This is a genomic window from Streptomyces sp. NPDC002306 (genome assembly GCF_053593435.1).
This window is the reverse complement of record NZ_JBSFCK010000037.1, coordinates 1-50,424: the sequence shown is the minus strand read 5'-3', so window position 1 is coordinate 50,424 and position 50,424 is coordinate 1. Positions and strand designations below refer to the sequence as shown.

Genomic DNA, 50,424 nt, shown 5'->3' with positions numbered 1-50,424 from the left:
GGCAAGATGCTCGACGAGCGCCTCGGCAAGATCACCTTCTGGACGCTGTTCATCGGCTTCCACGGCACCTTCCTGGTCCAGCACTGGCTGGGCGCGAACGGGATGCAGCGGCGGATCCCCGACTATCTGGCGGTGGAGGGCCTGACGGTCCTCAACACCGTGTCGACCGTCTTCTCGTTCGTCCTCGGACTGTCCCTGCTGCCGTTCTTCTACAACGTCTGGAAGACGGCCAGGTACGGCGAGCCGGTCACCGCCGACGACCCGTGGGGCTACGGCCGTTCGCTGGAGTGGGCGACGTCCTGCCCGCCGCCGCGGCACAACTTCGCCGCCCTGCCGCGGATCCGCAGCGAATCCCCGGCCTTCGACCTGCACCACCCGGAAGTTCTCGTCAGGGAACGGGAGTTGACGGCCCGATGACCGCCATGGACGACCGCCCCCTGGACACCCGGGCCCTGCTGAACGAGATCGAGGGCCATCTGCTCGTCGCCGCCGCGCACGAGGAGGCGCGCACGGCCGCCGCCCGCTTCACCGCCCGGCTCGACTGGCTGACGACCGGGCAGCGGGAGGACGCCGAGCGGCACTTCGAGGCGGAGTATCTCGCGCTGGCCCGCGGCTCGTGGCAGCGTACGGCCGAGCGCGCCGCGCAACTGCGGGGCGAGTACGAGCAGGCGTACCGCGGTCTGCGCCGCCGGCTGCTCACCTGCTGCCTGCTGGGCGGCACACCGGCCCTGGCGGCCCTAGCCTGGGCCGGGCCCTGGTGGGGCCGCTAGCGGGACGGGACCTCGCCGAGCCGGGTCAGTTCTTGTTCAGGGTGCGGGAGATGCCCGCCAGGACCGCCGTCGTCAGGATCCACCCCGCCGCGATCAGCGCGTACGCCAGCCACGCGGCCGCCCCTCCCGGCCAGTACCACGCGGTGCGCTGACCGAGGCCGCCGATGGGGATCAGGAGGTCGAGGGTGTAGACGAAGGCGTTGAACGGCGGGACCTGGCCGGGCTCGGTGGGTCTCGGAGTGTGGGTGAGGAAGACCGCGGTGCCGATCAGCGCGAGCGCCGCGAGCCACACGCCCGCGAGCCAGGGGCGGTATCCGTAGCCGACGGTGGCGTCGAGCAGGAGTCCCCACCCCCGGGCGGGCCTGCCCAGGTGCTGCCTGCGGTGGCGCTGTCGGGCCAGCAGGACCCGGCGGGCCTCGTCGTCGTGGCCGATCTGCCGGTACCAGGCGGCGAGTTGCTCGTAGGGCTGCGAGGCGTAGCCCGGGTTCCGCCTGATCCACGTCACCCGGTGCGCCGCGGAGTTCGCCGGGGAGCCGTCCTCGTCGTCCAGGGAGCCGTAGGTGAAACCCCGCAACCGCACGACGTCCGGCCAGACCCCGTCCCGGTCGCGCAGCGCCGCGGTCTGGGCGCCTCGCAGGTCGACCGGGCCGGACGGTGGCCCGGCGGGGGTGAAGACGAGCAGGCCCGTGCGCATCCGGGTGCAGTCCAGCGTGGTGCCCGGGGCGTCGAGGAGGGCGCCGTCGAAGGTCAGCCGGTCCGGGATCTCGGCTCCGCGCAGACTGATCGTCCCCTGGGCGGTGAACCCGCCGGTCAGCACCAGGTTCCGCACCGTCGCGCTGTCGGCCAGCAGCGCCTCGCCGCCGGGGTGGTGGATCCGCGCCCCCTCCAGGTGGAGTCCGCCGGCCAACTGCGCCCCGGGGAGGCGGATGCCGCCGCGCACGACGGTCCCACGGCAGAAGACCCCGCCCTCCGCGACGAGTCCGCCCGCGAACAGGGCCCAGTCACCGGGGTGCGAGAGGACCGCCCCGGTGAGGATGAGCTCGCCCGCGATCCGGGCGTTGCTCAGGGCCAGCCTGCCGTCCACGACGGTGCCCCGCAGCAGGACTCGGCCCTCCACCCGGGCCATCCTCAGGTCGGCTCCGGGGATCCGGCTGTCCACGATCTCGACCGTCCGGGTCGCGGCTCCGCCGAGGTTCAGGCTCCGCTCGAACCAGCACCGCTCGAACCACAGCCCGTGCCCGATCTCCGCGCCGCCGAGGTCGACGGTCCCGCTGACGCGCGCGCCCCGCAGCCGCAGCGCCGGCGCGGCCCCCGGCGGGCCCGGGTGCGCGCCGAGCAGCAGCGCGGTCAGCACCGTGCCACGGATCGTCCGCTCCGGTCCCCAGCCGTCCCCGTGCCCGGGGTCGTCCAGCGCTTCGCCGGTACCGAGGTCCACGGGGCGGCCGGTGGGATACGCGTCCCACAACTCACGTTCCGGCGGCGTCAGTTCCTCGTAGACATGCACGCGCGAAGGCTAACCTGCCGCCGGGCCACGCCCGACCGGCCCCAGGATGTTCACCAGGTGCCGGACCAGTTCGTCGACCACCTCGTCCAGGGTGGCCGTCACCCATCCCGCGTTCCAGTCGTGCAGCAGCCCGTTGACGCTGCCGATGAAGGCCGTCGCGGCGAGCCGGTAGTCGCGCGGGGCCGCCTCTCCGCGTGCCGCGGCGGCCGTCGCCTCGGCGCACAGGAGGTCGACCCAGCGGGTCCGGCGGGACAGGCGCTGCTCCTCCAGGCGGGCGCTGACGCCGATGACCTCGACGAAGGTGATGCGGATGCGGCGCGGGTCGCCGGTCACGTTCGCGGCGTAGGCGCGGAAGATCGCGGTGGCCCGTTCGGCGAGCGGGCGGCCCTGGGCCGCGGCGACGGCGGTCCGGACGGCGTCCTCCGCCCAGTCGTTCACCTGGAGGTGCAGCGCGGCCAGAACGTCCTCGAGGGTGCGGAACTCCTCGTAGAACTGGCGGGTGGACAGCCCGGCGGCCTCGCAGAGCGCCGAGACGGTCGTGGCGCGGTAGCCGGGGGTGCCGCCGAACAGTCCGAGTGCGGCGTCCAGGAACCTGTCCCGGCGCTCGGCCTGCCGTTCCTCGGCGGACCGTCCGCCGTACCGGCCGGTCGGCGCCTTCGACCTGCCCGCCACCGCGCCTCCTTCACCCGACCCGACGTTCACCCGACCCGACGTTCGCTCGATTGTGTCGTGCACACGATCATGCCGCACCCACCGGTCGCGGCGACCCGATGTCACGGCGACCCGATGTCACGCCGGGCCGCCGCGTGGCGGTGCGACGCCCCGGAGCGCTGTCCGGCGGGTACGGGTGCTAGCCGACCGTACGTGCCGCCCAGGCCGCGAGTTCGGTGCGGGCCGCGGTGAGCAGGGCCGTGGACGGGGCGTCCGCTCCGTTGGTCACGAGCGCGTAGTGCGGGACGTCCGTGTCCGACGCGGTGAGCAGGAGCCGGCGGCTCCCGGTGCCGCCCGGTTCGGCGGCCACGGCGACCGGCGTGGCCGGCGTGTACGCGGGCGGCGCGGACACGGCGCCGAGGTCGGAGACCACGGTCGTGGCCGCGGTCGGGAACGACGCCGGAAGGTGCAGTTCGGTCGGCGCGGTACCACCCCGGGAGCGCCACACCAGCAGCGCGTACTGCCCGGATCCCACCAACCGCGCCACGTTCGGCAGGGAGCCCGGCACCGGGTTCCAGGTCAGCGTGGTCGAGCCGTCGCGGGAGCGGTCCTCGTAGGTGAAGGCGACCGTCGCGCCCGAGGTGGCGCTCGGGTAGACACGGTCGAGGAGCCGGGCGTCCTGACGCAGGGTCACGGTGCCCGTGTCATCGAGGCGTACGGCGGACAGGTCCTCGTCGTTCCAGGCGTCGCCGCCGGTGAGCACCTTGCCGGGGTTGCCGTTCATCAGTTCGTGGTGGCGGCCGTTGTAGAGGTCCCACTCCCACTGGGAACCGGAGAGCACCGGACCGGAGATGGCCGGGCTCGACCACCAACCCGATCCCTTCACCCGGGAGTCGAGGGCCTGGTACATCGCCTTCAGGACGGTCGGCGCCTTGTCCGACACCGTCCCCGACAGCGGATGGCCGAACTCGCTGACCATGGCGGTGGTCCCGGCCGCCGCGGCCCGGTCGCGGACCGTGGCGAAGTCGGTCGCGTACTGACCGTCGGCCGCCTTGCCCCACATCAGGATCCCGGAGATGGCCTTCTGGTCGTAGAAGTGGGTGTTGAAGACGTAGCGCGAGCCGAGTGTGCCGGCGTCCAGCAGGCCGCCCACCTGCTTCTGGGAGTCGATGTTGGCGTTCCAGAACAGGTTCGGCTCGACGAAGGCGGGCTTGTCCTGCCAGCCGGCCGCGTCCATCCGGGCACGGAACTTCACGTAGAACGGCCAGAGCACGTCCTTCTCCCAGGTGCGGCTGGTCTGGCCCGAGTCGTAGGTGCCCGCGTACGGCTCGTTGACGGGGTCGAAACCGACGACACCCGTGAACTCCTCGGCGGACAGGTGCTGGGCGACGTACGCCATGGTCTGCTGGGCGGTGGCGAGGAAGGCGTCCTGGAGGCCGTGGGCGTTGTGCCAGAAGTCGTACGAGGCCGCCTTCACCGCTCCGTTCTGGGTGATGTTCTGGCCCCAGAAGAAGCAGATCCCGCAGGACTCGTCGGGGTAGGTGCCCGCGTTCACGGCCCACTCGGGAGCGCCGTCGCCGGTGTACCAGCTGTCGTCGTCGAAGAGGTAGCGGGAGTAGAGGTCCTGGTGGAAGTCGGGGTAGACCCGGATGCCGAGGTCGAGGAAGGCGCGCATCTGGTCGGTGACGGCGGCCAGATAGGCGGTGTCCACCTGGCCGCGGGCCGGTTCGGCGTGGGCCCAGGAGAGCAGGAAGCGGACCGAGTTGCCCCCGCCGAGGGCACGCAGCGCGGTCGCCGACTTCCGCGCGTCGGCGACCGAGGCGAAGGGCAGGCCGCCGTTCTCCGCCAGCTTGGTCTCGCCGGAGACGTTGTAGCCGCGCAGCACGACCTCACGGCCGAGGCTGTCGGTGAACCGTCCGTTCGACACGGTGAGCGACGCGCCGTCGAACCAGAGGGAGTCGGGGACGGTGGCGGCGGTGGCGGACGGAGAGCCCGCCACCGTCAGGAATCCGCAGAGGACGACCAGGACCACGAGCAGACGCGCCCGGAGATTCGGCATGTTCACTACAATCTGGCGATGCCGGAACACAGTCAACACCCCTGACTCCGCGGTAAGTCCACTCCCCGTCGCCACCCGGGCCTCAACCACCCACTCTGCGCGTCACGTTCAACAGATACTCCTTGCGGTTCAGCGGGTTGTGGTCGGTGCGCGCCCGCTCCGGGACCGTGTCGCGCGCGACCGGCGCGTAGTGGTCGAAGACGCTCTCCCACTCGCCCTCTCCCCTGGTCAGCCCGGGCAGTCGCTGCTCCAGACCGTGCACCTGCGCGGCCGGCACCGCACCCTCCAGGACGCACACCGCGCCCCGGGTGTCGGTCGTGCGCGGTACGGCCCGCAGCGCGGCCAGCACCGGCAGCAGGGCGCCCAGGGTGTCCACCGGGACGTCGAGGCGGAACCGGTGCATCGGCTCGTGTACCTGGGTGCCCGCCCGCCGCAGCGCCTCGGTCAGGACCAGCGGGGTCAGGCCGCGGAAGTCCGCGCCGGTGCTCGACATGCTCTTGTCGAAGCCCTGGTGGGCGTGGCTCTGCCGGGGCGAGTAGCCGCTGTGGGTCATGGTGACCGCGCAGTCGGCGACCCGCCAGCCGTGCAGCCCCTGGGCCAGGGTCTCGCGCACGGTGTCCTCGACCGCCTTGAAGAAGGCGTACGGCATCGAGCCGAGCTCCACCTCCAGCCGGAAGGCGACACCCGCGCCGACCGGGGCCGGTTCGACCCGCAGGCCGACGGTCGCGAGGAACGGGTTGCCGTCCCTCTTGTTGAACTCCACGGCCTCGCCCGTCCCGGCCGGCCGCTCGACGCACAGCGGGGTCGTGCCGCGGAACGCGACGTCGAGTCCGTACGCGTCGGCGAGGGTCGCCTGGAGGACCTCCTTCTGCACCTCTCCGTACAGCGACACGGACGTCTCCCGGCGGACCTCGTCGTGCCGCAGGTCGATCAGCGGGTCCTGTTCGGCCAGCTGGGTGAGCGCCAGGTGCAGGGCCCGGGTGTCCGTGCCCTCCCCCGGCACGACGACGGTCTCCAGGGTCGGCGGGGCGAAGACGTGCCCGTACGCCTTGCGGGGTACGCCGATCGGGTCGCCGATCCTGATGTCGGCCAGGCCCCACAGCCGGGCGATCCGGCCCGCGGGGACGGCGTCGGCAGGGCTGTCCGTGCCACGGTCGAAGACACCGATGCCGGTGATCCGGCCCTCCACGCCGTCCTCGCCGAAGGGGATCCGGTCGCGGACGCGCAGCGTGCCCGCGAACAGGCGGGCGTAGGCGATCTTCTCCCCCGCCGGACCCCGCTCGACCTTGAAGACGGTGCCGGAGACCGGCCCGTCGGGGTCGCCGCCGGCGGCCGGCAGCAGTTCCCTGATGCCGGCGATCAGTTCGGCGACGCCCGCTCCCGTCATGGCCGAGCCGAAGTACACCGGGTGCACCTCGGCCCGCCGGGTCTGGGCGACGAGGGCCGCGCGCAGCCGGTCGCGCCCGACGGTGTCCTCGACGTACGCGGCGAGCAGGGCGTCGTCGTGGTCGGCGAGGACGTCGAGGGCGGCCGGATCGAGTCCGGGCGTGAAGCCGGCCGCGCGGGTGCCGAGTCCGGTGGGGCGTCCCATCGGCACCACCGCCACCGAGAGCCGTTCGGACAGGGCCCGCAGGACGTCCGTGTCGCGGGCCCCCCGGCGGTCGATCTTGTTGACGAAGACCAGGGTGGGGATGCGCAGCCGTCGCAGGGTCCGCATCAGCACCCGCGTCTGGGCCTGGACGCCCTCGACGGCCGAGACGACCAGGACGGCGCCGTCCAGGACCCCGAGGACGCGCTCCACCTCGGCGATGAAGTCGGGGTGGCCCGGGGTGTCGATCAGGTTGACCGTCACGTCGTCCACCGGGAAGGAGACGACGGCGGACTTGATGGTGATGCCGCGCTGCCGCTCCAGCGCGAGCGTGTCGGTGCGCGTACTGCCCGCGTCGACGCTGCCGATCTCGTCGATGACTCCGACCGTGTGCAGCAGCCGTTCGGTCAGACTGGTCTTGCCCGCGTCCACGTGCGCGAGGATTCCGAGGTTGAGCAGATGCACGAAGCGTCATGTCCTTCGAAGAGTGGGGTCTTTCCTTCCGGGGTGGACATGAACGGTGTGCGCATCTGCTGCTCCTGGATCTTCCGGCGACCGGGTCCTTCGCAGTGCAGCAGACCGGCGGGCGGCACGGCAACGGATTAACGTCCGGACGGAACGACGTAGTCACGGAGACGACGGAACGGCGCCCCGCGACGGCCCGCCCCGCGACGGGAGCGTGGCGTTGCGGAGCCCCTCCCCGGCCGGATGCGACGCTTGCCGCGGTGGTGAGAGGAGCCGACGATGCGTGACATTCTCCCGGTGCTGAACGACTGGTACGGGGCCGGTGTCCCGTTCGGTCTCGCCACCGTGGTCGAGGTCGGCCGCAGCGCGCCGCGCGATCCGGGGGCCGCCATGGCCGTGGGACCGGACGGCCAGGTCGTGGGCAGTGTGTCGGGCGGCTGCGTGGAGGGCGCGGTGTTCGAACTCGCCCGGGAGGTCGTGGCGAGCGGAGAGCCGCGGCTGGAGACATTCGGCTACAGCGACGCGGACGCCTTCGCGGTCGGGCTGACCTGCGGCGGTGAACTCACCGTGCTGCTGCGGCCCGTCTCCCCCGCGCTGGACCCGGCCTTCGGCGCGGTCGCCGAGTCGGTCGCCGCGGGCCGCCCGGTGACGGTGGCGACGGTGGTGGACGGGCCCGCGCCGCGCGGAGCCTGCCTCGCCGTCTGGCCGGACGGCGTCCGCGGCACGCTCGGCGCGCCGGGCCTGGACGCGGCCGTCACCGCCGACGCCCGCGGCGAGCTCGCTCTGGGCGCGACCGGTGTACGGCGCTACGGGCCGGGCGGGCAGCGGCGCGAGGACGCCGTCCGGGTGTTCCTGCACTCCTTCGCGCCGCCGCCGCGCATGCTGGTCTTCGGCGCGATCGACTACGCGGCCGCCGTCGCCCGCATCGGCGACTTCCTCGGCTACCGGGTCACGGTGTGCGACGCCCGGCCGGCCTTCGCCACGCCCCAGCGCTTCCCGGCGGGTGTCGAGGTGGTCGTGGACTGGCCGCACCGCTATCTGCGGGGCACCGACACCGACGACCGCACGGTGATCTGCGTCCTGACCCACGACCCGAAGTTCGACGTACCGCTCCTGGAGGAGGCACTGCGCCGCCCGGCCGCGTACGTGGGCGCGATGGGCAGCCGCCGTACGCACGACGACCGGATGCGGCGGCTGGTCGAGGCCGGGCTCACGGAGCGCGAACGGTCCCGGCTGCGCTCGCCGGTCGGCCTCGACCTCGGGGCCCGTACGCCGGAGGAGGTGGCGGTGTCCGTCGCCGCCGAGATCGTCGCGGTGCGCTGGGGCGGCAGCGGCCTTCCGCTGACCGCGACGGCGGGCGACGTCCACCCACGGGTGTCACTGTGAGGGGGCGGGGTCGCCGGGTCAGCGCGGCGGCAGCCGGTGCAGGACCACGTCCGTGAGCCGGCCGTCGGCCACGTCGGCGGTCAGGTAGGTGCAGTGGGGCATGCGTCGGCGGTCGGTGGGGGAACCGGGGTTGAGCAGACGCAGTCCGGTGGGGGCGGTGGAGTCCCAGGGAATGTGGCTGTGCCCGAAGACCAGGACGTCGAGGCCGGCGAACCGGGCGGCGCAGCGGGCCTCGCGGCCCTGGGCGGGGCCGGTCTCGTGGACGACCCCGAAGCGCAGACCGCCGAGCTCGGCGTACGCCACCTCGGGGAGCCGGGCGCGCAGGTCCGGGCCGTCGTTGTTGCCGTACACCGCGACGAGCTCGCGGCAGCGGCTCTCCAGCAGGTCGAGGGTGGCCGTGTCGACCCAGTCCCCGGCGTGGAACACCACGTCGGCGCGCGGGAGTTCGGCGAGGAGCGGGCCGGGCAGCTCCCGGGCGCGCCGGGGGAGATGCGTGTCGGACATCAGGAGCAGGCGCACGGGAGCAGCGTACGACGTCCGCCCCCGCGGCGATCTACAGGTGAAGCTGTCCAGTTCGAACTGGACAGTTTTGCCTGACGGTTCTACGGTGGTGGTCATGGCGCAGCAGAACCCCGACCCCGGCCTCTCCGCGTCCGCCGTCCGGGCGGCGCACGACCTGCGGGTCGTGTTCAGCCGGCTGCGGCGGCGCCTGCGGGAGGTCACCGAGGACGAGGTGCTCACTCCGTCCCAGGTGTCCGCGCTCACCCTGGTCGGCAAGCACGGCGCCGCCACGGCGAGCGCGCTGGCGTCCGCCGACGGCGTCCGTCCGCAGTCGATGGCCACCACGCTCGCCGCCCTCGACCGGCACGGTCTGATCCGGCGCGGTCCCGATCCCGAGGACGGCCGGCGCCAGCTGGTCACGCTGACCGACGCGGGCCGCGAGCGCGCCGAGGGCAACCGGCAGGTCCGGGCCGAATGGCTGGCCCGCGCGTTCGAGGAACGGTTCACGCAGGACGAGCGCCGGACGATCCTGGCGGCCCTCGCCCTCATGGAACGGCTGACCCAGTAGCGAGACCGAGGCCGAGGCGGAACATCGGAACGCCCCGGCCATCCGACCCCACCCGGCATACGGCCCACCCGACCCCCCACCCCGCGTACCGGCCCACCCGGCCATCAGGAACACCGGAAACACCCGAAAGGCCCGCACCCCCATGGCACTCACCACCTTCGACCCGCGTACCGCCCTCGTCGTGATCGACCTCCAGGCCGGCATCGCCGGCGCGCCCACCCAGCCCTACGCCGGTGCCGACGTCGTCGCCCGCAGCGTCGAGCTCGCCGACGCGTTCCGCGCCCGCGACCTGCCCGTCGTGCTGGTCCGGGTGTCCTTCGCCGCCGACGGCGCCGACGCCGTACCGGGCCGCACCGAGGCCGTGCGTCCCGGCGGCACCCGCCCGGAGGGCTGGGACGTCATCGTCCCCGAGCTGTCCGGGCACCCCGGCGACCTCACCGTCACCAAGCACAACTGGGGCGCCTTCCACGGCACCGACCTGGACGTGCAGCTGCGCCGCCGCGGGGTCACCCAGATCGTGCTGACCGGCATCGCCACCAGCATCGGCGTCGAGTCCACCGCCCGTGCCGCCTACGAGCACGGCTACCACGTCAGCCTGGTCACCGACGCGATGAGCGACCTGGACGCCGAGTCCCACCGCGGCAGCGTCGAGCGCGTCTTCCCGCGGCTCGGTGAGACGGGCACGACGGCCGAGGCCCTGGAACTCCTCGCCAAGACGCACTGCTGACGCACTGCTGACAGCGCCGAGAGGGGCGCGGGCGAAGGCGGCGCGGGCGGCGGTGCCGTCAGCGCCGCTCCCGCGTCCGCCGCACGCGCGGCTCCCACCAGGCGCGGTGCTCCCGGTACCAGGCCACCGTCTCGGCCAGACCGGTCGCGAAGTCCCGGCGCGGCCGGTAGCCGAGCTCGGTGCGCGCCTTCGTCCAGTCGAGGCTGTACCGCAGGTCGTGCCCCTTGCGGTCGGCGACGTGCTCGACCCGGTCCCAGCCGGCCCCGCAGGCCCTCAGCAGCAGACCGGTGAGCTCCGTGTTGCTCAGTTCGGTGCCGCCGCCGAGGTGGTAGACCTCGCCGGCCCGGCCGCGGGTGCGCACGAGGTCGACGCCGAGGCAGTGGTCGTCGACGTGCAGCCAGTCGCGTACATGGCGTCCGTCGCCGTAGAGCGGGACCTTCCCGCCGTCGAGCAGGCGGGTGACGAAGAGGGGGACGACCTTCTCGGGGAACTGGCGGGGGCCGTAGTTGTTCGAGCAGCGTGTGACGCGGACGTCCAGCCCGTGGGTGCGGTGCCAGGCGAGCGCGAGCAGGTCGGCGGAGGCCTTCGAGGCCGAGTAGGGGGAGCTGGGGCGCAGCGGGTGGTCCTCGGTCCAGGCACCCGACGCTACGGAGCCGTAGACCTCGTCGGTCGATATGTGCACGAACGGACCCACGCCGTGCCGCAGGGCCGCGTCCAGCAGGGTCTGGGTGCCCACCACGTTGGTGCGCACGAAATCGCCCGCGCCGGCGATCGAGCGGTCCACGTGGGACTCGGCCGCGAAGTGGACGACCTCGTCGGCGTCGGCCATCAGCTTGTCGACCAGGGCGGCGTCGCAGATGTCGCCGTGCACCAGGTCCAGGCCCGGGTGCCCCAGCGGCAGGTTGTCCGGGGAGCCCGCGTAGGTGAGCTTGTCGAGCACCGTGACGCGCGGCGCGTCCGGGGCGGCGAGCAGGGCGCGGACGTAGGCCGAGCCGATGAAGCCGGCGGCTCCGGTCACGAGGAGTTTCATGGCGGCCGAGCGTACGTCGGGGCACGCGCCGCAGATCGGGCACCCGCCGCCTCACCCCGCGCCGAGTGCCCGCCGCCGGCGCTCGCCGTCAGTCCTCGCCTGCCCGTCTCGCCATCAGTCCTCGCCCCGGACGATGTTCTCCTCCGTGCCCGGCTGCGTCTCGGTGACGGCACCCGGGTCCTCGACGGCCGGGACGCAGGTGCGCATCACGGGCTTCTCCCGCAGTCGGCGGGCCCTCGCCCAGCCCGTCTCGGACGGGCGGACGGTGGTGTTCTCGATGGGGTCCAGGGCGTGCGAGGTCACGACACTTCATCTTCCTTCTGCCTGCGGACGCGGCGCCGCCGGGGGGCGCCCGTGCTCCATCGTGGCCGAGTCCCCGGGCCCGGGTCGTCCAAACACCGGCCGGACCCGGACCCGGGCCCGCTCAGTCCTCCAGGCCGATCTCGCTCCACACCTGCTTGCCACCGCTGACGGGCACCGTCCCCCAGGCGTCCGACACGGCCTCGACGAGCAGGATGCCGCGACCGCCCGTGGCCTCCCAGCCGATGTTGGTGGGCTTCACGGGCGTCCGGGGCGAGACGTCGAAGACGGCCACGCGCAGGCGGTGGTTGACCAGGGTGAGGTCGAGCCGGACCCGGCCGTCGGTGTGCACCAGGGCGTTGGTGACGAGTTCGGAGACCACCAGCAGGACGGTGTCGAGGTTGCCCGCCGGTACCCCCCAGGCCCGCAGGGTGCGCCGGGTGAAGCGGCGGGCGTGGCGGGCCGCCTCGGGGACCCGCCACACCGTCCAGCCCTCGCGCCGCGGACGTACGGCCATGCCGTCGTAGCGCACCAGCAGCAGGGCGATGTCGTCCTCGCGGCGGGCGTCGCCGAGCAGGGCGTCGGCCACGAGTCCGAGGTGGGCGGGGTCGGCGACGTACAGCCCGCGGGCGAAGCGCTCCATGCCGGCGTCGATGTCGGAGTCCGGTGACTCGACGAGCCCGTCCGTGGTGAGCGCGATCAGCGTGCCGGGCTGGAGCCGCAGCGGGGTCATCGGGAAGTCGGCCTGGGCCACCACGCCGAGCGGCGGCCCGCCCTCGTCCTCCACGATCTCCGTCCTGCCGTCCGGATGGCGCAGGACCGGCGGCAGATGTCCGGCCCGCACGCACCAGGCGGAGCCCGCCTCCATGTCGACGTCGACGTAGCAGCAGGTGGCGAAGAGGTCCGTCTCCAGGTCCAGCAGCAGGCGGTTGGCGTGCGAGACGACCACGTCCGGGGTGTGTCCCTCGACGGCGTACGCGCGCAGGGCCGTGCGCATCTGGCCCATCAGGGTGGCGGCGCCCGCGTTGTGGCCCTGCACGTCGCCGATGACGAGGGCGACATGGTTGTCGGGCAGCGGGATCACGTCGTACCAGTCGCCGCCGAGCTCCAGTCCGGCCGTGGTGGGCAGATACCGCGCGACGGCGACCGCGCCGGGCAGCTTCGGCAGCCGGCGCGGCAGCAGCTGACGCTGGAGCATGCCGATCAGCTCGTGCTCGGCGTCGAAGGCGTGGGCGCGCACCAGGGCCTGCCCGGCCAGGCCCGCGGAGGCGGTGAGCAGGGCGCGTTCGTCGAACGCGAAGTCGTGCGGGTCCTCCCAGCCGATCAGGCAGGCGCCCGCGATCCGCCCTCCGGCGGGCAGCGGCAGCACGGCCAGGCCGCCGGGGCCGACCTCGGCGAGGGCGGGCTCCAGAGGGGCGCCGGCGGGCCAGATCTGGGCGCGTCCGTCGCGCAGGGCCGCGGCGAGGGTGGGCATGGCGCGCACGGGCGCGTCCGGCCACTCGGTACGCCACTCCTGGCGCCACAGCTCGGGCCAGACCTCCTGCTGGGGCGGGTCCAGGACGGTGACGACGAGCCGGTCGCCCTCCAGTTCGGCGAGCGCGATCCGATCGGCCCCCAGCGGCTCACGCAGCGCGGCGACCACGGCCTCGCTGACGTCCCGGACGGTGCCGGCGGTGGCCAGCGCGGCGGCCAGCCGCTGGACGCGGGCCACGTCGGTGCCGCCGGAGCGCAGCTTGGAGGCGTCCTCGACGGTGCCCACGAGCCGCATCGGCCGGCCCTCCCGGCCGGGCAGCAGCCGGCCGCGCAGCCGCAGCCACCTCGGTGGTCCGGCGGGCTGGAGGATCCGGAACTCGAGCTCGCGGTCGCCGACGGACATGTGGTCGGCCTCCACCACCGACATCAGCGACGGCAGGTCCTCCGGGACGGTGCGGCCCAGCAGGGTCTCGACCCTGCCGTCGAACTCCTCCCGGGCCATTCCGAACAGCTCCAGGATCCCGTCGCCGACCTCCACCCGTCCGGTGTCCGCCGCGAGGCCGAACGCGTTCGGCGACAGCTCCTCGCCCTCGGCGGCTCCGGGCGGGGCGGGACAGGCGATGGCCTCGGCGATCAGCAGGAGGCACGCGCGGTCCTCACCGTCGAAGCCGCCGGGGCGGTCGCTGACCGCCAGCAGGCAGCCGTCCGCGATGTCCCCGGGCATGGGCAGGACCCCCACCGAGAAGTCCGGGGGCGGCGTCCCCGGCGACTCGGGGCAGACGGCGAGCTCCTCGGGACCCAGCCACACGGGCCGCCCGGTGCGGTGGGCCTCGGCGGCCGGGGAGCGTCCGGAGAGCGGATAGCCGTCGCGCAGGCCGTACAGATTGCGCGGTACGCCGGCCGACTCCACCAGGCAGAGCAGGTCACCGCCGGCGCTACGGGCGTAGACGGCGACCAGCGCCGCTCCCGCGAAGACCAGCGCCTGTTCGAGCGCCCGGTGCACCCGGCCGGACGCGTCGGGATCGGCCGTGACCGATTTGAGGGCGACCTCGGCACGCAGCGTCCTCGATCCACGTCCCGTCACGCCCTCACTGACCACGTCCGTCATTACAGCGCGTATGAGGCTCCTGCGCAGCCCCTGTGACCATTCCGTGCAGGGCGTGACCGGCACCGTTCGCCGTGCGCGTCCCGCCGCCAAGGGGGAGATTTGAGCCCAGGGCCCCGCGCGGCCGGGCGAGGAGGTGGTCGGCGTGCGCGACTGGCAGGCGTCCGAGCAGGCGCCGGCGGCCGCCCGGACGCCGGTCGGCCGTCCGCTGCTGTCGCTCGCGCTGAGCGCCATGATGGACGGCGTCCACGCGCACTCCGGGGCGGTCTACCTGCGCGCGCCCGACGAACCGGTGCTGGAGATGACGGTGACGGCGGGCCTGCCGAGAGCGTTCGCGGCGCCCTGGGAGCGGGTGGGGCTGAGCGCGCCGATCCCGGTCGCCGAGGCGGTACGCACCCGGCGGCTGGTCTGGGTCGGCGGCGAGGAGGAGATGGCGCGCCGGTATCCGCGGATCGCCGTGGTCCTGCCGTACCCCTTCGCCCTCGCCGCCATGCCGGTGGCTACGGCGTCGACGGTGTACGGCGCGGTGTACGTGACCTGGCCCGGTTCACATCCGCCGGACCTGACCGACCGGGAGCGGGCCCATCTGACCACGGCCTGCGACCGGCTCGCGCTGCGGCTGGAACGCGCGTCCCAGGAGAGCCGGCCGCCGCGCGCGGAACCCGATCTGCCGGCCGGGCCGGGCGAATGGGGCGTGCCCGGCACGCTGGGCACGGTCGAGGCGGCGCGCATGGTGGCGCGGCTGCCGTACGGGCTGTGCTCGCTGGATCTGAACGGGCGGATCAGCTTCGCCAACGCGGCGGCGGCCGAGCTGCTCGGCGCCCCGGTCAGCGAGCTGCTCGGCACCCATCTGTGGGCGTCGGTGCCCTGGCTCAACGACCCGGTCTACGAGGACCGCTACCGGGCCGCGCTGATCAGCCAGCACATCACCTCGTTCGTGGCGCTGCGCCCGCCGGGGACCTGGCTGTCGTTCCGCCTGTATCCGAGCACGAGCGGGCTGAGTGTGCGGATCAGCAAGGCGCGGGCGGTGGCGCAGATGAACCGGGACGGGCCGCGGCCGGGAGAGGCGTCCTCACGGCTGGTCACCATCAGCCAGGTGCTGAGCCTGGCCGGCGCGCTCACCGAGGCGGCGAGCGTGCAGGACGTGGTGCAGCTGGTCGCCGACGAGATCTCCCCCGCGGTGGGCAGTCAGGCGCTGGTCCTGCTGGGCTCGCGGGCGGGCCGGCTGCACGTACTGGGGCACCGGGGCCATCCGGACCCGAGGGTCGTGGAGCGCCTCGACGGCATCCCGCTGCTCGCGCCGACGCCGGGCGCGCACGCCCTGCGCAGCGCGGTGCCCGCCTTCTTCGAGTCCCGGGAGCAGCTCGAACGCCTGTATCCGTTGCACCACACGAGCCCCGACGCGTTCGCCGCGTGGGCCTATCTGCCGTTGATCGTCTCCGGACGGCCGGTGGGCACCTGCGTGCTCGCCTACACCGTGCCGCACCCCTTCCCCGCGGACGAACGCGCGGTCCTGACGAGTCTCGGCGGGCTGATCGCGCAGGCCCTGGAGCGGGCGATGCTGTACGACGCGAAGCATCAGCTCGCGCACGGGCTCCAGGCGGCGCTGCTGCCGCACTCGCTGCCGTCGCTGCCCGGCGTCGAGGCGGCCGCGCGCTATCTCCCGGCCACCCGGGGCATGGAGATCGGCGGCGACTTCTACGACCTGGTGCCCTCACCACCGCTGGCGGCCGCGGTGATCGGCGACGTGGAGGGCCACAACGTGACCGCGGCCGCGCTGATGGGACAGATCCGTACCGCGGTGCGCGCGTACACGACGGTCGGACAGGCCCCGGAGGAGGTCATGCGCAGCACCAACCGGCTGCTGATCGACCTCGGCGCCGAGCTGTTCGCCAGCTGTCTGTACCTGCGGCTCGACCCGGGGCGCGGGCAGGCCGTGATGGCCCGCGCGGGGCATCCGCCGCCGCTGCTGCGCCGGCCGGACGGGCGGGTACGGGTGCTGGACCTGGCGGGCGGCCCGCTGCTCGGCATCGACGCGTCGGCGACGTACGCGACGACGGAGGTCGACCTCGCCCCCGGGTCCCTGCTGGTCCTCTACACCGACGGTCTGATCGAGTCGCCCGGTGTGGACATCGAGGACGCGCTGGCCGAACTGGGCGAACGCCTCGGCCCGATCGGGGACCGGCCGCTCGACGCACTGGCCGACGAGCTCGTACGGCACTGCGCGGCCGCGGAGGAGCGGATCGACGACGTGGCACTGCTGCTGCTGCGGGCGGACGGCGACGGCTGACCGAGGCACCGCCGACGTGACCGGGGTTCGCGAAACGGAACGGCACGCCGTGCGGCGGGGACGGCGCGCGGCACGACGGACGGTCCGGCCCTCCCGCCGGAGAGCCGGACCGTCCGTCCGTCGGCCGCAGCCGCCTGTGGGGGCCGATCAGTGCGTGTCGGTCAGCCCGGAGTTGTCCTCGGTGCCCGTGCCCATCTGGTCCTGGGCCGCGCCGGACTGGTCGCCCATCCCGGACTGGTCACCCGCTCCGGACTGGTCGCCCATCCCGGACTGGTCGCCCGCGCCGGCCTGGTCGCCGCCGACGGCGTCGCCACCGGCCCCCGCCTGCTCGCCGCCGGCCTGGTCACCCGCTCCCGCGCCCTCTCCGGCTCCCGCGCCCGCGCCCGCGGCGCCGAGGGTGGCGCCGGTCGCCGTCAACGCGGTCGTGACCGGCTGGAAGAAGGTCTCGCCGCCGGCGGTGCAGTCGCCGCTGCCGCCCGAGGTCAGACCGATCGCGCTGCCGTCCTGGGTGAACAGTGAGCCGCCGCTGTCTCCGGGTTCGGCGCACACGTTCGTCTGGATGAGGCCGGTGACCGTGCCCTCCGGGTAGTTCACCGTGGCGTCGAGGCCGAGGACCTGACCGTCGTTCAGGCCGGTGGTGCTGCCCATCCGGAACACCTGCGCGCCGACCGTGGCGTCCGCGGCCTGGAGGATCTGGACGGTCTGGCCGCCACCGATGTTGACGTCGCTCGGCGCCTGGGTGGCCGGGTCGTCGTACTTGACGAGGGAGAAGTCGCCTTCGCCGGGGAAGACCGCCTGGTCGACGGTGGCGATCGGCTGGCCGTCCTGGCTGTCGGACCACTGCTCGGCCGCGACACCGCAGTGGCCGGCCGTGAGGAAGGCGGGCGAGCCGTCGGACGCGGTGACGTTGAAGCCGAGGGAGCAGCGCGCCCCGCCGCCGAAGATGGCGTCACCGCCCGACACGAACGTCTTGAAGGTGCCGGCGGACTTCTTGATGGTGGCCATGCCCGAGCCGAGGCTCCGCACGGTGGACTCCAGCCGGTCCCACTTGCCGCCGGTGACCGTGCTGTCGGCGGTGACCAGGATCTTGTTGGTCCTCGGGTCGACGGCCCACGCGGTGCCCGGGATGGTGGCATCGGTCTTGAGGGTCTGCGCGGCCGTCTTCAGCTCGGCCGTGCTGTTGTCGACCTCACGGACCTTCGCACCGGCCTTCTTGGCCTGCACCACCACGTTGTTCTGGTCGCCGGAGACGTTGACGACGTTGACGACCAGCTGCCGGCTGTCGGCGTCGTAGTACGAACCGGCGAAGGCGTCGCCGAGCAGGTTCTGAAGCTGCGTGGCGAGGTCCGAGGCGTCCGCCGCCTTGAGGGTCTTCGGGGCAGCCGCGTCCGACGCGCCGTCCTGGGAGGCGTTGGCGTTCGGGAGCAGCAGGGCCGCCGCTCCCAGTGCCGCCACACTGCCCGCTGCTATCGCGGCCTTGCGCTTCGGAATTCGCTTGTGACTCAAACTTCTCGACCTCCTGCGGGACGGGGTCTGCGCTGCCGGTCGGCAGCTCGTACAGCGGCGCCTGGATGGCTGTAGGTACGCGGCGGGTGGGCGGCGCGTTCAATTCCGTTTCGCAACTTCCTTTGCGTGGACCCGAATCGGCCGGGTGACGGGCCGATCGGACGCGCGGCGGGAACAATCCCCCATATGACGATGACGACCGCCGAAGCGGACAAGATCCTTTCCGCCAACTTCGCCCCCTGGGTCCTCGACCTGGGCCTGTCCGTCGAGAGCCTGGGGAACGACCGCGCGACCCTGCGTCTGCCCTGGTCGGCGCAGCTGGCCAGGGAGGGCGGCGGGCTCTCGGGACAGGCCCTGATGGCCGCCGCCGACGCCGCCACGGTGATCGCCGTCTCGGCGGCCCGGGGTGCCTACGTACCGATGACGACCGTGCAGCAGTCCACGTCGTTCCAGCGCGCGGTGACGGATTCGGATGTCCTGATCGAGGCGGTGCTGACCAAGCTGGGCCGCCGGATGGCGTTCGCCGACATCGCGATGACCGCCGAGCGCTCGGGCGAACTGGCGGCCCGCGCCGCCACCGTGTACGCGTTGCTGGGCTGACCGGGATCCGCCACCCAACCGACACGCTCGGTGACGCGCCGCGCACGCTCCGCCCTTCGTTCGGGGCGGAATCCCGGCTTCGGCGAATCTGCACACCCCATGCCCAACCAGGTCACCGGGCGCAGGGGATCTGCACATGTGCGCGGCGGCCCCGATGCCTTTGGGGCGGGAGTGTCGGATTCGGCGCCGGGGCGGCAAGGGGCGGTGCGGGCCGATGCCGCGCGGCATGTGAAGGAGTCGGCACCAAGCCGTGCGCGGCCCTGCACCGTTGAGCGCTCAATGACCACAAGGGCGCAGGTGGGACCGGTGGTTGAGTGGAACAGCGCGGCACGGACCTGCTTTGATCCATCGCATCGCGGGGGCCGCCAAGGGCTCTCCGAAAGGGGCGTCCGGCGCCCGCGGTCGCGGCCGTCCCTGTCCCCAGAGGGGGCCGCTCTCCCCCTTGTGAATATCCATATGAAGGGAAGTTCCATCATGAACTCCACCCCCCAGGTTGAGACCGTCGAGATCTCCGACGCCGAGCTCGACAACGTCTCCGGCGGTCTGTCCCTGAACGCCGTCGGCACCGTCAGCGGCCTGGTGGACGGCGTCGCCCCGGTCTCCGGCCTGGTCAACACGGTCGTCGGCACCGTCGAGGGTGTCACCGGCCTGAACACCGCCCCGGTCACGGGCCTGGTCGCCGGTCTCTGACCGCGCCTTTTTGTTCCGTCGAGTCCCGGAGCCGTACCCCGGCTCCGGGACTCTCGGATGCCCAGAGACTCAGAGCCCCAGAGACCCAGGAGCTCTGAACCTCTGAAGCTCTGAACCTCTGCAGCTCTGAAGCTCTGAAGCTCTGAAGCTCTGAAGCTCCCCGACAGGCTCTCCGACAAGCTCTCCGACCGGTGAGGGAAGTCCCGTGCAGTTCCGCCAACAGGCCCTCGCCAGACTCCAGTCGCCGGAGGAGCTCGACCTCCCGGTGCGCTTCGCCCGCCCGCAGGGCTGGCTCGTCCTGTCGGTGACGGTGCTCGCGCTGGCGGGCGCCTCCGTGTGGGCGGTGACGGGCTCCGTGGCCTCGACGGTCGGCGCGCCCGCGATCCTCACCCACGGCGAGGGCAGTTACATCCTCCAGAGCCCCGCCGCCGGCCAGGTCACCGCGATCCTCGCCGAGGAGGGCGACCGCATGCCCGCCGACTCCCCCGTTCTGAAGGTCCGTACGAGCGACGGCGACACCGTCGTCCGCACGGTCGCCGCCGGCCGGATCACCGCGCTCGCCGCCACCATCGGCCAGATCATCCAGACCGGCGCGAACGTCGCCGCCGTGGAGAAGGTCGCCCACGCGGACGACCCGCTGTACGCGACGGTGTACGTCCCGGCCGAGAACGCCACCTCCATCCCCGCGAACGCGCCCGTCGACCTCACCGTCCAGACCGTCTCCACGCAGGAGTTCGGCGTGCTGCGCGGGCATGTGAAGTCCGTCGACCGGTCCGCGCAGTCGGCCCGGCAGATCGCCGCGTTCCTCGGCGACAGCCAGCTGGGCGAGCAGTTCACCAAGAAGGGACGGCCGGTCGCCGTCACCGTCCGCCTGGACCGGACGTCCGCGACGAAGAGCGGCCTGAAGTGGTCCTCGGCGGACGGACCGCCGTACGCCCTCACTTCCATGACCCTGGCCACGGGTTCGATCCGGCTGGCCGACCAGCGTCCCGTCGATTGGCTGCTGCCGTGACCACCGCCCAGGACACCCGGGGCAGACGCCGCGCCGCGCCGCCCGCGCGCAAGGTCCCCAAGGCGACCGCGAAGACCGTCCGCACTCCGACGGTCCTTCAGATGGAGGCCGTCGAGTGCGGTGCCGCCTCCCTCGCGATGGTCCTCGGCCACTACGGCCGGCATGTCCCGCTGGAGGAACTGCGGATCGCGTGCGGTGTCTCGCGCGACGGCTCGCGCGCCAGCAACCTGCTGAAGGCGGCCCGTGGTTACGGCCTGACCGCCAAGGGCATGCAGATGGACCTGGCCGCCCTCGCCCAGGTGAAGTCCCCGGCCATCCTCTTCTGGGAGTTCAACCACTACGTCGTCTACGACGGCATGGGCCGCCGCTTCGGCCGCCGCGGGGTGTTCGTCAACGACCCGGGAAAGGGCCGCCGTTTCGTCCCGATGGAGGACTTCGACGGCAGCTTCACCGGTGTCGTCCTGGTGCTGGAGCCCGGCGAGGACTTCGAGCGGGGCGGACGCCGGCCAGGGGTGTGGGGCGCGATGCCGGCCCGGCTGCGCGGCACGGCGGGCACGATGCCGGCGGCCGTCCTCGCGAGCCTGCTGCTGGTGGCCGTCGGCGCGGCCGTGCCCGCGCTCAGCCGCACCTACATCGACATGTTCCTGATCGGCGGCCAGACCTCGCTGCTGGGCGTGCTGTTCACGTCCATGGCGGCGTGTGTGCTGCTCACGGTCGTCCTGACCTGGTTGCAGCAGGCCAACCTGCACCACGGCCGCATCATCTCCTCGACGCTCTCCAGCGCCCGCTTCCTGCGCCATCTGCTGCGGCTGCCGGTGACCTTCTTCTCCCAGCGCAGCCCCGCCGACCTCGTCCAGCGCCTTCAGTCGAACGACGCGGTGGCCGAGACGCTGGCCCGCGACCTCGCGGCGGCGGGCGTGGACGCGGTGGTCGTGGTCCTCTACGCCGTGCTGCTCTACACCTACGACCCGCAGCTGACGTTCGTCGGGATCGGCGTGGCGCTGCTCAACCTGGTCGCGATGCGGGTGGTGATCCGGCTGCGGGCGACCCGTACGGCGAAGCTGCGCGCCGACAACGCGCGGCTCACCAACACGGCTTACTCCGGGCTCCAGTTGATCGAGACGATGAAGGCGACCGGCGGCGAGGACGGCTACTTCCGCAAGTGGGCCGGGCAGCACGCCACCACACTGGAGGAGCAGCAGCGGCTCGGCGTGCCGGGCGCGTGGCTGGGTGTGGTGGCGCCGACGCTCGCGACGCTGAACAGCGCCCTGATCCTGTGGATCGGCGGCATGCGGGCGATCGACGGCCATATCTCGGTCGGTCTGCTGGTCGCCTTCCAGGCACTGGTGGCCCGGTTCACCGCCCCGCTGACCCGGCTCAACGGAGTCGCGGGCCGCATCCAGGACTTCGCGGCCGACGTGGCCCGGCTGAAGGACGTGGAGAACTTCCAGGCGGACCCGCTGTACGGCCGCAAGGGCGGCGCCGACTCCACCCGCCGGCTGCACGGCCATGTCGAGCTGGAGAACATCTCGTTCGGCTACAGCCCGCTGGACAAGCCGCTGCTGTCCGGCTTCGACCTGACCGTGGGACCGGGCCGTCAGGTGGCGCTCGTGGGCGGTTCGGGCAGTGGCAAGTCCACGGTGTCCAGGCTGATCTCGGGCCTGTACACGCCGTGGGAGGGGGTGATCCGCATCGACGGGCAGCGGCTGGAGGACATCCCGCGCGGCGCGCTGGCCGCCTCCGTGTCCTTCGTCGACCAGGACGTGTTCCTCTTCGAGGGCACGGTCCGCGACAACGTGGCGCTGTGGGACCCGTCGGTCCCGGACGACGCCGTGGTGGAGGCGCTGCGCGACGCGGCGCTGTACGACGTCGTCACGCGTCGGCCCGGCGGCATCCACAGCCGGGTCGAGCAGGACGGCCGCAACTTCTCCGGCGGACAGCGTCAGCGTCTGGAGATCGCCCGCGCGCTGGTGCGCAGGCCGAGCATCCTCGTCCTCGACGAGGTGACGAGCGCGCTGGACGCGCAGACCGAGCAGACCGTGATGGACAACCTGCGCCGGCGCGGCTGTGCCTGCGTGGTGATCGCCCACCGGCTGAGCACCGTGCGCGACAGCGACGAGATCGTCGTACTCCAGCACGGCACGATCGTGGAGCGCGGGCGGCACGAGGAGCTGGTGGCGCGCGGTGGCGCGTACGCCGCGCTGGTCAGGGAGCGATGAGATGACGTCCGTCCAGGAAGGCGACCTCGTCCTCGGCGCGCTCGGTTCGCTGGGCACACCGGTGGACTGCGCGGGCTTCGCCCGGCTCGATCTGGAGGGTCCGCAGGTGCTGTGGCTGGTCGCGGCGGGTGCGCTGGACCTGTTCGCGGTCGACGCGGCGCAGCAGGGGCACTGGCACCACCTCGGCCGGCTGGAGGCGGGCTCGCTGCTGCTCGGCCCGGTCGCCGGACCGCAGCACACCCTGGTCGCCCGCCCGGTCAGGGACTGCGTGGTGCACCGCATCGGGCTGCGCGAGCTGTACCAGCCCGCGAACACCCAGACCTGGTCGTACGACGAGTACGGCAACCCCCAGTACGTCCCGCCGGCCGGCAGCCCGCTGGAGTACGCCCTCGCGCTGGGCGTCGGCCGCGGCCTGTCCGTCCTGTTCCAGGCGCCGATGGCGACCGAGCGGGCCGCCGAGGTGACGGACGACGACGTGTTCTGGATGCAGGTGCCGCCCGGCAGCGTCCAGTACGGCTCGTCGTACGGCGCGGAGGCGGCCGCCGACCTGCTGATGGACCCGGCGGTCTGGCAGGGCATGGTCGACCAGCAGTACCGGCTGCTGTCCACGCTGGACCGGTGGATCGAGCAGTTGGAGCGCACCCACGAGACCCGCACCGCGGCCGGGATCAAGGCCGGTGAGGCGGTCCGCGCCCAGGCCGACCGGACGCTCCTCGCGTCGATCGGCAGGCCGTCCGCGCGGCGCGCGACGGCCGCCGACGCGGACGCCACGTACGCGGCGTGCCGGCTGGTCGCCCGCGCGGCCGGGATCACCCTCGCGGCGGCCGCGCAGAGCGGCACCGGCGGCGACCGGCTCGACCCGGTCGAACAGGTCGCGCTGGCCTCACGTGTGCGCACCCGGGCGGTACGGCTGGACGGCAACTGGTGGCGCGACGACGTCGGACCGCTGGTGGGCCACCGGGCGCTGTCCGGTGCACCGGTCGCCCTGCTGTGGCGGCGCGGCGGATACGTGGCCGTGCATCCGGCGACCGGCCGGGAGACGCCCATCGAGAAGGCCAACGCGGAGGAGTTCGAGCCGCGCGCGGTGATGTTCTACCGTCCGCTGCCGGAGCGCGGGCTCGGCCCGCTGGGGCTCCTGCGGTTCAGCCTGCGCGGCACCGGCGGCGATCTCACCGGCCTGCTGCTGAGCGGCCTGGTCACGGTCGCGATCGGCGCGATGGTGCCGGTGGCCACCGGCAAGGTGCTCGGCGAGTACGTGCCGAAGGCCCAGCAGGGGCTGATCGCACAGGTCTGTCTCGCGGTGATGGTGGCGAGCGTGGTGGCGGCGGCCTTCACCCTGTTGCAGAACCTGACCATCCTGCGTCTGGAGGGCCGGATCGAGGCGACCCTGCAACCGGCCGTGTGGGACCGGCTGCTACGGCTGCCGACGAGGTTCTTCACCGAGCGCTCCACCGGTGAGCTGGCGAGCGCGGCCATGGGCATCAGCGCGATCCGCAGGCTGCTCGCCGGGGTCGGCCCCTCGGTCGCCCAGGCGGTCACCGTCGGCGCGATGAACCTGGGGCTGCTGCTGTGGTTCAGCGTCCCGATGGCGCTGGCCGCGGTCGGCATGCTGGTCGTGATCGCCGCCGTGTTCCTGGGCCTCGGGCTGTGGCAGGTGCGCTGGCAGCGACGGCTGGTGGTGCTGAGCAACAAGCTGAACAACCAGGCGTTCCAGACGCTGCGCGGTCTGCCCAAGCTGCGGGTCGCGGCGGCCGAGAACTACGCCTACGCGGCCTGGGCCTCGGAGTTCGCCCGCAGCCGTGAGCTCCAGCAGCGGCTGGGGCGGATCAAGAACCTCAACGCGGTGCTGGGCTCGGTCTATCTGCCGGTGTGCTCGCTGCTGATGTTCATGCTGCTGGCCGGTCCGGCGCGGGGATCGCTGTCGGCCGCGGAGTTCCTCACCTTCAACACGTCGGTGACCATGCTGCTCACCTCGGTCACCCAGCTGACCGGCGCGTTCGTCTCGGCGGTGGCCGCGCTGCCGCTGTTCGAGGAGATCAGGCCGGTGCTGGACGCGACGCCGGAGGTACGCACGGCCAGCACCCGGCCCGGCCCGCTGTCAGGCGCGATCGAGACCCGGCGGCTGTCCTTCCGCTATGCCGACGACGGCCCGCTGGTCCTGGACGACGTGTCGTTCGAGGTGCGGCCGGGCGAGTTCGTGGCGGTCGTCGGGCCCAGCGGCTGCGGCAAGTCGACGCTGCTGCGCCTGCTCATCGGCTTCGACCGGCCGGTCTCCGGCAGTGTCCTGTACGACGGGCAGGACCTGGCCGCCCTCGACCAGTCGGCGGTGCGCCGCCAGTGCGGTGTCGTGCTCCAGCACGCCCAGCCGTTCACCGGCTCCCTCCTGGACGTCATCTGCGGCACCGAGCCGTACACGCCGGAGGAGGCGATGGCGGCGGCCGAGATGGCGGGGCTCGCCGAGGACATCAAGCGGATGCCGATGGGCCTGCACACGATCGTCTCGGGCAGCGGCGCGGTCTCCGGCGGCCAGCGCCAGCGGCTGATGATCGCCCAGGCGCTGATCCGCCGGCCGCGCATCCTGTTCTTCGACGAGGCGACCAGCGCCCTCGACAACGAGACGCAGCGCACGGTCATCGAGAGCACCAAGGCGCTCAACGCCACCCGCGTGGTCATCGCCCATCGCCTGTCGACGGTGCTGGACGCCGACCGGGTGATCGTGATGGAGAACGGCAAGGTCGCGCAGCAGGGCCCGCCCGCCCAGCTGCTCGCGGACACGGGCGGGCGGCTGCACGAGCTGGTACGACGGCAGCTCACGTAGGGACGGGGCGGTACGGCGGCTGACGTGAGGGCGGCCGCGTTCGCGGCGCGGTCGGGTGTCCTCGTACGGGTCAGCTCTCCTCGTACGGCGGGTCAGGTGTCGAGGCCGGGAACCGGCGCGCCGGAGGGCACCCCGGCCTCGACGTATCCCTCGTAGAACTCCTTCCAGGGCGCCCCGGCCCCGGCGTGCGGCCCCTCGGGGCGCTCGCCGCGCGCCCACGCGTCGAGCGCGGCGAGGCAGACCTCCCAGCCGGCACCGTTGCGGGCGGCGGTGTCCGCCGCGCCGAGCACGTCGGTGAGCGTGAAGCGGGTGCGCCGGTCGCCGTCCCGCGCCAGGTCGAAGTGCAGTTCGTCGCCGCCCCACTCGAAGGACAGATGACGGGGCGGGTCCACGGCGAGGACGCGGCCGGTCGACTCGGGCATGTTCGGATCGCCGCTGAAGGTGATGGTGGCGCCGGGGCGCAGGTCGAACTCGGCGCGGGAGGGGAACCACCGGGCGAGTTCGTCGGCGTCGGTGACGAACCGCCAGACCCGGGCGATGGGGTGGTCGTAGGTGCGGCTGAAACGGACGGCGGGGCGGCCGTCGTCGAGGGTCAGATAGGTGCCGGTGAGGTCGGCGGACATGGCGGATCAGTCCTTCCAGTCCCGCGCGGACGGATCGCGGGAGTCATGGGGGTCGCGGGAGCCGAGAGGGTCACTGGGGTCACGGGGTTCGTCGTGGTCGTCCGGGTCGTCCGTGGTCTCGTCGAGGCGGCGGCCCAGGGTGTCCAGGCTGGTGTTCCACAGCCTGCGGTACGGGGCGAGCCAGGCGTCGAGGCCGGCGATCGGGGCCGGGTCGAGGGCGTAGACACGACGCTGGGCGTCCTGTCGTACCCGCACCAGACCCGCGTCGCGGAGCACCCTCAGGTGCTTGGACGTGCTCGGCTGGCTCAGGCCGCACGCCGCCACGATCTCGCCGACGGGCCGCGGCCGCTCCAGGAGCAGCGCGACGATGGCCCGCCGGTGCGGATCGGCGAGGGCGGTCCAGAGCGAGGAGTCGGCCATGGCGTCGAATATGCCGTATCGGTTATATGCACGTCAAGGAATGAATGATCCGCCGCGCGGTGGACGGCACACGTCAGGACCGCGGACATCAGGACTGTGGACATCAGGACCGCGGACATCACGGCCCCGCACCACGACCCCACACCACGACCCCACGACCCGCCAGCGAAACGTTGCCGTTTCGCTGGAACTGCTCTAGCCTCCATGTGTACGAAACCGTTTCGTTCATGCGTGGACGACTTTCCCTGGAGTGGTTCCCCGATGTCCCAGAAGACCGTGACCGAAGACACCCGGACGGGTGCGGTGGAGGCGACGCCCGGCGCCTCGCCGAAGCGGTGGTGGATCCTCGCGATCGTCGCCGTCGCGCAGCTGATGGTGGTGCTGGACGCGACCATCGTGAACATCGCCCTGCCGTCGGCCCAGGCCGACCTCGGCTTCTCCGACGGCAACCGGCAGTGGATCGTCACCGCGTACGCGCTCGCGTTCGCCTCCCTGCTGCTGCTCGGCGGCCGGATCGCCGACCTCTTCGGCCGCAAGCCCGCCTTCCTCGTCGGCGTGGTCGGCTTCGCCGTCGCCTCCGCGCTCGGCGGCGCCGCGACCAGCTTCGGCATGCTGGTCGTCGCACGCGCCCTCCAGGGCGTCTTCGGCGCCCTCCTGGCGCCCGCCGCGCTCTCCCTGCTCAACACCACGTTCACCGACGCCCGCGAACGGGCCCGGGCGTTCAGCGTGTACGGCGCCATCGCCGGTGCGGGCGGTGCGGTCGGCCTGCTGCTCGGCGGCATCCTCACCGACGCGTTCGACTGGCGCTGGACGCTGTACGTCAACGTGGCCATCGCGGTCCTCGCCTTCGCGGGCGGCTGGATCCTGCTGAGCAACCACCGCGACGCCACGCACTCCAAGCTCGACGTCCCCGGCACGATCCTGGTCGCGGCCGGACTCTTCTCCCTGGTCTACGGCTTCTCCAACGCCGAGACCCATGACTGGGGTTCGCCGCTGACCTGGGGCTTCCTGATCGCGGGCGGAGTGCTCCTGACGGCCTTCACCTGGTGGCAGACGCGCGCCGCGCACCCGCTGCTGCCGCTGCGCATCCTGCTCGACCGGGACCGCGCGGCCTCGTTCCTCGCGGTGCTGATCACCGGCGCGGGCATGTTCGGCGTGTTCCTCTTCCTCACCTACTACCTCCAGCTGAACCTCGGCTTCAGCCCGACGAAGACCGGTGTGGCGTTCCTGCCCATGGTCGGCGCGCTGATGGTCACGGCTCAGATCGGCACCACGGTCCTGATGCCCCGCATCGGCCCCAAGGCCGTCATCCCGCTCGGCTTCGCGATCGCCACGGCGGGCATGGCCTGGCTGTCCGGGATCGGCGTCGGTTCCCACTACACAACCGCCGTGCTGCCCCAGCTGATCGTGATCGGCGTGGGCCTCGGCCTGGTGATGCCGCCGGCGATGCAGCTGGCCACCGGCGGGGTGGCGGCCGAGGACGCCGGTGTCGCCTCCGCGACGGTCAACGCCATGCAACAGGTGGGCGGTTCGATCGGGACGGCGCTGCTGAACACGCTGGCCGCGAGTGCCGCGACCGACTACCTGGCCGGCCGGGACGCCACCAACGAGCTGGTCCGGGCGCAGGCGACGATCGAGAGCTACACCACCGCCTTCTGGTGGTCGGCGGGCCTCTTCGGGGTCGGCACGGTGATCGCCTTCCTGCTGTTCCGGCGCGGGGTGCCGCAGCAGGACGCGAATGCTCCGCAGGTCGTCCACATGTGACCGGCCGTCCGTGACCGAGGGGCCGCCGTCGTCAGGGAGACGGCGGCCCCTCCGCGGTCCGGCGAAGCCGCCACGACCCGGGTCAAGTCAAGGCATGCGACGGAAAGTTCACCGGTTCGAGTGAACAAGATCGTACGGGCGACCGGACAGGGATGACGGCCGCCCGCGCGGGGTAACTACGGAGATCCCACGTCCCCCCGCTGCGGTGGAGCACCCATGACTCCGCAAGCCCACGACCGCGATCCGCCCCCGGCGCCGAACGCCTGTGCCCGCACACGCGCGAACGGTTCGTTCACCGTGGTCGAGGTGACCGGAGAGGTGGACATCGCCACCGCGGCGCTGGTCGCCGAGCACCTGGACGCGGCGACCTCGCGCCCCGAACCGGACGTGCTGGTCGATCTGCGGCCCGCCGAGTTCCTCGACTGCTCGGCACTGCGCGTGCTGTGCCGGGCCGCGACCCGGGCCGGCGAGCGCGGCGGGAGCCTGCGGATCGTCTCCGACGACCCGCGGGTGAGCCGACTGCTGCGCGCCGCGGGGCTGTTGAGCCGCTTCCCGCCGCTCGCCCGCCTGCCCGGGGAGCCGCGGGAAGCCGAACAGAACCCCGGGGCCGAAAGGAACCGCGGCCCCAGGTGAGGGACCGCGGTTCCGGGTGAAGCCTGGTCGAAGAGCAAAACCGGGGGTCGGCGGGCGGCCCCACTCCGCCCGGCCGACCCCCGGTGCGAGATCGCACGGCAACCGCGACTGGGGCTCGCACTCCCCACCTGCGGGCCGCTCGTATCGCTCACGGGGCCGTACGATCCCGGTCCATTCAGAACTCGAACACGCTGGTCCCGTAGGAGTTCTTCACGCACTCGTTGGCGAAGGTGCGCTCATAGGAGACGCGCTTGCCCTGCCAGACGCCGTCCACCGTGACGACCACGGGGTAGTACTGCTTGGTGCACTGCACGTCGACCCTGTTCACCAGGGCGTCGAAGTCGCCTCCGGTGGCCCGTAGTTCCGCGCAGGCCAGGGCAGCCGTGGGATGAGTGCCCGACGCCGTCGGGGCGCAGGTCAGGGTGACCGCCCGCGCCGGACTCGAGACGGCGGCGCTCTCGCCGTGGCCCATGGTGAGCACCAGGGCCGACGGGGCGTAGAGCGAGGTCGGGGTGGCGTCCTGCGCGGCCACGGAGGCCCCGGTGAGGGGTCCGCAGACGGCGGCGGCGGCAAGACCGATGGTTGCTGCCAGACGCGCGGTGTTCCGCATTGTGTGCATCCTTCCGCTCGATTCGAGGAGGTGCCGGCCACGGCCCGGTGGGTGCCACGGCGGCGAGCGCGAGTCTGCCGAGTCCGCAGCCGAAACACACATCCCACCCACAGCTTTCGGTAACCTTGCGTGTTGAATCAGTGGCGTGAAGTAACGGAATTCGAGCGTGCCGACCGCGCAACCGCACGGCCCCCGCTCCGCCGAAATGGCCAGATGGCCTGATCCCATCTGCTCGTTAATCGTCCTGAAACATTCCGCTTCCGCTCTCGGCGGACTCCTTCGCAGCCCCTTGCGTTCATCTTTGAACGGAGTAATCGTCATTACATGATTACGACAGAGCAGCGGGAGAAGCTTCGCGGCTGGTTCGCCGGCCGTCTGCCCGACGACCTCTTCCAGGAGTTGACCGAGGTGACGGTCGACCGCGAGGAGATCACCGTGATCGGCCGGATCCCCGAACCGGGGCTGACCGAGGACGCCCCGCCCGCCGAGCGGGAGGCCGCCGCGCGCAGCCGGATCCAGGAGTTCCGCGAGCGCACCCGCGAGGTCCGGATGGCGGTGGCGGACGAGGCCGAGCACCGGTTCGGCCGCAAGGTCTCCTGGGGCGTGCGATGCGGGGCGGAGCGCGCCCTGTTCACGCATGTCGCCGCGCCCGTGATGACCCGGCTGCGGCAGCCCGAGCGCGCGGTTCTCGACACCCTGATCGCCGGCGGGGTCGCCCGCAGCCGCAGCGACGCCCTGGCCTGGTGCGTACGCCTGGTCGAGCGGCACACCGACGACTGGCTCGCCGAACTGCGGGACTCGCTCGAACACGTCCAGCGGATACGGGCGCAGGGACCGGACACGGAGCACGAAGAGCACCGGGAGGACCACCGCGCCGAGGAGGGGTGAGCCGGCGGCGGCCCCCGTTGTCAGACCCTGCCGCTAGGTTGCGGGCATGACTCACTTCGTGTTGGTGGCGGGCGCGTGGCTCGGGGCGTGGGCGTGGGACGAGGTGGCGGCCGAACTGCGCGCCGCCGGACACGACGTCCATCCCCTGACCCTGACGGGCCTCGCCGAGAAGCAGGGCGTCCCGGCGGGACAGCGGACCCATGTCCAGGACATCGTCGAGGAGGTGGAGCGGCTCGACCTGCGGGACGTGGTCCTGGTCGGACACAGCTACTCCGGCGTGCCCGTCGGCCAGGCGGCCGAGCGGATCGGCGACCGGCTGCGGCGGGTGGTGTTCGTCGACGCGAACGTACCGGTCGACGGGGAGTCGTTCCTGTCGGGCTGGCCGAGCGAGGGGATACGGCGCTCGATAGCCGACCACGACGGCTTCTGGCCGCCGTTGGAACCGGGCGACTACGCGGGCCAGGGCCTCACCGACGAGCAGATCGCCCGCCTGGTGGCCGACGGCACACCCCACCCCGGTGCCACGCTCACCGAACCGGCCGTCCTGACGGGCCCGTTGAGCAGGCTTCCGGCGACCTATGTGCTGTGCCTGCTCGACAGCGACGAGCCGTCACCGACGGTCGCGAAGCTGGTCGGGGACGGCCACTGGAGGCTGGTGGAACTGTCGACCGGCCACTGGCCGATGTTCTCGCGGCCGCGTGAACTCGCCCGCGTCCTGGACGAGTCGGCCGGCCACTCCTGAGTCCGCGGTCCGGACCGTGCCGCGCCTGGCCTGCGGCCGGGTCCGTACCCGCGAGTATCGTCGGCGTGCAGCGCATGCTCGACGACGAGAGGCGGACGTACGGATGGCGAAGCACTGGGCGGACTTCCAGTACGAGATCTATCTCAACGGGATGACGGGTGCGGTCCCCCGGCTGCCCACCGATCTGACCCGGCTGGAGGAGCTGACCGAGCGGCGGCTCGGCCCCGGTCCGGTCGGCTATGTGGCGGGCAGCGCGGGCGACGGCAGCACGGCCCGTGCCAACCGGGCGGCCCTGGCGCGCCGCCGGATCGTGCCGCGCGTGCTGCGGGACGTGCACGAGCGCGATCTGTCGGTGGAGGTTCTGGGCCGCCCGCTGCCCGCGCCCCTCGCCCTGGCGCCGGTCGGCGTGCTGTCGATCATGCATCCGGACGCCGAGCCCGCCGCCGCCCGGGCCGCCGCCGCACAGGGGGTGCCGTACATCCTGTCCTCGGCGTCCAGCACGCCCATGGAACAGGTCGCGGAGGCGATGGGCGACGCCGAGCGCTGGTTCCAGCTGTACTGGGCCAAGGACCGCGAGGTCACCCGGAGCTTCCTGCACCGGGCGAAGGCGGCCGGGTACACGGCGCTGTTCGTCACGCTGGACACCCCGCTGCTGGCCTGGCGGCCGCGCGACCTCGACCAGGCGTACCTGCCGTTCCTGCACGGCGTGGGCACCGCCAACTACTTCTCCGACCCGGCCTTCCTGGCGGGCCTGGCGAAGCCGGTGCACGAGGATCCGAACGCGGCGGTGATGCACTTCGTCGGCATGTTCGCGGACCCCGGCAAGACCTGGCCGGACCTGGCGTTCCTGCGCGAGAACTGGGACGGCCCGATCGTGCTGAAGGGCATCCTGCACCCGGACGACGCCCGGCTCGCCGCCGACGCCGGCATGGACGGAGTCGTGGTGTCCAACCACGGCGGCCGGCAGGTGGCCGGTTCGGTGGCCGCGGCCGACGCGCTGCCCCGGGTCGCCGAGGCGGTCGGCGACCGGCTCACGGTCCTGTTCGACAGCGGGATCCGCACCGGAGACGACATCGTCAAGGCGCTCGCGCTCGGCGCGCGGGCGGTCCTCGTCGGACGCCCCTACGCCTACGGGCTCGGTCTCGACGGCCAGTCCGGTGTCGAGCACGTGATCCGCTGTCTGCTCGCCGAACTGGACCTCACCCTCGCCCTGTCGGGACACTCGCGTCCCGCCGACGTGGGCGCCGCGGACCTCGTCGAGGACCCCGTGTGACCACGGACGGCGCCGAAGCCCGCTGAGTCCCGCCCGGCCGGTCGTGCCGTGTACCCGACCGGCCGGACAGGCCTGGCGCGCGCGGCCGATCCTTCGGCGGCGCGCCGCACCGCGGGCCGCCGGGGGATCGGCCGGATCACGGCACGTGCGGCCCGGAGACGAGGCCACCGTTCCTGTCGTAGGGCCAGGCGTTGGCGACGCAGCCGTGCAGGCCCTTGATCTGCTGCATCATCACAGGAGCCGGTCGGCCGGGGCCCGCGCAGGTCATGTGCGTGTAGCCCAGGAAGTGCCCCATCTCGTGGTTGATGATCAACGCCCGGTAGTCGTGGATCGGACCGTCGAACGTCGGTGAGCCCTCGACCCAGCGTCTGAGGTTCACCACCACCCCGCCGGGAATCTCGCAGTTGTACGCGCCCTTGGTGTCCTGGTGGATGCCCGCCCAGCACAGGGCGTCCGCCGTTCCCGGCGTCGCGATCCTCACCTTGAGGTCGTAGGACTGCCCCTCGCTCACCAGCTGGAAGGCGTGGGCCTGGTCGTGGGTCCAGCCCCGGGGAGCGGCGAGTATCCCGGCGATCTCGTCCGCCGCCTCGGCCGGCGAGACGTCGAGCCCGGTCTCGACCTCCACGACGTAGCGGAGCGGACGCGGCCCATGACCCACCTTCGCGCCGTCGGTCCGCGCGGCGACGAACGTGCCGCTGCCGGTCGAGGGGATCTCGGTCTTTGTCGGCGGAGGCGGAGTCGGAGTCGGCGTGGGCGACGGAGGCGGTGTGGGAGGCCGGGCGGGAGCGGACGTGGCGTGCGCGCTGCCCCGCGGGTGCGGCGCACCGCCCGACACCTCCTTCCGGCCGCCGCCCAGGAGGAACACCGCGGAGCCGAGCAGGCCGACGACCACCAGCGTGCCGATCAGCACGCTCCACCCCCGGCGGCGCGGGCGGCCCCGGCGGCGTGAGGACCGGCGGCGGCCCTGGCCGGAGGACCGTTGTCGACGGCCACCGCGGCGCGGGACCTCGTCGCTGTCGGCGGGCGCCGCGGATTTCCGCTCTCGTACCGATTGCATGGCAGCTCAGGCTGGCCAGGTCAGATGATGGCCCCTGGTTCGAATGATCTCGAATCGATAACGCGTGCCTGCGCTCCGGCTGGCGGCCACCCCCGCACCCCGACCCCCTGTGCGCCTCCTATGACCCTTCTGTAACAGCTCCCGAGCGGGGCCTTCGCCCGGGACGGGCGGCGAACGCGATCTGCCTACACTGTCGACGTGCCACGAGTCCTGATTGTCGAAGACGACCCAGATGTCCGTAAGGCCGTCCAGCTGGCGCTCCGACATCAGGGGCATGAGGTCCACGCCGCCGGAACGGGTGAAGAGGGACTGGACCAGCTCCGTCCCTTCCGCCCGGACGTCGTCGTGCTCGACCTCATGCTGCCCGGCATCTCCGGCCTCGACGTGTGCCGGCGGATCAGGGATCGCGAGCAGGTCCCGATCATCATGGTGACCGCCAAGGGGGACGACATCGACGTGGTCGTCGGGCTGGAGGCGGGCGCGGACGACTACGTCGTCAAGCCCGTTCAGGCCCGGGTGCTCGACGCGCGAATACGGGCCGTACTGCGCAGACAGGACGCCCCGGTCTCCGACGCGGTCCGGCCGAGGCCAGAGGTACACGGCGAGCTGGTCGTCGACCGCGCCGGGCTCCAGGTGACCCACCGTGGTGACCCCGTCGCCCTCGCCCCTTCCGAGCTGCGGCTGCTGCTGACCCTGTCGGCCTCGCCCGGCCAGGTGTTCAGCCGCCAGCAGTTGCTGGAGGCCGTCTGGGAGCACAGCTACCACGGCGACATACGACTCGTGGACGCCTGCGTGAAGCGACTGCGCGGCAAGCTCGGTGAGCTGGGCGGTGATTCCCGCTACATCCAGACCGTGCGCGGCTTCGGTTACCGCTTCGGTACGTCGTGAGCGGCCGGAGACCGCCCCGGTCCCTTCGGGGGTTCCTGGCCCGGGCCCCGCTCGCGGTGCGCGGACTGCGCTCCCGCCTGGTGGTGGCCTTCGCCCTGGTGGCCGTGGCCAGCGCGCTGAGCACCGGAGCCCTCGCCTTCCGGGAGGCCCGCACGGGGGTGTTGCAGCAGAGCCAGGACTCCGTCATCCGGCAGTTCCGGGCCGGCGTCGACGACGTGGCGGCGTACACCCCCCTGCCGCCGAGCCGGTCGCAGTTGCAGGCGGCGGTGAACCAGGTGCTCCAGGCCAACCCGTCACAGGGGTGGCGGGTCCTGGCCACGTACGGCAGCCTGCGCGCCTACGCGCCCAGTGCCGACTTCGACCGGATCAGCCCCCAGCTGCGCCGGTCCGTACAGACCCGACGCGCGGCGGTGTTCCAGCGCGTGAACGCCGACGGGCATCCCTGTCTCGTCGTCGGCATGCCGGTCACCTATCTCGACGACGAAGGGAAGGAGCCCAAGCTCTCCGGGCTGGTGATGTACCTGGTGGTGCCGCAGGACACCGAGGAGGCCTACGTCAGCGCGATGGTCAGCGCCATCGAGCACGCCACCCTCGTGGCGCTGGGCCTCGCCGTGATCCTGGCGCTGCTGGCCGCGAGCGGCGTACTGCGCCCGGTGCGGGCGTTGCGCGGGGCGACGCGCCGGATGGCCGAGGGGCACCTCGACGTCCGGCTGGCCGTCAACGGCTCCGACGAACTGGCCGACCTCTCCCGGTCCTTCAACGACACGGCGGCAGCGCTGGAGCGGTCGGTCGCGGAGCTGCGCCGTCTGGAGGCCCAGGCGCGCCGCTTCGTCGCGGACGTCTCCCATGAACTGCGCACACCGCTGGCGGCGATGTCGGCGGTCACCGACGTGCTGGACGAGAGCGCGCCGCACCTGGGCCAGGAGACCGGCGACGCGTTGCGGCTCATCAGCGAGGGGACCAGCCGGCTGAGCGGGCTGGTGGAGGACCTGATGGAGATCTCCCGCTTCGACGCGGGCGCGGTCGAACTCCACCTGGACGAGATCGACCTGGCCGAGTCCGTACGGCGCACCCTCGCCTCGCGGGGGTGGCGGGACACGGTGGAGACCCGTCTGCCCCGGCCCGGTGCGCTGCGCGCGCGGGTGGATCCGCGCCGACTCGACGTGGTGATGGCCAATCTGGTCGGCAACGCGCTGCGGCACGGGGCGCCGCCGGTACGGCTGACCATGGACGTTCGGCAGGAGGGCACGGACCAGGAGGGAACGGACGTGGCCTGGGCCGTCATCGAGGTGAGCGACAACGGTCCGGGGATCGCCGAGGACGCCATGCCGCATGTCTTCGAACGCTTCTACAAGGCGAGCACCTCACGGACCAGGAGCGAGAGCAGCGGGCTGGGCCTGGCCATCACGGCGGAGAACGTCCGCCTGCACGGAGGACGGGTCGGCGCGGCGAACCGGCCCGGCGGCGGCGCGGTGTTCACGGTCGAACTCCCGCTGCGCCGCGACTCCGTGGCCGCCGACGACACCGCGGCGGGTGCCCGGTGAAGGGCTCGCGTGCGGCGGGCCCACGCCGAGCGGGCCCACACACGACGGGCTCACGCACCACGGGCTCGCGCACGGTCGCGCTGCTGGCCGGCATCGCCGCCGCGCTCACGCTGGTGTCGTGCGGAGTACCTCCGTCCGACGTCATCGAGGCCGGCGTCCCGGCGAGCAGGCCGGCCGCCCCCGAGCCCTCGGGGGCGGCCGCCGTCCCGTTCTACTTCCTGAGCGACGGTGATCTGAGGCCGTATCCCCGCAAGATCGGCGACCCTGGCGACTTCTCGGCCGTCGTGGGTCTGCTGTTCGACGGACCGACCGGGAGCGAGACCGCGACCGCCACCACCCGGCTGCCCCGCCTGACGAGGACACCCGACGTGACGCTCGGCGGCGACAACACCTTCTCCGTCCGGCTCCTCGAAGACGTCCCTCCGCTGAGTCACCTGGCCATGATGCAGTTGGCGTGCACGGTGGCCGGTCTCCCGTACAACCCGGTGCGCTCGAAACCGGACCCGGCCGGGGACGGTGTCCTGGCAGCTCCGGCCGAACCCACGCGGCGGACCACCGTACCCACGAGCGTCCGGGTGCTCGGCGCCGGATGGGCGATGACACAGTCGAACGACTCGTGCCCGGACGCCCCCCAGCCGTAGGAGCCGCCCGCCCGGACCGTGGCCGCCGCCCGAGGGGAGCCGCACGGCTTCCCGTGCCCGGCTCCGACCGCCTCAGGGGCCGAGGGGCCGCCCGGCGTGGCACCGGGCGGCCCCTCGGCAGGATCCGGACGAGCCGTCAGGCCGCCCGCGGGCCGCTTCCCGCCGTCCGCGAGGCCGCCGTGCCGCTCGCGGGCCGCTAGGCCGTGCGTTCCGAGAGTTCGACGCGCCGCGCGGTCGGGCCGTCGCTGCCGGTGATCGCCTGCGAACCCGGGCCGGCCGAGGCCACTTCGGTCAGCCAGCGCTGGCCGACGGACCGGTCGCGGGCCTTGACGACGAGGTCGGCGCCCGGGTTCTCGCCGGCGGTGGCGAGCGCGAGGGTCTCGTCCCAGCGGGGCAGCAACTCGCCCTGCACGGTGAGGTCGTAGCGCACGTCGTCGCCCCGGGCCTCCTGCTCCTTCGCGCAGGAGCCGAGGATCACGACACCGGCGTCCGCGCGCGAGTCCAGACACAGCGCCGGGTCGGCGACACTGCGCACCAGCCCGTCGTTCTCGTACGCCCACTGCTGGGTCCAGGCGGAGGAGCACTCCGCGAGTTCGACGGCCGTCCCCGGCTGGGCCGGGCCGGCGAAGTCCAGGCACAGGTCCGCGGCGATGTTGCGCAGTCTGGTCTGCCGTTGCGCGGTGGGCAGTTGGGCGCTGCCCGGTGGCGCGGTGGAGACGGCCGGCGGCAGCGAGGCGTCGGCGCCGGGCGCCGTGACCCGGCCGTCGCTGACGCTGCTGGAGGCGGCCGGGTCGACGCCGCCGTCGTCGCCCGTCCAGAGGCCGACGACCAGCAGGCTCGTCAGCACTCCGGCCGAGGCGAGGCCGACGCCGGTGCGCAGCGCCCGGGGCGAACGTCCCTCGTCCGGCGCCGCCCGCCTGGCCGGCAGCGGGATGCGGGCCAGGATGCGCCGGCCGCCCGCGCGGCGGGAGCCGCCGCCACCGTGCCGGGCGGAGCCCCGGGGGCGGGAACCGGGCTGGGCGGAGCGTCCCGGGCGTGAGTCGACGTAGCGGCGGGCGCCCCAGCCGAGGACCGCCTCGGCGAGCAGGGTCCCCAGGCCGCCCTCGAAGTGGCCGAGTTGTTCGGCGGCGGAACGGCAGTAGCGGCACTCCGACAGATGTTTCTGGACATCCGGCAGCAGGCCGCCGCCGCGGCGCATGGGAACGTCGAGAAGCCGGTTGTAGAAACGGCATTCGTCGGTCGGGGCCAGTTCCCGGTGGGCGCGTACGCAGCCCTGGCGGAATTTCTCCTGAGCCTGCTCCAGCAGGGCCGACGCGGAGTCGAGGTCCATGCCCAGCAGCCCCGCGGGGACGAAGACGGGCTCCGCCTCGACCTCGGTGTGCCAGAGCAGGCACTGCGCGTCCGGGGGAAGGGACTGGAACGCCCGTTGGGCCAGCTCGCGGTTCTCGGCCGTCATGGACTTGGCGGTGCGCATACCGCGTCCACCGGCCGGCTTCTGCAACTCCGGCAGGACCGCGGCTACCCGGTCCGCCTCGGCCCAGTGCCGGACGGTGTCCCGCACGGTCACCAGCAGCCGCGGGCGCAGCGCGGTGGCCGGTTCGCCCAGGTTGAGCCGGTCGAAGACCTGGTGGAACGCGGCCCCGGTGACCATCGCGGCGATCTGCGCCGAAGAGGCCAGACAGATGGCCGCGTAGGCGTGCACCGGCTGCCAGTGCCGCGCGATGAGCAGCGCGGACGACTGGGCGACCTCGGCGTCCGGGCCGCCCCTCATCCGGAGGGCGAGGGTCTCGTCGGACTCTCCGGGGTCCCCGCCGGGCGGGGGAAAGGGCGGACGAGGGGGGTGGGGGGTGGGCACTGAACGGGTTCCTTCCCACGCGCGCGTGAGCACACAGAATTTCAGGTCGCCGAAAGGGCCGCGGGATTGGCACGTACCTTTCGGGGCGGGTGCGAGGGAGGCGAATTCGCCGGGCGCGTACCGGCCCCGGATCACCGAAGGGCGAATGCGGCCCGGCCATTGCCCCCCGCACGAGTGGTTCAGCTTTACACAACTCACTCGCACACAACAAGCCGCGAGAGCAACATCCGCTTCTTAGAGATTGCGTCAAATACGCAGTCCGCGCAGGGTCCTTGTACGGGCTTTCGGGATTGCCCGCGCCGCGCGTGAATCGGCCACCCGCCCCCGGAGCGGCACTCCTGCTCCGGGGGCGGGTGGCGGCGTCAGATCTGCCAGGAACGCAGCCGGTCGGCCGCGCCGTAGACGTCCGCCTTGCCGCTCATCAGGTCCCGGGCGAGATCGACGAGGGCGCCATACGGCGGGTCGATGCCGACGCCGCTGACGAACATGTACGCCACCGCCGTCGCGCAGGCGAAACGCGCGTTGGCCGTCGGCAGGGGCTTCAACAGGGCGAGGGTGTGCAGCAGTGCGGCGGCGCGCCAGGCCGGGTCGGCGTCGACCCCGAGGCGGGGCGGGTCCACACGATGCCGGGCGACGGCGGCCACCAGTGCGGAGAAGTCGTTGACGGTGGGCTGGTCGGGCAGGACTTCCTCATGGCGCTGAAGCAGCCAGGGCACATCGATATGGATGACGGGTGCCATCGCTCAGGCGGCCCGCCCCTCGCCCTTGGCGGGCGGTTCGTCGTCCGGGAAGGCGGCCGCGAATTCCTCGGCGTGGGCCGAGAAGAACCGGCGGAACGCGTCCGCCCCCTCTTGCAGCGCCCGGTGCCGGGCTATGTCGGCCGCGGCGGCCTCACGCACGAGCGCCTTCATCGACGTACCGCGCTCCTTGGCGATCTGCCGCAGATCCTCTAGCTCGCGGTCGCTGAACTCCACATTGAGAGCTGGCATGCCACTTACGGTACCGCGCGGGTACTTTCTCGTAAATATGCGCAGGTCAGTGGCGGTATCGGGTGGTACCGGCGGGGAGTTGCGGGCGGCCCCGCCCCGGTGCCGGAGCCAGTCCGGAGCGGGGCCGCCCGTGCTCATCCCTGGTCGGCCACGAAGGACGCCATCCGGGCCAGTGCCGCGTTCCAGTTGATCGCGGTCTCGTTCGTCGACCAGGACTGGATGTCGTCGATGTAGCAGAACTGGCCGACGCACCCCTGGAGTCTGCTCTGCGCGTAGGGGTCCTGGATGCCGGAGTTGGGGCCTCCGGCGAGCGTGCCGGCGGGCGGATCCGGGAGGCTCGGGTCGAGTTCACGGGCGTACCAGCGGCTGTGCTGCCGGTGGGAGCTGACCTCGCCGTAGCCGGTGACGTAGGAGATGTTCAGGGCGTTGCGGCCGAGGACGTAGTCCATGCTCTGGACGGCGCCGTCGCGGTACCGGGCGGCGCCCGTGATGTCGTACGCGGCCGAGATCACCACGGCGTTGTTCAGGACCTGATGGGTGGAGCCCCAGTCGTAGACGTTGCCCGCGGGGGCGTAGGGCATGCCGTACGCCTGGGACGTCAGGGTGGCCAGGTAGCGGTCGGCGCCCGCGACCACGGAGCGGCGCACCCGGTCACGGCCGGGGAGCCTGCTCGGCACGGCCGCGAGGTCGAGGCGGCCCGCCGCCGCCGTGCGGCCCCAGTCGAAGCCGAGGCTGCCGAAGATGTCGGCCGTGTGCACCGGGGAGTTCAGCACGTACGTCTCGAACTGCCGCTCTCCGGTGGTGAGATACAGCTCCGCGGCGGCCCAGTAGAACTCGTCGCTCGCGTCGGGGTCGGGGTAGGCACCGCCGCCGGTGCCGTCGTTCGGGTCCGCGTAGCGGTCGGGGTGGGCGAGGGCCGCCGTCCAGGCCTTGCGGGCCGCGCCGAGGGCCTTCGCGGCGAACGCCCGGTCGTAGGGGCGGTACAGACGGGCGGCCTGGGCCGCCGTCGCCGCCAGGTTCAGGGTCGCCTGGGTGGACGGCGGGTGCAGTTCACGCGGCTGCGGGTCGTCGCTCGGCAGCAACGGCAGGCCCGTCCACTGCTGGTCGTGGATCTTGTGGTGGGCCATGCCGGCCCACGGCTGCCCGTCCGGCACCTGCATGCGCAGCAGGAACTCCAGCTCCCAGCGGGCCTCGTCGAGGACGTCCGGCACATGGTTGCCGCTCTCGGGAATGGCGAGGGCGCCGTCCCCGAGCTTCGCGGGCCGGCCGGTGCGGGCGAGCAGGGAACGTTCGTAGGTGCTCAGCAGCTCCCAGGTGGCGATGCCGCCGTTGACCACGTACTTGCCGTGGTCGCCCGCGTCGTACCAGCCGCCGGTGACATCACGCGTGTAGTCGCACACTCCGGGCTGACAGGGGACGCGCGCGTCACCTTGGTTGGGGGCGGTGTCCAGATGGCCGGCCGGTCGGCCGTAGCCCGGGCGGAGTGCGTCGCTGATGGCGATGCCGCTGCGCTGGGTGTAGTAGTACTTCACCGCGTCCAGCCGCAGTCGCTCGTAGGCGGCGGTGCCGATGTCGAAGGGACGGCTGGTCTCGCCGTCGGCGACCAGCGTGAAGCCGGTGCCGGCTGTGCGGTAGGCGCCGAAGTCGATGGAGTGCGCGTTCTGCCCGGAGGAGACGTCGGTGCCGCGCGGCACGCTCCAGCCGTGGGCGACCGTGGCGCCCCGGGCGTTCCGCAGCCGCCAGGGCACTTTCACGGTGGCGTCGGTGACCAGCGTGGCGTTCTTGGGTCCGGCGGGCAGATAGGCGACCTGGTTGACGCGGACGCGCGGTCCTGTGTCGGGCTCGTACACCTCCGGCGGGACGCCGCCCAGGAGGGACACGTCGTCCAGGCAGAACCGCCAGGCGTCCGCGCCGCCGCCGACCTGGAAGGCGACCTGCGCCCGGTCGGTGTCGACGGGCGAGGTGAAGGTGTAGCTGTAGGAGTCCCCCGACGCGCTCGGCTGCGCGGTCGCTTCGTACCAGGTGTCGTAGGGCGGGTCCTGAAGTCCCACGATCGCCCGGGCGGCATGACCCTCCGGCGCGCCGGACGCGGTGAAGGAGAAGCGGTACGACTCCCCCTTCACCAGGGTGACGTCGTTCTGGCCGACGGCGGTGTCCCAGGGGTTGGCGGTGCCACCCGGCACATCCGCGCACAGCCGGCCGTCCACCAGCGCCGGCGTGACGTCGGCGGTCGTCCACCAGGGCTCGGTGGTGCTGTCGAAGGTGCCGTTCCTGAGCTGCTCGACCTCGTCGGCCCCGGCCTGCCGCACCGGCAGCACGGTGAGCGCCGCGCCCAGCAGCGCGGCCAGGGACAACAGGGCGGTTCTGCGTCGTTTCACGTCTGGGCTCCTCGGGGGGGTGCGGGCCGCGCCCCGGTGGGAGCGCTCCCAGATGCGGACGTCCGCCATGCTTGTCGCAGCCATGACACTCCGTCAACGGTCCGGACGGGAACCGGTCCCGTCGACCGCCGGACGGGACCGGATCTCGTCGGTTCGGGGCCGTGAGCGGCCTGGCCGGCAGGTCGAGTGACGTCCATGCGGACAGTGCCGTCCGGGCCGCGGGCTCGGCCACGCCTCCGACGTGCCGATCCGCACCGCTCCTCGCACCTCGCCCGGGTGACCGAGGTCCTCGGCGCCGGGCACCACCACCCCGATCGCGTCCACGATCTCCGCTGTCACGAAGGCCGGCGAACGCCCTTCGCCCGCTCAGGACTTGCGGTCCGCGGTATGTCGTACGGCGTGCGGGGCGCCGACCGTGCGCGGTACCTCGGTGGCGACCGCCCGGCCCCGCGCCGGGCCACCGCCTTCAGCTCACCTGCCTCATACGGCTTGTACGGCTGGCTCGTACGGCTCGTACGGCTCGTACGGCACCTTCCAGGTCATATGGAGCTTGCCCACGCCTGCCGTTGGGCCTGGTGCAGCTCGCAGCGCGAAGTGCGGCGGCCGGAGCCGCTTCCGGCCGCCTCGGCCGCCCGGGCCACCGAGGTGTCCGGCGGCGCGGGCGACCGGCATGGCGGAGGCGAGCTGTACCGGTCCGCGCCTGACCGTCATGACAGCTCTCCCTCATCAAAGCTCCGGAATACTCACAACTGATCGCACACAAACAGAATCTGACGATGTGCCACAGATGCCCGACAAGGTTCCGGAAGTCCTCTTCCGCGCCGGGGGTCGCGTGCGGGACGACGGCCGGGGAGCGCGTGACGAGGTGGCGGGCGGTTTCGGGTGCGGGACTACGGCCCGGCGCCCTCGCGACCGTCCCGCCGTCCGGGCGGGGTCACCGTCCGCGCGGCACCCGGACGCACTACGCTGAGGGCTCAAGTGACCCTCTTGTCACTGTGAGTGTGCGCGATGGAGTGGCGAGGATGAGCCCGGACTACCCGTTCGACGATGCCGCGACGGCGCGGGCTGTCATCGCGGACGACGGCACGCTGGCCGAATGGAACGCGGGGGCCCGACGGCTGCTGGGCTGGGAGGCGGCCGAGGTCGTCGGACGACCGGCCGCACGGCTGCTCGCCGACGGGAGCACCGTCGCGGTGCCCGCCCCGGCCGAGGGCCGCCGGCACGGCACCCTCGCCCTGCGCCACCGCGACGGCAGTACGGTCTCCGTCTGGCTGCTCGCCCACCACCGGCGACGACGCGACGGCGGTCCCGATCACTGGCTCGTCGTCACCCCGCTGGAGGCCGGCGCCCCTCCGGCGGCGGACGACCCGCTGGCCGCGGCGGCGCTGCTCCAGTCCCCCTGCGCCCTCGCGGTCTATGACGAGCGGCTGCGGCTGCGCCATCTCAACGACGCCATGGCCCGGGTGATCGGACTGCCCGAGGAGCGCGTCCGGGGACTGCGGGTCGCCGAGATCGGTGGCCGGACGCAGAGCGCGGATCTGGAGGAGCAACTGCTGAAGGTGCTCGTCTCCGGCCGGCCGCTGGACGTGCAGACGTACGCCCGCACCGGGGGCGAGAACCGGGCGCACGCCTGGCTGGCCCGGATCGCCCCGGTCATCGACGGCGACGGCCGGGTCCGAGGGGTGTGTCTGACCGCCCACGACTTCACCGAGAACTACCTCGCCCGGGAACGGCTGCAACTCGTCAACGAGGCGAGCGTACGCATCGGCACCACCCTCGACGTCACCCAGACCGCGCAGGAACTGGCGGACGTCTGCGTACCCGCCCTCGCGGACTTCGTCAGCGTCGACCTGCTGGACCCACGGGAGCCGGGCGGTGAGCCACCGGGGCCGCGAACCGCCCCGGTGGAGCTGCGCCGGGCCGCGCACCGGTCGGCGCACCCGGGCGACCCCGAGGCCGTGGTCGAGCCGGGGCACACCCAGAGCTACCCGGCCGGATCGCCGCAGGCCGACTGCCTGGTGGCCGGCCGGCCGATCGTCGCCTCGGTCCCGGACGGCGACCTGGACCAGTGGCTGGCCCGGGACGAGGCACGCCACAGGCGGGTCGGGGAGTACGGCATCCACTCCACGATGTCCGTGCCGATCCAGGCCCGCGGCACGACTCTCGGCGTCGCGGTCCTCACCCGCTTCCTGCGCCCTGACCCCTTCACGCCCGACGACGTGCTGCTGGCCGAGGAGGTGACCGCGCGGGCCGCCGTCTGCATCGACAACGCGCGCCGGTTCTCCCGCGAACGGGAGACGGCGTACGCGCTGCAACGCAGCCTGCTCCCCCGGACCCTGCCGCGGACCGCGGCCGTGACGGCGGCCTCGCGCTATCTGCCGGCCACCCGGGCCGGGGTGGGCGGCGACTGGTTCGACGTGATCCCGCTGTCCGGGATGCGGGTCGCCCTGGTCGTCGGTGACGTCATCGGCCGCGGCATCCAGGCCTCCGCGACCATGGGCCGGCTGCGCACCGCCGTGCGCACCCTCGCGGACATCGACCTGGCGCCCGACGAACTGCTCACCCACCTGGACGACCTGGTGGTACGGCTGTCCGCCGAGGCCGGTGGCGAGGGCAGCCCCGGCGAGGTCGGGGCCACCTGCCTGTACGCGGTGTACGACCCGGTGTCCCGGCGCTGCACGCTGGCCCGGGCCGGGCATCCCGCGCCGGTGGCGGTGGAGCCGGGCGGCCCGCCCCGGCAGGTCGACCTGCCCGAGGGTCCGCCGCTGGGCGTGGGCGGGCTGCCCTTCGAGTCGGCCGAGCTGTGTCTGGCCGAGGGCACCGTGCTGGCCTTCTACACGGACGGGCTGACCGAGTCCCGCGAGCGGGACGTGGCGGCGGGCCGGCGACTGCTCGTCGAGGCCCTGGCGGGCGACTCGGCCTCCCTGGACGAGACCTGCGACCGCGTCCTGCACGCGTTGCTCCCGGCCGGCGGGGCCGCCGACGACGTGGCCCTGCTGCTGGCCCGCACCCAGGTGCTGCCCCGCTCCCAGGTCGCGACCTGGGACGTCCCGGGCGACCCGGCGCTGGTCGCCGAGATCCGGAAACAGGCCGTCGAGCAGCTCGCCGCCTGGGGGCTGAGCGAGGCCGCGTTCCCGACCGAGCTGGTGGTGAGCGAGCTGGTCACCAACGCCATCCGGTACGGCGCCCGGCCCATCCGGCTGCGGCTGATCCACGATGCGACCACACTGATCTGCGAGGTCTCCGACACCAGTCACACGGCCCCGCACCTGCGGCGCGCGAAGACCTGGGACGAGGGCGGCCGGGGACTGCTGCTCGTCGCCCAGCTCACCCGGCGCTGGGGCAGCCGGCACACCTCCGACGGCAAGACGATCTGGGCGGAGCTGGCGCTGCACGACGAGGGGTGAGCTCCCGGGCACGACGAGGAGTGAGCTCCCTGGCTCGGCGGGTGCGAGCCCGCGGTCGCGGTGAGGAAGTGCGTTCCGGCCGATCCGGGCGCGTTCCTCCCCCGTCCGCTTCGGACGGGCGCGAGCGGGAACTCGCTGTACATGCCACAGCCGAAGAGCCTCTCCACCGCGCTGCTGTGCGCGGTCGCGCTGCTGGGCCTGGCGACCGCCTGCGCCGACGGTGACGGCACGGCGGCCGCGGGTTCCACCCGGCCGCCGACCGGCACGGCGAGCACCGCGCGACAGCCGACGACGACCACCGCGAGCATGCCGAAGAGCACACCGGCGGCCGCGACCGGCGGTTCCACGAGCGCCGGCGGCGGCACCCGCTGTCACACCCGGGAACTGCGCGCCTCGGTCGGCCGTAACAACCCGGGAGCCGGGCAGGAGAACTTCCCGGTCGTCCTGACCAACACCTCCGCGCGCACCTGCACGCTGTACGGCTTCCCCGGCGCCGCGTTCCTCGACGGCGCCGGACGGCAGGTCGGACCGGACCCGAAGCGCGCCTCCGGCGCCACGGCGACGACCGTCACACTGGCGCCGGGCCGCAGCGCCTGGGCCGGGCTGACGTTCGCCAACCCGGAGGTCAGCGAGGCCAGTACGGCCACTCCGTCGTCGCTCGTCGTCACCCCGCCGGACGAGCGGGACCAGCTCACCGTGCGCTGGACGGGCGGCAAGGTCCCGGTCGCGGGCACCGCGTCGTCGGTGTACCTGACGGCGTTCAGCCCCGGCAGCGGCGCCTGACGGACCCGCCCCGGCGGTCAGTGACGGCCGCCGCCGCTCCCGTTCCCGTGGCCTCCGTACCCGCCGCCGTACCCGCCGGACCCATAGCCGCCGCCGTACCCGCCGTTGTCGTATCCGCCGTTGCCGTATCCGCCGTTGCCCGAGCAGGCGTACGGGTACAGCGCGCACGGGTCGACGGGCGTGGCCGGACTCGTCGGGGTCGGCGTCGGCGTCACCCGGGTCGCGGACGGCGTGGGCGCGGGGGCCGGGGCCTTCTTCGGGGTGGGGGTCGGCGAGGTGTCGGCGTCCCAGTTGACGGCTTCCATCTGGGGGTCGGGCTCGGAGGTGTCGATCACCCAGCGCTGGGAGGTGGTGTCGCCGCGGTTCTTCAGGACCAGGGCGCCGGAGCCGTCGGTGGCGGCGGGGCTGAGGGCCAGGTTCTGGTTCGAGCGGGGCACCAGGGTGCCCTGGAGCGTGAAGTCGTAGCGGACGTTCCTGCCGCCCGGCTCGGCCTCGCCCGCGCACGGGGCGAGCCGCACCGAGTAGCCGAGGCGGGAGTCCAGGCACAGGGCGGGGGCCGCGACGCTGCGCAGCAGACCATCGGTCTCGTACGTCCACTGCTGGCCGGGCGCGGAGGAACAGGAGGCGAGTTCGGCCTCGGCGCCCTCGACGGTCTTCTTGCCGGCGACGGCGATGCAGAGGCCGGACTCGACGTTGTGCAGCCGGCCGTGCAGGGTGTCCTGGGTCTCCTCGGCCGCGCCCACCCACGACGGGTCCGCGCTCGACGCGCCGCCCGCGCCGGTGCCGGAGGCCCGGGCGGCACCGCCGGTGGCCTCGGTGTTCCCGTCCCCGGAGCCGAGCGCGGACCACAGGACCAGCGGGACGACGATCAGGCCGCTGACGGTGAGGACGGCGGCGGTGAGGTTGCGGCGGCGGGCGGCCCTGGCCCGCTGGGCCGACCGACGGGAACCCCGGCGCGGTCCGGTGACGGCGGTGGATCCGGCGTCCGCGCCGGTACGGGTTCCGCCGCCCGTACGGGTTCCGGTGCCGGGCCGCGGGGCGGTGAAGGGCTCGCCCAGGACGGCCGGGGGGCCGGGGGTCGCGCTGAGGTCGGCGGTCTCCTCGGTCGCCTCGGCGCCGGCCGTCCGTGACCCGACGTAGGCGCGGGCGCCCCAGCCGAGCACGCCTTCGGCCACGGCGAGGCCGAGGCCCGCGTTGAACGCGGTCAGCTGCTCGGCCGTGTCGCGGCAGTGCCTGCACCGGTCCAGGTGGCGGCGCAGATCGGGGTCGATGTCGGCGTCTCCGCGCCGGCAGGTCACGTCCAGCAGCCGGAGGTAGCGCCGGCACTCCTGCTCCGGCGCGAGTTCCTGGTGGAACTGGAGGCACTCCTCGCGCAGCCGGTCGCGTCCCCGGCGCAGCGCGACACCCGCGCCGTCCTCGTCCAGTCCGAGCAGCGCGGCCGGTGCGGCCAGCGGCTCGGCCTCGACCTCGACATGCCACAGCAGACACCGGGCCGACTGGGGCAACCGCTGGAACGCCCGGGACAGCAGGCGCCGGCCGGCCGGCGGCAGCAGCCGGGCGGAGGCGCGGTCGCCGTCGTCGGACGCGGTGCGCAGGGCGGGGTGGAGCAGGTCGCGTCTGCCGTCGGTGTCCCACTCGGCGGCGATGCGGCGCACGGTGACGAGCAGGCGGGGCCGCCAGGCGGCGGTCGGCCCGTCGTGCCGCAGGGATTCGCCGAACAGCCTGGTGAAAGCGGCGGTGGTCAGCATCCCGGCGGCCCGGACGCCGTCGGTGCACAGGCGGGCATAGGCGAAGGCCGCTTCCCAGTGCCGGTCGAGCAGTTCACCGACGGGATGCGGCGCCGGCGACGCCCCCGTCCACTGCTTCAGCTCCGCGCTCAGCTGCGCGTCCGTCGCATCGAACGGATGCGCGGGCCCCGGAGAATTCATCGGGCCTGCCTCGTTCACGGCTGCATTCCTTCCGGGGGCATGCTGCATTAAGTCCGTACCAAGGGTGGGGGACTTCGCCGACAGAACGGCGGAGCCCTGATGGGACAGTGTTCGACACCTCGGCCGTCCGCCGGTGGGGGCTCTTTCGGAGCGTGGGGGGAGGCGGACGGGAGTGGCCTTGTGCGCACAGCTGAGCGAAATTCTTTGTCTGCACGCCAACAACGCACACCTTTGCACAGGCCGGGGAGACGGAACAAGGGATCCCGCGTTTTTGTGCATTGCGCACCCTGGGGCAGTAATTGACGGAACGTCAATCACGTCCGCTTAGCGCATTCACGTCCTCTGCCCGCCCTCTATCGGAGCGGAATTCGCGGCACGCATTCCCGTCCGGTACGCGCCGGGCGGGATGCCGTGCCGTTCCCGGAACACCCGGTTGAAGTGGAAGGGACTGGCGAAGCCCGAGGCCCTGGCCACGCGCTCCACGGACAGGTCGGTGCTCTCCAGCAGTCGGGCGGCATGACTCAGCCGCGCCTCGCGCAGGGCCCGCATGGGCGGCCGGCCGAGTTGCCGGGTGAAAAGGTGCGCGAACCTCGACGGCGAGAGCGCCGCACCGCGCGCGAGCGAGCGCACCGTGTGCGGGTGTCCCGGGTCCGACACCATCAACTCCAGTGCCCGGGACAGTCGTTCGTCCACGTCGGACGCCGCCGCGGGCGGACGCGCCGCGCTGGTGGCGAGCAGGACGGTCTCCTCCAGCGAGCACAGGGCGAGTTCCCTGGCGGCGCCGCCGTGCGCCACGGCCACGTCCCCGTCCATGGACGGAGCGCGCATCCCGTTGCCGCGGAGCGAGGGCGCGGGTCCGTGCGGCACCGAGTTCGCGCCGCGCGGACCGCACTGACCTCGCCTCGCCGGCGGCGCCCGTCAGTGACCGGCGACCGCGTGCGGGGCGTAGGGCTCCTGGAGCGCCTCGATCTCCTCGTCGCTCAGGGTGAGTTCGACGGCGGCGACGGCGTCCTCGATGTGCTGCGGCTTGGCGGCGCCGACGATGGGCGCGGCCACGGTGTCCTGGTGCAGCAGCCAGGCGAGGGCGACCTGGGCGCGCGGGACACCGCGTGCGGCGGCGATCCGGGTCACGGCCTCGACGACGCCTCGGTCGCTCTCCAGGTAGAGGGTGTCGCCGAAGCCGTCGGTGGCGCTGCGGCCGGTGACGGTGCCCCAGTCCCGGGTCAGGCGGCCCCGGGCGAGCGGGCTCCAGGGCAGCACGCCGACGCCCTGGTCCGCGCAGAGGGGCAGCATCTCGCGCTCCTCCTCGCGGTAGAGGAGGTTGTAGTGGTTCTGCATGGAGACGAACTTGGTCCAGCCGTGCTTCTCGGCGGTGTACTGGGCCTTGGAGAACTGCCAGGCGTACATCGAACTCGCGCCGATGTAACGGACCTTGCCCGCCTTCACCAGGTCGTGCAGGGCCTCCATCGTCTCCTCGACGGGAGTTTGCGGGTCCCAGCGGTGGATCTGGTAGAGGTCGACGTAGTCGGTGCCGAGACGGCCGAGGCTGTGGTCGATCTCGGTCATGATCGCCTTGCGGGACAGTCCGCCGCCGTTGGGCCCGGGGCGCATCCGGCCGTGCACCTTCGTCGCGAGCACGATGTCGTCGCGGCGCGCGAAGTCGCGCAGCGCCTTGCCGACGATCTCCTCGCTGGTGCCGTCGGAGTAGACGTTGGCGGTGTCGAAGAAGTTGATCCCGGCCTCCAGCGCCTGACGGACGAGCGGGCGCGAGGCCTCCTCGTCGAGCGTCCACGCGTGTGCGCCGCGGTCGGGCAGCCCGTAGGTCATGCAGCCCAGACAGATCCGCGACACGTCCAGACCCGTCGAACCGAGCTTCACGTACTGCATTGCTGCTGCTCCTGCCTTCGGTGTGGGATACCTCAGCGGAGCGTACGTCGTCACGCGATCACCGCGGCCCCGCGTCCCGGCGGAGCCGCCGACCCGGTGAACGCCCGGGCGCGGACGGCGGACCGGCCGAGTACACCTAGAGCAGGTCCAGTGCCCGTGTCCAGCAGAAGTCCGGCCGCTCGCCGTCCGGTCCCGTCCCGCCCGCGTACGGGTCGGCGAAACGGACGCCCATCGCACCCAGACGTACGAGGCTCTCCCCGTAGGCGGGATGGGCGACCAGGGCGTCGGCCACGCAGGGCAGCACGGCGATCGGGACACCCAGGCCGGGGGCCTCGCACAAGGTGGCCAGGGCGAGGGTGTCGGCGACGCCCGCCGCCCACTTGTTGACGGTGTTGAAGGTCGCGGGCGCGACGACGACGGCGTCCGGGGGCGGGAAGGGCCGCGGTTCGCCGGGCCTGCGCCAGGCGGAGCGGATGGGCCTGCCCGTCCTGGTCTCGACGGCATCGGTGTCGAAGAAGCCGCCTCGGGCCGCCGTCGGCGTGGCGAACACGCCGACCTCCCAGTTGCGTTCCTGCGCGGCCGTGATCAGCTCGCCGACGTCGGCGGCGATCCCGGCGGCACAGACGACGACGTAGAGAAAGGGCTTCCCGCCGGGTTCGGTCATCCGCGCAGATTACTGAACCGGTGACGGGAGTCCCCGTCCGGGCCGCCGGGCCGGCCGGCCGAGGGCGCGGTGGTCACCGCGGGCCTCGGCGGCGGCCTCGGCGGCGGCGCGGAGGCCCCCGCCCACGCCCCCCGGGGGGGGCCGCCGCACGGGGGGGGGGGCACGCCCGCGGGGCCCCGACGGGGAAG

Annotated in this window: 40 protein-coding genes and 4 pseudogenes; 22 read left to right on the top strand and 22 right to left on the bottom strand. The window is 73.0% G+C overall.

Going from position 1 to position 50,424, the window contains the following annotated elements; genetic code table 11:
- A partial coding sequence (locus tag ACWCQK_RS35535; RefSeq protein ID WP_451162261.1) for a cbb3-type cytochrome c oxidase subunit I occupies positions 1 to 417 on the top strand: 417 nt, incomplete at its 5' end.
- Positions 414 to 770 carry a hypothetical protein gene (locus ACWCQK_RS35530; protein ID WP_451162260.1) on the top strand — a complete coding sequence of 119 codons (357 nt, stop codon included), beginning with the start codon at positions 414 to 416 and terminating at the stop codon, positions 768 to 770. The genes ACWCQK_RS35535 and ACWCQK_RS35530, both read left to right, overlap by 4 nt.
- Positions 771 to 795: 25 nt before the next feature.
- Here the strand turns inward: ACWCQK_RS35530 and ACWCQK_RS35525 are convergent, their stop codons facing one another.
- From ACWCQK_RS35525 to ACWCQK_RS35510, 4 genes are all read right to left on the bottom strand, one after another.
- Positions 796 to 2,274 (bottom strand): oxidoreductase, encoded by a 1,479-nt coding sequence (locus ACWCQK_RS35525; RefSeq protein WP_451162258.1) that lies wholly within the window; start codon positions 2,272 to 2,274, stop codon positions 796 to 798.
- A gap of 9 nt (positions 2,275 to 2,283) precedes the next feature.
- A complete protein-coding gene (locus tag ACWCQK_RS35520; protein ID WP_451162257.1) occupies positions 2,284 to 2,946 on the bottom strand; it encodes a TetR/AcrR family transcriptional regulator in 663 nt (220 codons plus the stop codon).
- Positions 2,947 to 3,124: 178 nt separating this feature from the next.
- Positions 3,125 to 4,984: a cellulase family glycosylhydrolase gene (locus ACWCQK_RS35515; protein ID WP_451162255.1), complete on the bottom strand. Its 1,860-nt coding sequence runs from the start codon at positions 4,982 to 4,984 to the stop codon at positions 3,125 to 3,127.
- A gap of 82 nt (positions 4,985 to 5,066) precedes the next feature.
- On the bottom strand, positions 5,067 to 7,037 hold the full coding sequence (locus ACWCQK_RS35510) for a GTP-binding protein (protein ID WP_451162253.1): 1,971 nt from the start codon (positions 7,035 to 7,037) through the stop codon (positions 5,067 to 5,069).
- Positions 7,038 to 7,316: 279 nt separating this feature from the next.
- On the opposite strand from ACWCQK_RS35510, the gene ACWCQK_RS35505 reads away from it, so the two are divergent.
- Positions 7,317 to 8,423, top strand: a complete 1,107-nt coding sequence (locus ACWCQK_RS35505; RefSeq protein ID WP_451162251.1) for an XdhC family protein — start codon at positions 7,317 to 7,319, stop codon at positions 8,421 to 8,423.
- Between the two features lie 18 nt (positions 8,424 to 8,441).
- Here the strand turns inward: ACWCQK_RS35505 and ACWCQK_RS35500 are convergent, their stop codons facing one another.
- A complete protein-coding gene (locus ACWCQK_RS35500; RefSeq protein ID WP_451162249.1) occupies positions 8,442 to 8,942 on the bottom strand; it encodes a metallophosphoesterase family protein in 501 nt (166 codons plus the stop codon).
- A gap of 97 nt (positions 8,943 to 9,039) precedes the next feature.
- Between ACWCQK_RS35500 and ACWCQK_RS35495 the strand changes: the two genes are divergently transcribed.
- Positions 9,040 to 9,492, top strand: a complete 453-nt coding sequence (locus ACWCQK_RS35495) for a MarR family winged helix-turn-helix transcriptional regulator (RefSeq protein WP_451162247.1) — start codon at positions 9,040 to 9,042, stop codon at positions 9,490 to 9,492.
- A 142-nt stretch (positions 9,493 to 9,634) separates the two neighbouring features.
- Positions 9,635 to 10,219, top strand: coding sequence for a hydrolase (locus ACWCQK_RS35490; RefSeq protein WP_451162245.1), 585 nt, complete (start codon positions 9,635 to 9,637; stop codon positions 10,217 to 10,219).
- 58 nt (positions 10,220 to 10,277) lie between these two features.
- Here ACWCQK_RS35490 and rfbB read toward each other — a convergent pair whose 3' ends face one another.
- The 3 genes from rfbB to ACWCQK_RS35475 form a co-directional block, all read right to left on the bottom strand.
- Entirely contained in the window at positions 10,278 to 11,249 is a 972-nt protein-coding gene (rfbB, locus tag ACWCQK_RS35485) for a dTDP-glucose 4,6-dehydratase (RefSeq protein ID WP_451162243.1), read from the bottom strand.
- Between the two features lie 114 nt (positions 11,250 to 11,363).
- Positions 11,364 to 11,552, bottom strand: coding sequence for a hypothetical protein (locus ACWCQK_RS35480; protein ID WP_451162241.1), 189 nt, complete (start codon positions 11,550 to 11,552; stop codon positions 11,364 to 11,366).
- 121 nt (positions 11,553 to 11,673) lie between these two features.
- A complete protein-coding gene (locus tag ACWCQK_RS35475) occupies positions 11,674 to 14,130 on the bottom strand; it encodes a SpoIIE family protein phosphatase (RefSeq protein ID WP_451162239.1) in 2,457 nt (818 codons plus the stop codon).
- A gap of 133 nt (positions 14,131 to 14,263) precedes the next feature.
- Between ACWCQK_RS35475 and ACWCQK_RS35470 the strand changes: the two genes are divergently transcribed.
- Positions 14,264 to 16,417 carry a SpoIIE family protein phosphatase gene (locus tag ACWCQK_RS35470; RefSeq protein WP_451162238.1) on the top strand — a complete coding sequence of 718 codons (2,154 nt, stop codon included), beginning with the start codon at positions 14,264 to 14,266 and terminating at the stop codon, positions 16,415 to 16,417.
- 147 nt (positions 16,418 to 16,564) lie between these two features.
- Here the strand turns inward: ACWCQK_RS35470 and ACWCQK_RS35465 are convergent, their stop codons facing one another.
- Positions 16,565 to 17,923 carry a S1 family peptidase gene (locus ACWCQK_RS35465; RefSeq protein WP_451162236.1) on the bottom strand — a complete coding sequence of 453 codons (1,359 nt, stop codon included), beginning with the start codon at positions 17,921 to 17,923 and terminating at the stop codon, positions 16,565 to 16,567.
- A 186-nt stretch (positions 17,924 to 18,109) separates the two neighbouring features.
- On the opposite strand from ACWCQK_RS35465, the gene ACWCQK_RS35460 reads away from it, so the two are divergent.
- From ACWCQK_RS35460 to ACWCQK_RS35440, 5 genes are all read left to right on the top strand, one after another.
- Entirely contained in the window at positions 18,110 to 18,523 is a 414-nt protein-coding gene (locus ACWCQK_RS35460; RefSeq protein WP_451162234.1) for a PaaI family thioesterase, read from the top strand.
- Between the two features lie 474 nt (positions 18,524 to 18,997).
- Positions 18,998 to 19,213: a type A2 lantipeptide gene (locus ACWCQK_RS35455; RefSeq protein ID WP_451162232.1), complete on the top strand. Its 216-nt coding sequence runs from the start codon at positions 18,998 to 19,000 to the stop codon at positions 19,211 to 19,213.
- Between the two features lie 205 nt (positions 19,214 to 19,418).
- Positions 19,419 to 20,225 carry an HlyD family efflux transporter periplasmic adaptor subunit gene (locus ACWCQK_RS35450; RefSeq protein ID WP_451162230.1) on the top strand — a complete coding sequence of 269 codons (807 nt, stop codon included), beginning with the start codon at positions 19,419 to 19,421 and terminating at the stop codon, positions 20,223 to 20,225.
- The gene (locus tag ACWCQK_RS35445; RefSeq protein ID WP_451162228.1) at positions 20,222 to 22,444 is read left to right on the top strand and encodes an NHLP family bacteriocin export ABC transporter peptidase/permease/ATPase subunit; all 2,223 of its coding nucleotides are present in this window, start codon (positions 20,222 to 20,224) and stop codon (positions 22,442 to 22,444) included. The genes ACWCQK_RS35450 and ACWCQK_RS35445 overlap by 4 nt, the downstream gene beginning before the upstream one ends.
- A gap of 1 nt (position 22,445) precedes the next feature.
- On the top strand, positions 22,446 to 25,262 hold the full coding sequence (locus ACWCQK_RS35440; RefSeq protein WP_451162226.1) for an NHLP bacteriocin export ABC transporter permease/ATPase subunit: 2,817 nt from the start codon (positions 22,446 to 22,448) through the stop codon (positions 25,260 to 25,262).
- Between the two features lie 92 nt (positions 25,263 to 25,354).
- On the opposite strand, the gene ACWCQK_RS35435 is transcribed toward ACWCQK_RS35440, so the two are convergent.
- Both ACWCQK_RS35435 and ACWCQK_RS35430 read right to left on the bottom strand, forming a co-directional pair.
- Positions 25,355 to 25,885 (bottom strand): SRPBCC family protein, encoded by a 531-nt coding sequence (locus tag ACWCQK_RS35435; RefSeq protein ID WP_451162224.1) that lies wholly within the window; start codon positions 25,883 to 25,885, stop codon positions 25,355 to 25,357.
- 90 nt (positions 25,886 to 25,975) lie between these two features.
- A pseudogene (locus ACWCQK_RS35430) lies at positions 25,976 to 26,305 on the bottom strand (ArsR/SmtB family transcription factor); the annotation flags it as partial.
- Positions 26,306 to 26,566: 261 nt separating this feature from the next.
- On the opposite strand from ACWCQK_RS35430, the gene ACWCQK_RS35425 reads away from it, so the two are divergent.
- Positions 26,567 to 28,069 carry an MFS transporter gene (locus tag ACWCQK_RS35425; RefSeq protein ID WP_451162222.1) on the top strand — a complete coding sequence of 501 codons (1,503 nt, stop codon included), beginning with the start codon at positions 26,567 to 26,569 and terminating at the stop codon, positions 28,067 to 28,069.
- 216 nt (positions 28,070 to 28,285) lie between these two features.
- The gene (locus ACWCQK_RS35420; RefSeq protein ID WP_451162220.1) at positions 28,286 to 28,702 is read left to right on the top strand and encodes an STAS domain-containing protein; all 417 of its coding nucleotides are present in this window, start codon (positions 28,286 to 28,288) and stop codon (positions 28,700 to 28,702) included.
- 175 nt (positions 28,703 to 28,877) lie between these two features.
- On the opposite strand, the gene ACWCQK_RS35415 is transcribed toward ACWCQK_RS35420, so the two are convergent.
- A complete protein-coding gene (locus ACWCQK_RS35415; protein ID WP_451162218.1) occupies positions 28,878 to 29,312 on the bottom strand; it encodes a protease inhibitor in 435 nt (144 codons plus the stop codon).
- Between the two features lie 324 nt (positions 29,313 to 29,636).
- On the opposite strand from ACWCQK_RS35415, the gene ACWCQK_RS35410 reads away from it, so the two are divergent.
- The 3 genes from ACWCQK_RS35410 to ACWCQK_RS35400 all read left to right on the top strand — a co-directional run bounded on the left by ACWCQK_RS35410 (position 29,637) and on the right by ACWCQK_RS35400 (position 32,215).
- Positions 29,637 to 30,200 (top strand): hypothetical protein, encoded by a 564-nt coding sequence (locus tag ACWCQK_RS35410; RefSeq protein WP_451162216.1) that lies wholly within the window; start codon positions 29,637 to 29,639, stop codon positions 30,198 to 30,200.
- A gap of 46 nt (positions 30,201 to 30,246) precedes the next feature.
- Positions 30,247 to 30,942, top strand: coding sequence for an alpha/beta fold hydrolase (locus ACWCQK_RS35405; protein WP_451162214.1), 696 nt, complete (start codon positions 30,247 to 30,249; stop codon positions 30,940 to 30,942).
- 103 nt (positions 30,943 to 31,045) lie between these two features.
- Entirely contained in the window at positions 31,046 to 32,215 is a 1,170-nt protein-coding gene (locus ACWCQK_RS35400) for a lactate 2-monooxygenase (protein WP_451162212.1), read from the top strand.
- Between the two features lie 136 nt (positions 32,216 to 32,351).
- Here the strand turns inward: ACWCQK_RS35400 and ACWCQK_RS35395 are convergent, their stop codons facing one another.
- Positions 32,352 to 33,272, bottom strand: a complete 921-nt coding sequence (locus tag ACWCQK_RS35395) for a DUF3152 domain-containing protein (protein ID WP_451162210.1) — start codon at positions 33,270 to 33,272, stop codon at positions 32,352 to 32,354.
- A 198-nt stretch (positions 33,273 to 33,470) separates the two neighbouring features.
- On the opposite strand from ACWCQK_RS35395, the gene ACWCQK_RS35390 reads away from it, so the two are divergent.
- The 3 genes from ACWCQK_RS35390 to ACWCQK_RS35380 are packed head-to-tail and all read left to right on the top strand — an operon-like array spanning position 33,471 to position 36,345.
- Positions 33,471 to 34,160, top strand: coding sequence for a response regulator (locus tag ACWCQK_RS35390; RefSeq protein ID WP_451162208.1), 690 nt, complete (start codon positions 33,471 to 33,473; stop codon positions 34,158 to 34,160).
- Positions 34,157 to 35,704 carry an ATP-binding protein gene (locus ACWCQK_RS35385; RefSeq protein WP_451162207.1) on the top strand — a complete coding sequence of 516 codons (1,548 nt, stop codon included), beginning with the start codon at positions 34,157 to 34,159 and terminating at the stop codon, positions 35,702 to 35,704. The genes ACWCQK_RS35390 and ACWCQK_RS35385 overlap by 4 nt, the downstream gene beginning before the upstream one ends.
- Positions 35,701 to 36,345 carry a hypothetical protein gene (locus ACWCQK_RS35380; RefSeq protein WP_451162205.1) on the top strand — a complete coding sequence of 215 codons (645 nt, stop codon included), beginning with the start codon at positions 35,701 to 35,703 and terminating at the stop codon, positions 36,343 to 36,345. Before ACWCQK_RS35385 ends, ACWCQK_RS35380 begins: the two co-directional genes overlap by 4 nt.
- 196 nt (positions 36,346 to 36,541) lie before the next feature.
- On the opposite strand, the gene ACWCQK_RS35375 is transcribed toward ACWCQK_RS35380, so the two are convergent.
- The 5 genes and pseudogenes from ACWCQK_RS35375 to ACWCQK_RS35355 all read right to left on the bottom strand — a co-directional run.
- Entirely contained in the window at positions 36,542 to 38,200 is a 1,659-nt protein-coding gene (locus ACWCQK_RS35375) for a ricin-type beta-trefoil lectin domain protein (RefSeq protein WP_451162203.1), read from the bottom strand.
- Positions 38,201 to 38,562: 362 nt separating this feature from the next.
- Complete coding sequence (locus ACWCQK_RS35370) at positions 38,563 to 38,940, bottom strand: toxin Doc (RefSeq protein ID WP_451162201.1); 378 nt, start codon at positions 38,938 to 38,940, stop codon at positions 38,563 to 38,565.
- A 3-nt stretch (positions 38,941 to 38,943) separates the two neighbouring features.
- Complete coding sequence (locus tag ACWCQK_RS35365) at positions 38,944 to 39,189, bottom strand: hypothetical protein (RefSeq protein WP_451162199.1); 246 nt, start codon at positions 39,187 to 39,189, stop codon at positions 38,944 to 38,946.
- A gap of 134 nt (positions 39,190 to 39,323) precedes the next feature.
- Complete coding sequence (locus ACWCQK_RS35360) at positions 39,324 to 41,567, bottom strand: glycoside hydrolase family 9 protein (RefSeq protein ID WP_451162197.1); 2,244 nt, start codon at positions 41,565 to 41,567, stop codon at positions 39,324 to 39,326.
- Between the two features lie 282 nt (positions 41,568 to 41,849).
- A pseudogene (locus tag ACWCQK_RS35355) lies at positions 41,850 to 42,137 on the bottom strand (hypothetical protein); the annotation flags it as partial.
- 452 nt (positions 42,138 to 42,589) lie between these two features.
- Here ACWCQK_RS35355 and ACWCQK_RS35350 point away from each other — a divergent pair.
- Together ACWCQK_RS35350 and ACWCQK_RS35345 are read left to right on the top strand one after the other, a co-directional pair.
- Positions 42,590 to 44,974 carry a SpoIIE family protein phosphatase gene (locus ACWCQK_RS35350; RefSeq protein WP_451162195.1) on the top strand — a complete coding sequence of 795 codons (2,385 nt, stop codon included), beginning with the start codon at positions 42,590 to 42,592 and terminating at the stop codon, positions 44,972 to 44,974.
- A gap of 141 nt (positions 44,975 to 45,115) precedes the next feature.
- Positions 45,116 to 45,757 carry a DUF4232 domain-containing protein gene (locus ACWCQK_RS35345; RefSeq protein WP_451162193.1) on the top strand — a complete coding sequence of 214 codons (642 nt, stop codon included), beginning with the start codon at positions 45,116 to 45,118 and terminating at the stop codon, positions 45,755 to 45,757.
- Positions 45,758 to 45,774: 17 nt separating this feature from the next.
- Here ACWCQK_RS35345 and ACWCQK_RS35340 read toward each other — a convergent pair whose 3' ends face one another.
- Positions 45,775 to 47,703: an RICIN domain-containing protein gene (locus ACWCQK_RS35340; protein WP_451162191.1), complete on the bottom strand. Its 1,929-nt coding sequence runs from the start codon at positions 47,701 to 47,703 to the stop codon at positions 45,775 to 45,777.
- Positions 47,704 to 48,018: 315 nt separating this feature from the next.
- Positions 48,019 to 48,525 (bottom strand): annotated as a pseudogene (locus ACWCQK_RS35335) (helix-turn-helix domain-containing protein); the annotation flags it as partial.
- Here ACWCQK_RS35335 and ACWCQK_RS35330 point away from each other — a divergent pair.
- Positions 48,494 to 48,580: pseudogene (locus ACWCQK_RS35330) on the top strand (phytanoyl-CoA dioxygenase family protein); the annotation flags it as partial. The pseudogenes ACWCQK_RS35335 and ACWCQK_RS35330 overlap by 32 nt on opposite strands.
- Before the next feature lie 23 nt (positions 48,581 to 48,603).
- On the opposite strand, the gene ACWCQK_RS35325 reads toward ACWCQK_RS35330, so the two are convergent.
- A complete protein-coding gene (locus ACWCQK_RS35325) occupies positions 48,604 to 49,572 on the bottom strand; it encodes an aldo/keto reductase (RefSeq protein WP_451162189.1) in 969 nt (322 codons plus the stop codon).
- Between the two features lie 136 nt (positions 49,573 to 49,708).
- Positions 49,709 to 50,236, bottom strand: a complete 528-nt coding sequence (locus ACWCQK_RS35320; RefSeq protein ID WP_451162187.1) for a flavoprotein — start codon at positions 50,234 to 50,236, stop codon at positions 49,709 to 49,711.
- Positions 50,237 to 50,424 lie beyond the last annotated feature (188 nt).

What these genes read in the sequence shown, in the direction of transcription:
- ACWCQK_RS35455 (WP_451162232.1), top strand. Translation starts at nt 18,998, where the DNA reads ATGAACTCCACCCCCCAGGTTGAGACCGTCGAGATCTCCGACGCCGAG.
- ACWCQK_RS35425 (WP_451162222.1), top strand. Translation starts at nt 26,567, where the DNA reads ATGTCCCAGAAGACCGTGACCGAAGACACCCGGACGGGTGCGGTGGAG.
- ACWCQK_RS35495 (WP_451162247.1), top strand. Translation starts at nt 9,040, where the DNA reads ATGGCGCAGCAGAACCCCGACCCCGGCCTCTCCGCGTCCGCCGTCCGG.
- ACWCQK_RS35370 (WP_451162201.1), bottom strand. Translation starts at nt 38,940, where the DNA reads ATGGCACCCGTCATCCATATCGATGTGCCCTGGCTGCTTCAGCGCCAT.
- ACWCQK_RS35400 (WP_451162212.1), top strand. Translation starts at nt 31,046, where the DNA reads ATGGCGAAGCACTGGGCGGACTTCCAGTACGAGATCTATCTCAACGGG.
- ACWCQK_RS35365 (WP_451162199.1), bottom strand. Translation starts at nt 39,189, where the DNA reads ATGCCAGCTCTCAATGTGGAGTTCAGCGACCGCGAGCTAGAGGATCTG.
- ACWCQK_RS35325 (WP_451162189.1), bottom strand. Translation starts at nt 49,572, where the DNA reads ATGCAGTACGTGAAGCTCGGTTCGACGGGTCTGGACGTGTCGCGGATC.
- ACWCQK_RS35420 (WP_451162220.1), top strand. Translation starts at nt 28,286, where the DNA reads ATGACTCCGCAAGCCCACGACCGCGATCCGCCCCCGGCGCCGAACGCC.
- ACWCQK_RS35530 (WP_451162260.1), top strand. Translation starts at nt 414, where the DNA reads ATGACCGCCATGGACGACCGCCCCCTGGACACCCGGGCCCTGCTGAAC.
- ACWCQK_RS35345 (WP_451162193.1), top strand. Translation starts at nt 45,116, where the DNA reads ATGCCACAGCCGAAGAGCCTCTCCACCGCGCTGCTGTGCGCGGTCGCG.
- rfbB (WP_451162243.1), bottom strand. Translation starts at nt 11,249, where the DNA reads ATGAAACTCCTCGTGACCGGAGCCGCCGGCTTCATCGGCTCGGCCTAC.
- ACWCQK_RS35505 (WP_451162251.1), top strand. Translation starts at nt 7,317, where the DNA reads ATGCGTGACATTCTCCCGGTGCTGAACGACTGGTACGGGGCCGGTGTC.
- ACWCQK_RS35460 (WP_451162234.1), top strand. Translation starts at nt 18,110, where the DNA reads ATGACGATGACGACCGCCGAAGCGGACAAGATCCTTTCCGCCAACTTC.
- ACWCQK_RS35415 (WP_451162218.1), bottom strand. Translation starts at nt 29,312, where the DNA reads ATGCGGAACACCGCGCGTCTGGCAGCAACCATCGGTCTTGCCGCCGCC.
- ACWCQK_RS35320 (WP_451162187.1), bottom strand. Translation starts at nt 50,236, where the DNA reads ATGACCGAACCCGGCGGGAAGCCCTTTCTCTACGTCGTCGTCTGTGCC.
- ACWCQK_RS35395 (WP_451162210.1), bottom strand. Translation starts at nt 33,272, where the DNA reads ATGCAATCGGTACGAGAGCGGAAATCCGCGGCGCCCGCCGACAGCGAC.
- ACWCQK_RS35410 (WP_451162216.1), top strand. Translation starts at nt 29,637, where the DNA reads ATGATTACGACAGAGCAGCGGGAGAAGCTTCGCGGCTGGTTCGCCGGC.
- ACWCQK_RS35490 (WP_451162245.1), top strand. Translation starts at nt 9,635, where the DNA reads ATGGCACTCACCACCTTCGACCCGCGTACCGCCCTCGTCGTGATCGAC.
- ACWCQK_RS35440 (WP_451162226.1), top strand. Translation starts at nt 22,446, where the DNA reads ATGACGTCCGTCCAGGAAGGCGACCTCGTCCTCGGCGCGCTCGGTTCG.
- ACWCQK_RS35405 (WP_451162214.1), top strand. Translation starts at nt 30,247, where the DNA reads ATGACTCACTTCGTGTTGGTGGCGGGCGCGTGGCTCGGGGCGTGGGCG.
- ACWCQK_RS35435 (WP_451162224.1), bottom strand. Translation starts at nt 25,885, where the DNA reads ATGTCCGCCGACCTCACCGGCACCTATCTGACCCTCGACGACGGCCGC.
- ACWCQK_RS35515 (WP_451162255.1), bottom strand. Translation starts at nt 4,984, where the DNA reads ATGCCGAATCTCCGGGCGCGTCTGCTCGTGGTCCTGGTCGTCCTCTGC.
- ACWCQK_RS35475 (WP_451162239.1), bottom strand. Translation starts at nt 14,130, where the DNA reads ATGACGGACGTGGTCAGTGAGGGCGTGACGGGACGTGGATCGAGGACG.
- ACWCQK_RS35350 (WP_451162195.1), top strand. Translation starts at nt 42,590, where the DNA reads ATGAGCCCGGACTACCCGTTCGACGATGCCGCGACGGCGCGGGCTGTC.